Origin of the sequence: Streptomyces sp. NPDC029674 (assembly GCF_044903205.1) — a bacterium.
In the GTDB taxonomy this organism is placed as follows: domain Bacteria; phylum Actinomycetota; class Actinomycetes; order Streptomycetales; family Streptomycetaceae; genus Streptomyces.
This window is the reverse complement of the sequence record NZ_JBJDPY010000024.1, coordinates 1-55,082: the sequence shown is the minus strand read 5'-3', so window position 1 is coordinate 55,082 and position 55,082 is coordinate 1. Positions and strand designations below refer to the sequence as shown.

Here is a 55,082-nt window from a genome sequence, read left to right as displayed (position 1 = left end):
ATGCGGTCGCTCTCCAGGACCGAGCGGACGGCGTGCAGGCGCTGGACGACGGCAGCGGGCGCGGAGGACGGGCAGAGGACGATCACGTACCCGTGGTGCTCGACGAGGGTGTGCATCTCGGTGAGCGCCTGGTCGAGCGAGTACGTGCGCGGGGACTGCACGGCCGACTGGAGGACCGCGGCCGACGGGGTGTGCCGGTCGGGTGACGGCAGCACGAGATCGGGTCCGGTGACGGCTATGGCGGTCGGCAACGCGTACACCCCCGGTCCTCGTGCACTCCTGCCTCAGCACCATATCCACGTCATGGGTGCCTCAACACCCAACTTCCCACTGTTCATGAGTTAGAAGAAGTCGCTCCAGTCCTGGTCGGTGATCTGCTTGACGCACAGCACCAGGAAGAGGAGGCCCGCGACGGTCAGCATGCCGTTGCTGAGCCAGCCGTTGCGCCACTCCCTGGGCGTGCGCGAGGAGTTGAGGAGCCAGACCAGGGTGAGCGCGAGGAACGGCATGAAGGCCGCGCCCAGGACGCCGTAGATGATGATGAGGCGGAACGGCTGGCCCTGGAAGAGCAGGATCATCGGCGGGAACGTCAGCCACAGCAGGTACGCGCGGAACGGCACGGACTTCTCGTGGCTGCCGGAAGCCACCTCCTCGCCGGTCCGCGCCTGGGTCTCCGCGCCGACGCGCTGCTTGCGGTAGCGCTCCACGAAGTCCGCGAACATCAGGCTCACGCCGTGCCACACGCCGATCAGCGAGGTGAACGACGTGGCGAAGAAGCCGATCAGGAACAGCTTGGCGGTGGCGGTGCCGTACTCCTTCTCCAGGATGTCGGAGAGCTGGACCAGGCCCTTGTCGCCGCTGGCGATGGCCACGTTCGCGGAGTGCAGGAGCTCGGCGCCGACGAAGAGCATGGAGACGACGAAGATGCCGGTGGTGATGTACGCGACGCGGTTGTCGAGCCGCATCACCTTCATCCAGCCGGTGTTCGTCCAGCCCTTGGCGTTGACCCAGTAGCCGTACGCCGCGAGGGTGATGGTGCCGCCGACGCCGCCGATCAGGCCGAGCGTGTTGAGGATCGAGTCCTTCTCGTCGGGCAGTACGGGCAGCAGACCGGCGAAGGCGTCGCCCAGGTGCGGGGTGACGCGGATGGCCAGGTAGACGGTGACGACGAACATGATGCCGACGAGCACCGTCATGACCTTCTCGAAGACGGCGTACTTGTTGAACCAGACGAAGACCAGGCCGACGAGCCCGGTGAGGATCGCCCACCACTTGAGCTCCATGACGTCGGGGAACAGCGCCTGGAGCGGCAGTCCGGACGACGACATGGCGGCCGCCCCGTAGACGTACCCCCAGATCACGACGTAGACGACGAAGAACCACGTCGTCCAGCGGCCGAGGCTCGCCCAGCCGTCGAAGAGGGTGCGGCCGGTCGACAGGTGCCAGCGGCCCGCCGCCTCGGCGAGCGAGATCTTGACGACGCAGCCGAGGACGGCGGCCCACAGCAGCGTGTAGCCGAAGTTGCTGCCCGCGATGAGGGTGGCGACGAGGTCGCCCGCGCCGACGCCGGTCGCCGCGACGACGATGCCGGGGCCGATGTACTTCCAGCTCGACTTGCGCGGGCGCGGTGCCGCGTCGCCCGTGCCGGTGGCGCTGCCTGTGGTTTCAGCCATGCGATCAAGAAAGCGCATGGACGGCCGGGGCACAAGGGGTCGTCGGGCGGCTGAGCCCTCTTCGGTTTCGCGCCCGAGGCGCACGGGGGGGGGGGGGGGGGGGGGGGGGGGGGGGGGGGGGGGGGGGGGGGGGGGGGGGTTCCGCCCCGGCCCCCCCCCCCCCCCCGGGGCGGCCGCCCCCCCCCCCCCACCCCCCCTCCCCCCCCGCCCCCCCCCCCCCCCCCCCCCCCCCCCCGCACGGATTGGCCAAAGACAGCGTTGACCGGGCCATGCCACGCGCGCACGATGGGCCCGCGCGCCACGCCGCACGCCATGCGGCACGACGCACTCGCACGTCGCATTCGCACGACGCACCCGAACGTCGCATTCGCACGACGCATCGCACGTCGCACCCCGACGTAGTGCCCCGCACGTCGCACTGAACAACCCCCCCCCCACCCCTGAGGAGACTTCATGCGACTCCGCATACGCGGCAGGAGATCCGCCGCCCTCGCGGCCCTGCTAGCCCTCGCCCTCGCAGCCCCCATCACCGCCAACGCCACCTCGGGCGACGCCGGCCAGGCCCCGCGCTCCGCGGCCACCGCCGCCGACGAGGAAACACGCCAGTACGAGATCCCGCTGCGCGACGACCGCGCCGCGCGCACCGCGCTCGCCCGCACCGGCGTCGCGATCGACGAGGTCGACGCCCGCGCGGTGGTCGTCTCGGCGGACGCCGCCGAGGCCGCGAAGCTCCGCGAGGCAGGCTACGAGCTGAAGCCCCTGGCCGGGCCCCCGAAGCGGACGAACGGGGATCCGGTGGAGGCCAAGGACTTCCCGCCCGCCGACGCGAGGTACCACAACTACGCCGAGATGAACGCGGAGATCAACCAGCGCATCGCGGCCCATCCGAACCTGATGAGCAAGCGCGTCATCGGCAAGTCGTACTCGGGCCGGGACATCGTCGCCATCAAGATCAGCGACAACGTCGGCACCGACGAGGCCGAGCCCGAGGTCCTCTTCACCCACCACCAGCACGCGCGCGAGCACCTGACGGTGGAGATGGCGCTCTACCTGCTGCGCGAGCTCGGCGACGACTACGCCACCGACGCCCGGATCAAGAAGATGGTCGACGAGCGCGAGATCTGGATCGTGCCGGACCTGAACCCGGACGGCGGCGAGTACGACATCGCGACCGGCTCCTACCGCAGCTGGCGCAAGAACCGTCAGCCGAACGCCGGTTCGTCCAACGTCGGCACCGACATGAACCGCAACTGGGCCTACCGCTGGGGCTGCTGCGGCGGCTCCTCGGGCTCCACGGGCTCCGAGACGTACCGCGGCCCGAGCGCCGAGTCGGCCCCCGAGGTGAAGGTCGTCTCCAACTTCGTGCGCAGCCGCGTCGTCGGAGGCAAGCAGCAGATCAGGGCGTCCATCGACTTCCACACGTACAGCGAACTGGTGCTGTGGCCGTACGGCTACACGTACAGCGACACGGGTCCCGGCCTCACCCAGGACGACCGCGACGCGCACGCCACCGTCGGCCGCAAGATGGCCGCGAGCAACGGCTACACGCCCCAGCAGTCCAGTGACCTCTACATCACGGACGGGTCGATCAACGACTGGCTGTGGGGCAGCCAGAAGATCTTCAGCTACACCTTCGAGATGTACCCGTCGTCCGCCGGCGGCGGCGGTTTCTACCCGCCCGACGAGGTGATCGAGCGGGAGACGTCCCGCAACCGCGACGCGGTCCTGCAGCTCCTGGAGAACTCGGACTGCATGTACCGGTCGATCGGCAAGGAGCAGCAGTACTGCACGGCCTGACACTTACGGCCCACTGGAGTCCCCGGAGACTTCGGTGGGCCGGTGTCGTTGGCGGGCACCGGGGCCGCCCGGTTTTTTGCGGAGTGTGGCGCCTCCGGGCCGGCAGTAAAGGGCGCTCCTGCGTCGCGTCGGCTGCGCCGATTCCGCTCCGCTCCACCCTTGACTGCCGCCCCTGCACCGCACGCAAACTTTGACCCGGACGGCCAGGGGTGGGGCCTGCGGGGACCTCTGCTCGGGTCATCGGCTTTCGCTGCCGGGTGCGGCCCGGCCCAACGTGCCTGGACGTCACCGTCGAGGCGGCCACGGCCTCGCCGCTCGGGCCATCGGCTTTCGCTGCCGGGTGCGGACTGGCCCAACGTGGGCGGCGGCCCTCACGAACGATGCGCCGACAAAACCCAGCGCCCGCCACCCGTCCAGCCCGGCAGCCAGGCACCTACTTTGGAAAAGTAGTGAACCGGGAGGCCGCGCGCCCCCATTCACATGCAATGCGTCGCCAGGCCGAAAGGGCGAGGCCGGGAGGGAGAGGCCGGGAGGGAGAGGCCGCTGCCCGGGCACCTACTTTGGGAAAGTTGCGAATGCGTATGCCGCACGCCCCCCGAACGGCCAATACGCCCCCCAACCAGCGACCCCGCCGACCCCAACACCGCCCCTGAGCGGCTGTCTGTGACGGCGCGCGGGGCGTGGCAGGGGCGCGCGCCCATCCCATTCACAACTTTCCCAAAGCAGGTGCCCGACCGGCAGCCCCCACTGCCCGACGGCACCCCAGACCACGCCGGGCACGCCACGTTGAGCCGGTCCGCACCCGGCGGCGAGAGCCGATGACCCGAGCGGCGAAGCCGGGGCGGCGCCTCGACCGTAGCGTCGGCTCACGTTGGACCGGTCCGCACCCGGCAGCGAAAGGTGATGACCCGAGCAGAGAAGTCCGCCGCCCCACCCCTGGCCGTCCGGGTCAAAGCCAACGTGCGGTGCAGGGGCGGCAGTCAAGGGTGGAGCGAAGCGGAATCGGCGCAGCCGACGCGTAGCGCAGCGGAGCGCCCTTTACTGGCGGCCCGGAACCGCCACACTCCGCAAAAACCGGGCGGCCCCGGCAACCATCAAAGACACAGCCCCACCGAAGTCCCCGCCCCGCGCCCCTCCCTCAGCCGTGCGTCCCGTACGTCACGCCCCCTCTGTACGGCACCGTCGCCCACATCCGCGTACCGCCACCCGGTTCCCGGGCCTCACCGAAGCCCCAGTCGCCCTCGCAGGCGCGTGCCCTCGCGGAAGCGGAGAGAGAGGTACCTCCGCCGTTGCGTTGAACGTGCAGGCCGCGGCCGTCAGTTCGGCCACGGCCTGTGTCGCCGGATCCAGCAGTGCGGCCAGCCCATGTGCGGTGAGCACGGTTCGGGTGAGGGCGCGGGCAACCGTGGGGGACGTGAGGGCCGAGGGCAGGGTGAGGCTGTACGCGAGGGTGTCGGGGGTGGGGGCGGAGGCGTCGCCCCTGGCGGGGCAAGCGGTGACGGCTGGCGTCATGGTCATGGTGACTCCCGTGGAATGGGCATGGGTTGAGCACTGATCTGACTGACCTCGGCCGTCGGTGGCTCGTCTCCCTGACGCGGGCCCGCCCCTCCCAGGGAAGGAGGACGAGGGCAGCCCCGCGCGATGCACTGCCAACTGCCGTGCGTAGCTTGTACGTCGCGGAGGGAACGGCATGGCAGCGAGGACATCGCCCACGGAGCGCCAGAAGCGGTTGGGCGCCGAAGTTCGGAGGATGCGTACGTCAGCAGGCATCTCCGCCGAGTACGCGGCCGGGCTGCTCGGCGTGGACCGGGGCAAGATTTCCCACATCGAGACCGGGGTCCGCGCCATCAGCCAGGAACGGCTGCGCACGCTGGCCTGCAATTGCGAGTGCCGGGACAAGACGTACGTCGACGCACTGGCGGACATGGCCCAGCCGGGCCCACGAGGCTGGTGGGACAAGTACCGCGGATCGCTCCCTCAAGGCCTGCTGGACATCGCGGAGTTGGAGTTCCACGCCGTACGCATGCGTGCCGCATACACCGTGCACATCCCCGGCCTGCCCCAGACCTCGGACCATGCGCTGGCGCTGTTCCGTGTCGTGATCCCGGAACTTCCACCGCACGAGGTCGCCCTGCGCCTCGCTCATCGCGTGGAGCGTCAGCAGGTCCTGGAAGGGGGCAGCCCACCCGAGTTCGTAGCCCTCGTCCACGAGGCCGCTCTGCGCATGCAGTTCGGCGGCCGGGATGTGGCGCGCGCCCAACTCGAACACCTGCTGAAGAAGTCCGAGCAGGCCAACGTGACGCTCCTGGTCATCCCGTTCGAAGCCGGAGCGTTTCCCGGCGCCGGACAGACGGTGCTGTACGCCGAGGGTCCGGTGCCGCAACTGGACACCGTGCAGATCGACAGTTCCCACGGCCCCGACTTCCTGCATGCCGAGGGCCAGCTGGCGAAGCACCGGGCCCACTTGGACTGGATGGAGAACGTCGCCCTGTCACCCGAGGACTCACGCAGCTTCATCCGCACCATCGCCGGCCAACTCTGAGGAGACGTTCCGATGCCCGACATCAACTGGGAAGACCCCTTCTGCGGCGAGGGAAACTCCTGCTTCCGCATAGGCACCGACGCCACCGGCAACGCCTACATCGCCATCGCCGGCCAAGAAGACCGCTACCTCACCGACACCCGCGAAGCCCTCCGCACCCTCATCCACGACATCAAGGCGGGCAAGGCCGACCACCTCCTGTAGCGCCCGGCACGCCGAGGGCCCCCGGCAAGCGCTGCCGGGGGCCCAGAAATCGGTGAGGAAACCTCACTGGAGAACAGGAACCGCTCTCCATATCCCGGGCCGCGGCGCTCCATCAGTCCCTGTTGGCGGTGCACGAGTATGTGACGCCCCGATTCCCAACTTCACGCAGCTGCCTGGCCATTGCACTGATGACGCTACCGCCGGGTACTCGGCGCACACAATGAATAGCGGGCTTCTTTAACGAGACGTGGATGGCCGTGCCCGGAGCCGCTACACGAACAGGCTCACCAGAGCCGCCACCGCGAACCCGGCCAGGGAGAGCACCGACTCCAGTACGGTCCACGTCTTCAGCGTGTCCCGCTCGCTGATGCCGAAGTACTTCGCGACCATCCAGAAGCCGCCGTCGTTGACGTGCGAGGCGAAGATGGAGCCCGCCGAGATCGCCATGATGACCAGGGCGACGAAGGCCTGGGAGTGGTCGCCCTCGGCGAGGAGGGGGGCCACGATGCCGGCCGTGGTGACGATCGCGACCGTCGCCGAGCCCTGGGCGACGCGCAGCACGAGGGAGAGCAGGTAGGCGAGGACGATGATGGGCAGGCCCACGTCCTGGAACGTGTCCGAGAGGGCCTTGGCGACACCGCTCGCCTTCAGGACCGCGCCGAAGATCCCGCCGGCGCCGACGACGAGCAGGATGTTGCCGACCGGCTTGAGGGACGACGTCGACACCGTCTCGAGGGACTTGCGGGACCAGCCGCGCCGGATGCCCAGCAGGTAGTACGCCATCAACAGCGCGATCGTCAGGGCCACGAACGGGCTGCCGAAGAACTCGATGACCGAGCGGAAGGTCGAGGGGTCGAAGGCGATCGAGGAGAAGGTGGCGAGGAGGATCAGGAACAGGGGCGTTCCGATGATCGTGAAGACGATGCCCAGCGGCACCGGCTTCTCGCGCGGTTCCACCCCCGCCGCGCGCTGCTCGGCGACGACCGCCGCCTTCGCCTCTTCCGCGGCCTCGACCATGTCCTGCGGGACAGGAACGAAGATGCGCTTGCCGACCCACGCGGAGAACACCCACGCGGCGAGCACCGCGGGGATGCCGCAGACGATGCCCATCAGGATGACCCAGCCGAGGTCGACCTTGAGCAGACCGGCGGCGGCCACCGGGCCGGGGTGCGGGGGCAGGAACGCGTGGGTCATGGAGAGACCCGCGAGGAGGGGGAGGCAGTAGAGGAGGATCGACTTGCCGCTGCGCTTGGCGGCGGCGTAGACGATCGGCGCGAGGACGAAGATGCCGACGTCGAAGAAGACGGGGATGCCGAAGACCAGACCCGTCAGGCCCATCGCGAGCGGGGCGCGCTTCTCGCCGAAGAGACCGAGGAGGCGGGAGGCCAGCACCTCGGCGCCGCCCGAGACTTCGAGGATCGCGCCGAGCATCGTGCCGAGCCCGATGATGATCGCCACATGGCCGAGGATGCCGCCCATGCCCGACTCGATGACCGAGACGGCGTCGGACTTCTGGACGGTGCCGAAGAGTTCGGTGACGGAGAGGCCGGCCGCGAGGCCGACGGCTATGGAGACCGCGAGGAGCGCCACGAAGGGCTGCAGCCTGACCTTGATGATCAGGAAGAGCAGGAGCAGGATGCCGAGCGCGGCGACGGTGAGCAGGCCCGCCGTGCCGTCGATCAGGGCGAGGAGACCGCCGGTGTGAGGTGGCGTCTCGGCGGCGGGGGCGGCCGCGAGCACGGCGGTGTGGGACGGGGACATCGTTGACCTCGTAAGTGCATGGGGCTTTCAGGCAGGGGGGATCGCGGCACGGCGCCGCGGAAGCGGGCGCCGTGCCGTGACGACGTACGGCTTGCTGGGTGGTGATGCGCGTCAGCTCAGGACGGCGAGCGCGTCGATCTCGATGAGGAGGCCGGCCGGGAGACCGACATAGACCGTGGTGCGGGCGGAGGCGGGGGCCTTCAGGCCCTGCTCCTCGAAGTACGCGTTGTAGATCTCGTTCATCTCCGCGAAGTGGTCGACGTCCGTGAGGTAGACGCGCATCATCATCACGTCGTCCCAGGTGGCGCCGCCCTCTTCGAGGATCGCCTTGACGTTGGCGAAGGTCTGGAGGGTCTGCTCGCGCAGGGTCGGGCCCGCGGGGGTGGGGGCCTTGCCCTCCTCGGCGGGGAGGAAGCCGACCTGACCGGCGACCTGAAGGATGTTGCCCTTCTTCACGCCGTGGGAGAACTTCGCGGGCGGGGTGGTGTGGGTGGCCGGGGTGAGAGCGGTCTTCTCAGTGGTCATGACGTGCTCAGGCTTCCTTCAGGGGTGACTTGCCGGAGTACTCCCGGCTGATGGCCTCCGCGGTGCGGCGGACCAGCGGGAGCAGCGTGAGGAGTTCGTCGGCGGTGACGACGACGTTCGGCGCGGAGACCGACATGGCGGCGACGACCCGCCCGTCCGCACCGCGGATGGGGGCCCCGATGCAGTTGATGGACTCCTCGTGGCCACCGAGGTCGGTGGCCCAGCCCTGTTCGCGCACCTTGTCCAGCTCCCGCAGGAACGCGGCGGCGTTGGGTGTCGAACGGGACGTGTAGGTGGGGTAGTCGAGCTTCTCCGCGATCGCGCGGCGCTCGGCTTCCGGGAAGTCGGAGAGCAGCAGTTTCGCCACGGCGGCGACGGTGATGGCCACCGGTTTGCCGATGCGGGAGTACATCCGCACCGGGTAGCGGCTCTCGACCTTGTCGATGTAGAGGACCTCCCCGTCCTCGTGGACGGCGAGGTGGACCGTGTGGCCGCACTTCTCGTTGAGGGCGAGGAGGTGGGGGTGGGCGATCTCGCGCACGTCGAGGTTCTCGACGGCCTCCTGGGCGAGCGCGAAGAGGCGCGCGCCGAGGCGGTAGCGCTGGTCGGTCTGGCGGAAGACCAGGCCGTGCTCGTGGAGGGTGCGCAGGAGCCGGAGCGCCGTGGACTTGTGGACGCCGAGCCGGTCGGCGACCTGGCCCAGGTCGGCGGGGCCCTCGGCGAGCAGCGGCAGGATCGAGAGCGCGCGGTCGACGGTCTGGCTCATGGGGTACGTACCTCCTCGTCGGCCCCGGTTTCCTCCGGGACGTGATCCGTCCAGCCGGGGCCGAGACGAAGTGTCTCCCAGGCGGCGTCGTCCAGGGCGGCGAGGCGGTCGGCGTGTGCGCGGGCGGGGGGCGGTGCGAGGTCGCCGGGGACGGTGAGCGCGGCGGCGGCCATGAGGTGGCCGTGGCGCAGGCGGTGTGCGGCGGACAGCCCGCGCAGGGTGGCGGAGAGGAATCCTGCGGCGAAGGCGTCACCGGCTCCGACGGGTGCGACGACGTCGACGTGCAGGGCGGCCTGGAAGACGGGGTCCTCGCCGCGGCGGAAGACGGTCGCGCCGCGGCTGCCCTGCTTGACGACGAGGGTGGCGGGCTCGGGCAGGGCGGCGCGGATCGCGTCGGGGCCGCCGGTCACGCCCCAGGCCGTCGCGGCCTCGTCCTCGCCGACGAAGACGAGGTCGGCGCCGCGGGCGAGGTCGAGCAGGATCCCGGGCCCGTCCGGCGCGTCCTTCCACAGCCCCGGGCGGTGGTTGACGTCGAAGGAGAGGAGCGGGCCGCGGTCGGCGCGCGGGGCGCAGAGGTGGCGTACGAGATCCAGGCAGTCGGCGGAGAGCGCGGGCGTGATGCCCGACAGGTGCAGGATGCGGCCCGCGGTCAGGGCGTCCTCGTCGACGGAGCCCGGCGACATGGCGGAGGCGGCGGAGCCCGCACGGTAGTAGACGACTTCGTGGGCGTCGGTGTCGCGGTCGTCGGCGGTGCGGAAGTAGATGCCGGTGGGGCGGTGCGGGTCGCGGCCCACGGCGGAGGTGTCCACTCCGTAGCGGGCGATCGTCTCCACCAGGTGGTCGCCGAAGCCGTCGGCGCCGACGCGGCTGACCCAGCGGGTCGTGTGCCCGGCGGCGGCGAGCGCGCACAGGACATTCGACTCGGCGCCGCCGATCCCGCGGTCGAAGGAGGGCACGTCGGCGAGGCGGCCGGGGCGCGCGGGCAGGAAGGTGACCATGGACTCGCCGAGCGCCACGACGTCCACTGCTGCCTGTGCGGTCACGTTCTTTCAACCCCTCAGCCGGCCGCCGGATCCGTTGACCCGGCGTTGGCTCGGATGTTAGACAGCAGTAAGCGACATACGCAATGACCGTTGCAAATACTGCAACGCGCTCTTGAACGCACTCCTGGAGGAGGCGCCCATGGCCGCCGACAACGCCGTCGACACCGCCCTCGACCGTCCCACCGGTTCAGCCGCCGCCCGGCTCGCCGCACTTGCGGACGAGCGGGTCGACCACCGCTTCAAGGGGCTGCCGCCGGACGCGGAGGGCCTCACCGTCGGCGAGCTCGCGGCCCAGCGCAGGAACCTCTTCACCGGCGGCTTCACCACACCGGTCCTCGCCCTCTCCGCCGAGCGCCTCGAACACAACCTGGCCCTCATGGAGACGTACGCCGAACGCCACGGCCTCGCCTTCGCCCCGCACGGCAAGACGTCGATGGCCCCCCAGCTGTTCGCCCGCCAGCTGGAGCGGGGCGCGTGGGGCATCACGCTCGCCGTGCCCCACCAGGTGCGCGTGGCACGGGAGTTCGGCGTCTCCCGGATCTTCCTCGCCAACGAACTCGTCGACGCGGCGGCCCTGCGGTGGCTGGCGGGCGAGCTGGACTCCGACCCGTCCTTCCGCTTCATCTGTTACGTCGACTCCGTACGCGGCGTCGAGCTGATGCACGCCGCACTCGGCGAGGCGGGCGCGAGCCGTCCCGTCGACGTGGTCGTCGAACTGGCCGCGGGCGACGGGGCGCGCACGGGCGCCCGTTCCGAGGCGGAGTGCTTCGAGATCGCCAACGCCGTCGCGGCCGCCGACACGCTGCGGCTCGTGGGCGTCGCCGGGTACGAGGGCGAGGTGCCGGAGGCGTCGACCGCGAACGTCACGGCGTGGCTGCGCCGCCTCGTCGCGCTCCTTGCCGACCTCGACAAGGCGGGGCGGTTCACGGATCTGCCGGAGGTCGTGGTCAGCGCGGGCGGCAGCGCGTGGTTCGACGCGGTGGCGTCCGTCTTCGCCGAGATCCCCGCACTGTCGCTGCCCGTCCTGAAGCTGCTGCGCTCCGGTGCGTACGTCTCGCACGACGACGGCCACTACCGGCATCTCACGCCCTTCAACCGCGTCCCGGAGGAGGGTGCGCTGGAGCCCGCCTTCCGCCTCTGGGCGCAGGTGGTGTCCCGGCCCTCCTCGGAGCAGGCGTTCACCAACGCGGGGAAGCGGGACGCGGCGTACGACCTGGACCTGCCCGAGGCGCAGGTCGTCCGCCGGGGCGGCGTGGAGCGCCCCGCGACCGGGGTCACCGTCACCGGTCTCTCCGACCAGCACGGGTGGCTCCGTACCTCGCCGGAGGCGGAGCTCGCCGTGGGCGACTGGCTCGGCATGGGGTTGTCGCACCCGTGCACGGCGTTCGACAAGTGGCAGTTGATTCCGGTGGTGGAGGCGGACGGAACGGTCACGGACTACGTCCGTACGTTCTTCTGACCTGACGCCCGTGGGGGGCGGCCCTGTCCCGCCGCTCCGCGGCGGATACCTCCCACCCACCCACCCGTTCACCCCGCACCGCCCAGCAGGACCAGAAACAGGCCCGCCGCTTCGCGGCGGATGCTTCCCACCCACCCGCCCGTGCACCCCGCGACGCAGGGCGGGAGTAGGAGCCACCGTTCGCCGCCGGCGGTGGGAAAGCCCCGCCGGGGCCACCCGCACCCGACGACGAAAGCCGCACGGGTGGTGCGGGTGGGAACAGAAAAACCCGGCCGGAGGCCGGGTGCAGCACAGCGGACCCGCAGTCAAGCGAACAAGAGAGGCACCTCATGGACCTGGTGATCCGGGACGCACGCGTCATAGACGGCACCGGAGGTGCCTCCTACCGCGCCGACGTAGGCGTACACGAGGGACGGATCGCGGAGATCCGGAAAGAGGGGGAGGGCCCCCGCCCGACAGGGCGGGCCACCCTCGACGCCCAAGGCCTGGCGCTAGCCCCCGGCTTCATCGACATGCACGCCCACAGCGACCTCGCCCTCCTCAGAGACCCCGCGCACACCGCGAAGGCCGCCCAGGGCGTCACCCTGGAGGTCATCGGACAGGACGGCCTGTCCTACGCACCCGTGGACGACCGCACGCTGGCCCAGGTCCGCCAGGCCATCACCGGCTGGAACGGCGACGGCAGCGACATCGACTTCACGTGGCGCACCGTCGGCGGTTATCTCGACGCCCTCGACACCGCCCACGGCGGCCGCGGCATCGCCGTGAACGCCGCGTACCTCATCCCCCAGGGCACCGTCCGCATGTACGCGCTGGGCTGGGACGACCGCCCGGCGACCCCCGCCGAGCTGGACCGCATGAAGGAGCTCGTCGCCGAGGGGATGCGGGAAGGCGCCGTCGGCATGTCGTCCGGGCTCACCTACACCCCCGGCATGTACGCCGACGACTCCGAGCTCACCGAACTCTGCAAGGTCGTCGCCGCCCACAAGGGCTACTACTGCCCGCATCACCGCAGTTACGGCGCCGGCGCCCTCCAGGCGTACGAGGAGATGGTGAACCTCACCCGGACCGCGCACTGCCCCCTGCACCTGGCCCACGCCACCATGAACTTCGGCGTGAACAAGGGGAAGGCCCCGGATCTCCTCGCCCTCCTCGACGAGGCGCTCGCGGGCGGCGCCGACATCACCCTCGACACGTACCCGTACACCCCCGGCTGCACGACCCTCGTCGCCATGCTGCCCAGCTGGGCGAGCGAGGGCGGGCCCGACGCGATCCTCGCCCGGCTCCGGGACGACGCGACCGCCGAGAAGATCCGCCATCACATGGAGGTCATCGGCGCCGACGGATGTCACGGCGTACCCATCGAGTGGGACACGATCGAGATCTCCGGAGTGAGCGATCCGGGGCTCGCCTCCTGCGTGGGGAAGACGATCCAGCAGTCCGCCGACGCGCGCGGCGAGGCGCCCTGGATCACCGCCCGGCGCCTGCTCGTCAACGACAACCTCGGCTCGACGATCCTCCAGCACGTCGGCCACGAGGAGAACGTGCGGGCGATCATGCGTCACCGCGTGCACACGGGCGGCAGCGACGGCATCTTGCAGGGCTTCAAGCCGCACCCGCGCGCGTACGGCACGTTCCCGCAGTATCTCGGGCGGTACGCGCGGGAGTTGGGCGTCATGTCGCTCGAGGAGACCGTCGCCCACCTCACGTCGCGGCCCGCCGCCCGCCTCCGGCTCCCCGACCGGGGGGTCGTCCGCGAGGGCTACCGCGCCGACCTGGTCCTCTTCGACCCGGAGACGGTCGCGGCGGGGTCCACCTTCGAGGCCCCCCGCACGCTGCCGACGGGCATCCCGCACGTCCTGATCGACGGCCGGTTCGTGATGCGGGACGGCCGGCGCACGGACGTCCTCGCGGGACGCGCCGTACGCCGGACGCCCTGACGGATCAGGCAGGCCGATCAGGCGGGCCGATCAGGCAGAGGGATCAGGCGGGCCGGGGCAGCTTGCAGCCCTTGCGGTTCAGGTCGATCTCGCTGCCCTTGCCGACGCACGGCACGATCCCGTACGTCTGCTGGGCGTAGTTGATGCCCTTGCGCACGGTCACGTTGCCCTTGCGGTCGATCTCACAGGGGTTGTTGAGGGTGCAGCGCTCGCCGTCCTCGTTGCCCGTGTTGTTGACCGCGGTGACCTTGCCGGTCTTGTGGTCGATCACCGGCGAGCCGGACGTGCCGCCGATGGTCTGGCAGGCGGGGGTGTAGCGGACGGAGTCCTTCCAGGTCCACTCGCCCTCCTTCATGCGGTGGACGAACCCGTCGATGTTGCAGCTGTAGGTCTTCTTCCAGTAACCGGAAACGACGGTGATGGCCCGACCCTTCACCGGGTGGTCGTCCTCCAGCTCCAGCGCCTTGATGCCGTACTTCTTCGTGATGTCGCGGTAGCTGGCGGTGAGCCGGTAGAGCGTGATGTCGGTGTCCGTCATCGTCGCGTAGGAGACCTTGGACGCCTTGAGCGTCGCGACGTCGTTCGCCTTCGCGTCGAGCAGTTTGAAGGTGCGGGTGGACGGCTGGTCGACGATGACCTCACCGGCCGCGGGGAAACCGGTCTCCAGGCAGTGGCCGTTGGTGAGGACGAGTGCCGGGTCGCCCGGCTTGGACTTGGGCGTGCGGACGACCGAGCCGGAACAGTTGCTGAGCGCCACCGTCCCCGCGAAGTCGACCGCCTTGGCCTTGGTCGTGGCCTGCGGCTGCCGGGCCGGCCAGTCACTGCCCCCGGCGCTCCCCGCGAACGCGGGTATCGCGCTCGCCCCGGTCAGCGCCAGCGCGATCAGTCCGCCCGCGACCACGTTGCTCTTCTTGCCCATCTGTGGAGCCCCCCTCGTGACGTACGACTGTCGTGCGCCTGTCGTGTGATTGTCAGACGGCATTCTTGGGGTCCCTGTGCAGCCGGACAAGGGGTGGAACTCTTCCATTTCACCCACGTGGTGTGATGCGGACAGAGTGGGCACCCGGACCCGAACCGACGGTCAGCGTGCGGGACTTGGCGTTCCAAGGAGCCCAATTCCCGTTGTCGTTGGACCAGTACGCGAACCCCGCCCCCATGTCGTCGGCCATCCGCTGCGCCTTCTCGACGTACGCCATGGCCCCCGGCAGCCCCACGTCGAGCCCGAACTCGCCGATGACCACGGGCACCTCGATGCCGTCCTGGTAGAGCCGGGCGAGCGGCCCCGACTCGAACGCGGGGCCCTGCACGCTGCCGCCCCAGGGCTCGTTCATCAGGTCGTACCCGATGACCGTGTCGTCGTCGGCGAAGCGCCGGGCCACCTCCCGCAGGGCACCGACGTAATGCTTGCGCAGATCACGCCCGCCGCCTTCGACCGTCCCCCAGAAACGGTCGAAGGCGCGGACGGTCCCGGGCTCGGCGTAGCCGAGTTCCCAGGGGTCAGTGGGGGCGGACGCAAGACCGTCCATTTCCGTGGCCCACGCGGGGGCGCCGTTGCCGCCGACGCGCGGGCCGTACAGGTCCTGGTGCATGTCGAGCAGGACGTCCTTCTCCGCGATCCACGGCATGCCGTCCGCCGCCTGCTTGGCGCTGTTCGCCGTGGACAGACCGCGCAGGACCAGTGCGCGCCCCTGCCGGTCGGTGATCCACCGGTGGCCGGTGGCGGTGTCGGCGCGCCCCACCCCCCGCGCCCTGCGGGCCGACGGCGGCCAACGGCGCGGCGGCGACGGCGAGCACGACCGCGCCCACCGACCAAGTGCGCCACGCCGCAACGGACTTCATGGCCGGGATGGTAGATCGCGCGACCCCCGCCGCAACAGACCTGAGCATTGTTCACTTTCTTCGGCCGGACCCCTGTCCGTGGTGGCCGGCGTCTGCCTGCTGCTGGTCCTGGCGCACGGCAGCGCCACCCTGCTGACCGCTTTCACGGCGCGGGCGGGCCTTTCGGCCGTACCGAGCGCGCTCGGCGTGCCCTTCGCGCTGCCGGGGCTGCGGACGACACCGCTGGGCGCGACGGACTGGGCCCGGCAGCTCTGCGAGAACTTCGCCGCGCTGCTCCTGGTCGCGGTGGCCGCCGCGCGCATGCGCCGCCACCTGCGCGTACGTCCCGGCGGGGGCCGGGGCGGTCGGCTGCTCGCGGGCTGGACGGCGCTGATCGCGGGCTGGACGGCGCTGATCGCGGGCGCGGCGGCGGCGGGCGCGTGGCGGGGTCCGGTCGCGGCCCGCATGGTGGAGGCGGGCGCCCTGGGCTGGCTGCCGGGCGCGGCGGCGCTCACGGCGCGACGCCCGCCGCACGCCGCACGCCGCGCCACTGTGATCCGGTCGGTCAGACGATGGTCGTGGGCCAGGCCGTCTCGACGGGCTCGGGGGCGGCCGGGGCGGGAGCGGGGCGGCAGGTGAAGCCGAGGCCCGTCAGGGCCCTGGTGACCTCGGCCGCCGAGAAGTCGCGGCGGTCCTGCCGGGTGATCACTTCCCCCACCTGCTTGACGGGGTAGTGCCGGCGGCCGACGATCACGGACTCGCCGGTGACGGGTTCGGGCTTGACGCCCTTCATGGCCGCCTCCACCTCACTTTTGAAGAGGTCGAACGGGAAGCGGGCGATGACGCAGCGCATGGTGCCTCACAGAGGGAGAGGGCCGGGAAGTGAGTCGAACGGGGCTCCGGGCCGGCGCGGGCCGGCCCGGTCCGGGTTCAGGCGGCGGAGTCGGTCCGCGTGCGGGCGGCGTAGGCGCGGCGCGCGCGGCCGTCGCGGGGGCGGCGGCCGCGGGACGAGGAGCCGCCGCGCTCGGCGGCCGCCTTCGGCGGCGCCGGGATGGTCACCGGGGTGCCCGAGGGGGCCTGGGCGCCGGTGATGCGCGCCAACTCGGGCTCTCCGGAGGCCACTTGCGAGGTGTGCGGCCGGATGCCGGCGGCGGCCATCAGCCGGTTCATGTCGCGGCGCTGCGCCGAGGTGACCAGGGTGACGACGCTGCCCGAGCCGCCGGCCCTGGCGGTGCGGCCGCCGCGGTGCAGGTAGTCCTTGTGGTCGGCGGGCGGGTCCACGTTGACGACGAGGTCGAGGTCGTCGACGTGGATGCCGCGCGCCGCGACGTTCGTGGCGACGAGCGCGGTGACCTGGCCGGACTTGAACTGGGCCAGGGTGCGGGTGCGCTGGGGCTGGGACTTGCCGCCGTGCAGGGCCGCCGCGCGCACGCCGCTGTTCAGCAGGTGCGTGGTGAGCCGGTCGACCGCGTGCTTGGTGTCCAGGAAGAGGATCACCCGGCCGTCGCGGGCGGCGATCTCCGTGGTGGTGGCGTACTTGTCGGCGCCGTGGACGTGCAGCACGTGGTGTTCCATCGTGGTGACCGCGCCCGCGGAGGGGTCGACCGAGTGGACGACGGGGTCGCTGAGGTAGCGGCGGACCAGGAGGTCGACGTTGCGGTCCAGGGTGGCGGAGAACAGCATCCGCTGCCCGTCGGGCCGCACCTGGTCGAGGAGCTCGGTGACCTGGGGCAGGAAGCCCATGTCGGCCATCTGGTCGGCCTCGTCGAGCACGGTGATGGCCACCTGGTCCAGGTGGCAGTCGCGCCGCTCGATGAGGTCCTTGAGCCGGCCGGGCGTCGCGACGACGACCTCGGCCCCGGCGCGCAGCGCACCGGCCTGCCGTCCGATCGACATGCCGCCGACCACGGTGGCGAGCCGCAGCTTCACCGCCCTGGCGTACGGGGTGAGGGCGTCCGTCACCTGCTGGGCGAGCTCGCGGGTGGGGACGAGGATCAGGGCGAGCGGGCGGCGCGGTTCGGCGCGCTGTCCCGCCGTACGGGTGAGGACCGCGAGGCCGAAGGCGAGGGTCTTGCCCGATCCGGTGCGGCCGCGGCCCAGGACGTCCCGGCCCGCGAGGGAGTTCGGCAGCGTGGCCGCCTGGATCGGGAAGGGGGTGGTGACGCCGAGCCCGGTGAGGGTCTTCAGCACACCGTCCGGCAGACCGAGCGCGGCGAAGTCCTCGACGGGGGGCAGCGCCGGGGTGACGGTGACCGGCAGCGCGAACTCCCCCTGGAGCGCGGCGGGGCGGCGGCCCCGCCCCTTGGGGCGACTGTCCGGGCGTCGGCTGTTTGTGCGACTTGAGCGGTTCATGGAGAACCTTCCTCGATGCGGCGCGTATCGAGGAATTCTCGCGAGGCACCGACCGGTGCCGAGAATCGCTGGAACGGCCGGGGTAAATGAAAAACAATCCCGACCGCCGGTGAAAATTTATTCCCGGTTCGGCCGGAGAAAAGCGTCGCACTCTCCGGCGGGATCCACCGGGGTGCCGACCACTTCAAACCTCAAACCATCAATCTTTCGGGGATGCCGACTCGGCATGAACTCCCCGGAAACGCAACGAGCCGGGGCCCGCACCCAAGGTGCGGGCCCCAGCTACGAAGTGCGCGTCAGCGTCAGGCGGGAACGATGTTCTCGGCCTGCGGGCCCTTCTGGCCCTGCGTGACGTCGAAGTTCACCTTCTGGCCCTCCTGCAGCTCGCGGAAGCCCTGGGTGGCGATGTTCGAGTAGTGCGCGAAGACGTCAGCGCCGCCGCCGTCCTGCTCGATGAAGCCGAAGCCCTTTTCCGCGTTGAACCACTTCACGGTGCCAGTAGCCATGTCATATCTCCTTCGGGGCATTGCCCAGGAGCCCACACTGTGCGGACTCCGCGTCGCCGCGATGATTACCCCGTCCGGAATGACCGGCAATACAAAGTGCCCCAACCGGCGTCATAAAGCCGACGGAGCACTTGGAGTCTCTGGAAACCACAACTGCAACTGATAACGACAGTAGCACGGCATGGAGCCCGGCGCAGGGTTTTCCATATCGCTCGCCGGTCGGCTTATAAACCCTCATCGCGCATCACGCGAAATTCTGCATTTGCCGTCACAGATATATGGCAGCGCGAGGCACAGCCTCAGGAGGCCGGCGCCCCCTCGGACCCGGCGGGACGGCGCAGCTGCTCGTTGATCCGCAGCGCGTCCTCCAGCTGGTCCTCGAGGATGACGATGCGGCAGGCCGCCTCGATCGGCGTGCCCTGGTCGACGAGCTCACGGGCGCGCGCCGCGACGCGGAGCTGGTAGCGGGAGTAGCGGCGGTGGCCGCCCTCGGACCGCAGCGGCGTGATCAGGCGGGCCTCGCCGACCGCCCGGAGGAAGCCCGGCGTGGCGCCGATCATCTCGGCGGCCCGGCCCATCGTGTAGGCGGGGTAGTCGTCGTCGTCGAACCGGTCGTTGCCGTGCGAGGGGTTCTCTGGGGGCATTTGCACCTCTTCTGGAACGCGTCGAGGGGCCTGGCGCCGTACGGCACCAGGCCCCGAGGGGTTTTCACGCCATCTGCCGGCCGTGTGTGCCGACCAACTCGTCATGTCTTCCTCTGGCTATGCCAGGAACTCTAACAACGGTAGTTCCGCATGTCTATCGCAGCCGCGATAGATTTCCGGAATCAGCGGGAGCGGGCTCCGGCGCCCGCTCGCCGCTCGGCATCGGTAGGCTGACCAGTCATGTCGAAGCCTGACGAGCTGCTCGTTGACATCGCCACCCTGGTGGAGTCCGAGCACAGCAATCAGATGTCCCTCACCGTGGTCGTCGCCGGTGCCGTCATCACCGGACGGCTGGCCCCCGAAGCCCTGTGGCGGCGCCGTGTCGCCGAAGTCCTGAAGGACTCCGACCGGCTGGCGCCCTTCGCCTCCGCGTTCGTGGCCCCGGAAGCGGAATCCGGCCCGCCGCGGGATGCCGAGCCGCCCACCCATCTGCACTTCCATCTGGCCCGGATCCTGCAGGGCAGCCTGGGCCTGCCCGAGACCGGCGGGATGTACCGCATCGCCCTCCGTGACGTGAGCGCCTGGACCGTCGGAGACCTCAGCTACTCCGACAGCTGACCCGCCTGCCACCCGAGAAGCCCGGGGAGGCCGCGGCGGCCCCCGGGAAGCCCCGGCTCAGTGATCCCACATCCAGGGACCTGAGTCGGGGCTTGTCAATTTTTCTCCTCCGGGCTATATAGAAAACCGTAGGGCATCGCACCCAGCACCTGAGGAGAGGAGTGACCCGTGATGCTCATGCGTACCGACCCGTTCCGCGAGTTCGACCGCCTCGCCCAGCAGGTCTTCAGCAGCGCCCGGCCGGCCGGGATGCAGATGGACGCCTACCGCGAGGGCGACGAGTTCGTGGTCCACTTCGACCTGCCGGGCGTCGACCCCGAGTCGATCGACCTGGACGTCGAACGCCACGTCCTGAACGTACGGGCCGAGCGCCGCTCCCCCGCCCCCGAGGGCGTGGAGATGATCGCGGCCGAGCGGGCCACCGGCAGTTACTCGCGCCAGCTGTTCCTCGGCGACACCCTGGACACGGAGCGGATCGACGCCTCGTACGAGGCCGGCGTCCTGACGCTGCGCATCCCGGTGGCCGAGCGGGCCAAGCCGCGGAAGATCCACATCAGCGGCGGCGGCGACCGCAAGCAGATCGACAGCTGAGCCGACCGACGAAACAGACCGACGAAACAGATCGACGGAACAGACCGACGAAACGGAGGAGAAGGGCACGATGAGGTGGAGCGAACTCATCGAGACGGTGAAGGAATCCGGCCAGTACGCGAGCGCCGCGGAGGCGGAGCGCGTGACGCGCGTCGTGCTGGCCGCCCTCGGCGGCCACGTCATCGGGGACGAACGCGTCGACCTGGCGCGGCAGTTGCCCCCGGAGGCGGCGCAGGTGGTCGCCGAGCAGATTCCCGCCATGCGGCCGCTCACGGCCGCGGAGTTCGTCGAGAGTGTGGCGCTGCGCCTGGAGGGTGCCACGCCGGCCACCGCCCGATGGGACGTCAGCTCCGTCCTCACCGCCCTGGCGCGGGCGGTCGACACGGACCTCGTCGACCGCCTGCTGTGCCTGCTGCCGTCCGGCTACGCCCTGCTGTTCGGCAGGGCCGAGCTGGCACCGGCCGCGTGAGCCGTGTGAGCGTCTGACGCGCGGGTGCCGTCCGGACTCCCGGGAGAACCGGGCTTCCGGACGGCACCCGCGGCCGTGCGGTGCGGTCGCAGCTACTTCAGCTGTAGCCGCTTCAGCGCGATTGGGGCTACTTCATCCGGGCCGGCTTGGGGAGTTCGCAGCCCGGCCGGCTCAGGTCTATCTTGTTGCCCGCGCCGACGCAGGGCACGATCCAGTAGGTCTGCTGCGCGTAGTTGATGCCTTCGCGGACGGTGACCTTGCCGTTCTCGTCGACCTCGCACGGGTTGTTGTCCGTGCACCTGCCGCCGCTCTCGTTGCCGGTGTTGTTGACGGCGACGACCTTGCCGGTCGCGTCGTCGATCACCGGGGAGCCCGAGGTGCCGCCGATCGTCTGGCAGGCGGGGGTGTAGCGGACCGAGTCCTTCCAGGTCCAGCTCCCCTCCTTGAGGCGGTAGGCGAAGCCGTCGATGTTGCACTTGTACAGCTTCTTCCAGTAGCCGGACGCGACGGTGATCGCCCGGCCCTGCTCCGGCCGCTTCGAGTTCAGCTCCAGCGCCTTGATGCCGTACCGGCTCTCGATGGCGCTGTAGGTGCTGGTGAGCTGGTAGAGCGACATGTCCGTGTCGGTCATCGTGCCGTACGCGATCTTGCTGGCCCGGACGGTCCCGGCGTTGCCGCCGGAGGCGTTGAGCAGGGTGAAGCTGCGGGTCGACGCCTTGTTGACGATGACCTGGCCGGGCGCGGGGAAGCCGCCCTCCAGGCAGTGGCCGTTCGACAGGACGAGCGCGGGGTCGCCGGGCTTCGAGTCGGGCACGCGCACGACGGAGCCGGAACAGTTGCTGAGCGCCACCGTTCCCGCGAAGTTGACGGCCTTGGCCCGGGGCTCGGCGGGCCGTTCGTCGCTGGCGGCCGTCGCGGGTGCCGCCGTCGCTCCGATGAGCAGAGCGGCGAAGCACACGCCGACGAGAGGCTTCTTCATGTGGGGGGTCCCCTCCGATGACTGAGTGACCGAAGTTCCCTTCGGTTTGTCATGCGCATTGTTGGGGCCCCCGGCCCGTGAGGACAAGACCACAAACGGACACAACCCACCGCTGACAGAACACTCCCCCGGTGCCCCCGCACGCCCCTCTTGTGTCGGAAAACACGAAGCGGCCCGTCCGGCCCGGCCGTAAGCTCGCGGACATGCAGGTCATCCAGTCGACGAAGCTCTCCAACGTCTGTTACGAGATCCGGGGCCCGGTCCTCGAGGAGGCGATGCGGCTGGAGGCGGCCGGGCACCGCATCCTCAAGCTGAACACCGGCAACCCCGCGGCCTTCGGCTTCGAGTGCCCGCCGGAGATCCTGGAGGACATCCTCCGCAACGTCGGCGACGCGCACGGCTACGGCGACGCGAAGGGCCTGCTCGCCGCCCGCCGCGCGGTCGTCATGCACAACCAGACCCTGGGCATAGAGACCGACGTCGAGCACGTCTTCATCGGCAACGGCGTCTCCGAGCTCATCGTGATGGCCATGCAGGGCCTCCTCGACGACGGCGACGAGGTCCTCGTACCGGCGCCCGACTACCCTCTGTGGACCGCGGCCGTCTCGCTCTCCGGCGGCACCGCCGTGCACTACCGCTGCGACGAGCAGTCGGAGTGGATGCCGGACCTCGTCGACATCGAGCGCAAGATCACCGACCGCACCAAGGCGCTCGTGATCATCAACCCGAACAACCCGACCGGCGCCGTCTACGACGAGGCGATGCTCCGCGGCCTCACCGACATCGCCCGCCGCCACAACCTCCTGGTCTGCTCGGACGAGATCTACGACAAGATCCTCTACGACGGCGCGACGCACACGCCGACCGCCGCCATCGCCCCGGACCTGCTCACCCTCACCTTCAACGGCATGTCGAAGGCGTACCGCGTGGCGGGCTACCGCGTCGGCTGGATGGCGATCTCGGGCCCGAAGGCGCACGCGTCCTCGTACATCGAGGGCCTGACGATCCTCGCCAACATGCGCCTCTGCGCGAACATGCCCGGTCAGCACGGCGTCGTCGCGGCGCTCAGCGGACGGCAGACGATCAACGATCTCGTCCTGCCGGGCGGCCGGCTCCTGGAGCAGCGCGACACCGCGTACGACCTGCTGACGCAGATCCCCGGCGTGAGCTGCGTGAAGCCGAAGGGGTCGCTCTATCTCTTCCCGCGGCTCGACCCGAAGGTCTTCAAGATCAAGGACGACCGGCAGATGGTGCTCGACCTGCTGCGCGCCGAGAAGATCATGGTCGTGCACGGTACGGGCTTCAACTGGCCCGAGCCCGATCACTTCCGCGTCGTGACGCTGCCGACGGCGAAGGACCTCGCGGAGGCGGTCACCCGGATCGGCACGTTCCTGGACGGCTACAGCCAGCCCTGACCCGACGCCGGCCGCCCGGCATTGGGACCGACTCAACTTTAGACAGGATCTAAGCTAGGATGGCTTTCAAGCAACCGTCTGGAGGCCGTTCCATGTATGAGCCGATCCGCACCAAGTCGGTCCACTCGATGGCCGACGACGCGGGCTACCCCCACCGCTCCCGCGAGGAGGAGCTGGACATCCAGCTCGCCGGGCACCTCGCGGCGCTGCTCGCCGTCACCGACGAGCTGCGCGCGCTCACCCCGTCCGCCGAACTGGACGACGCCGCCGAGCAGCTGGCGTACCAGGTGGCGCGCCTGCGCGGCGGCGTACACCCGCCCCGTTCCGCTGTCGCCGCGGCAATACACGAACCCCACCTGTCCGCCCTGCACCAGCGTGCCCACGCCCTCGCGGGCCGTGCCCTGGTCGTGGCGGCCTCCCGCGCCGACACCGCGGCCGCGATCCTGGCCGCCGGGCGCATGGACGCCCACGCGGACGCCTCGCGCCTGGTCGGCGCCCCCTGATCGGCCCCGGTCCGCGGCCGGGAAGGCCACGGACCGGGTGCCACCCACTCTGACGCCGTCGGCGCCGGCTCGGCTTCGGCTCGGCGTCAGCCGAGACGCTTCACCAGCGCGCGGTACTCGTCCCACAGCTCCTTGGGCGTGTGGTCGCCGAAGGTGTTGAGGTGCTCGGGGACCAGGGAGGCCTCCTCGCGCCAGACCTCCTTGTCGACCGTGAGCAGGAACTCCAGGTCGTCCTTGGCCAGGTCGAGGCCTTCGGTGTCCAGCGAGTCGACCGTCGGCAGGATGCCGATGGGGGTCTCGACGCCCTCGGCCTTCCCGTCGAGGCGCTCCACGATCCACTTCAGGACGCGGGAGTTCTCACCGAAGCCGGGCCACACGAACTTGCCGTCGGCGTTCTTCCGGAACCAGTTGACGTAGTAGATCTTCGGCAGCTTGGACTGGTCCGGCTTGTCCGCGCCGACCTTCACCCAGTGCGCCATGTAGTCGCCCATGTTGTAGCCGCAGAACGGCAGCATGGCGAACGGGTCGCGGCGCAGCTCGCCGACCTTGCCCTCGGCGGCGGCGGTCTTCTCGCTCGCCACGTTCGCGCCGAGGAAGACGCCGTGGTTCCAGTCGAAGGACTCGGTGACCAGCGGGACGGCCGAGGCGCGGCGGCCGCCGAAGAGGATCGCCGAGATCGGCACGCCCTTGGGGTCCTCCCACTCGGGCGCGATGATCGGGCACTGCGAGGCGGGCGTGGTGAAGCGGGCGTTCGGGTGGGCCGCGGGGACGCCTGACTCCGGGGTCCAGTCGTTGCCCTTCCAGTCGGTGAGGTGGGCGGGAGTCTCCTCCGTCATGCCCTCCCACCAGACGTCGCCGTCGTCGGTGAGCGCGACGTTCGTGAAGACCGAGTTGCCCCAGAGCGTCTTCATGGCGTTGGCGTTGGTGTGCTCGCCGGTGCCGGGCGCGACGCCGAAGAAGCCGGCCTCGGGGTTGATCGCGTAGAGGCGGCCGTCCTCACCGAACCGCATCCAGGCGATGTCGTCGCCGATGGTCTCGACGGTCCAGCCGGAGATCGTGGGCTCCAGCATGGCGAGGTTCGTCTTGCCACAGGCGGACGGGAAGGCCGCGGCCACGTACTTCGACTCGCCCTGCGGCGGGGTGAGCTTCAGGATGAGCATGTGCTCGGCGAGCCAGCCCTCGTCGCGGGCCATGACGGAGGCGATGCGCAGGGCGTAGCACTTCTTGCCGAGCAGGGCGTTGCCGCCGTAGCCCGAGCCGTAGGACCAGATCTCGCGGTCCTCGGGGAAGTGCGAGATGTACTTCGTGGTGTTGCAGGGCCACGGCACGTCGGCCTCGCCCTCCTGGAGCGGGGCGCCGAGCGTGTGGACGGCCTTGACGAAGAAGCCGTCCTCGCCGAGCTCGTCCAGGACGTGCTGGCCCATCCGGGTCATGGTGCGCATGGAGACGGCGACGTACGCCGAGTCGGTGATCTCGACGCCGATGGCGGAGAGCGGGGAGCCGACCGGGCCCATGCAGAAGGGCACGACGTACATGGTGCGGCCGCGCATAGAGCCGCGGAAGACGCCGCCCTGCTCGTCCTTGCCGCGGAAGATCTCCCGCATCTCGGCGGGGGCCTTCCAGTGGTTGGTCGGGCCCGCGTCCTCTTCCTTCTCGGAGCAGATGAAGGTGCGGTCCTCGACGCGCGCGACGTCGGTCGGGTCGGAGGCCGCGTAGTACGAGTTCGGGCGCTTGATCGGGTCAAGCTTCTTGAACGTGCCCTTGGCGACGAGCTCCTCGCACAGGCGCTCGTACTCGGCCTCGGATCCGTCGCACCAGACGACGCGGTCGGGCTGCGTCAGTTCGGCGATCTCGTTGACCCAGGAGACGAGCTCCCGGTGGTTGGTCGGGGCAGCGCCCTGGGGTGCTGCCTGCAGGGGAGCCGCGATGTCGCGCGCCACGATTGCTCCTAATCGAGGGGTTTTTGGGATGTATGCCCCGTGGGGGCTGCGACCCGGACGCTTCACGTGTACTTACTTTGGCGCTCATCCGGTGCCGACCGCACTCATTTGATCATCCGACGCGTACGCGCATCTGTCCAGAGGGCTTCACACTTGAGCGGCGTGAGCATCGCCACTTGTACGGGTACGGGTGCGGGGGTACTGATCCGTCCCCTTCTGGCGCGGACCTGTCCCCTTCTGGCGTGGATCCGACTGCTTGATTTCCGACTTACGGACCCGTCGGTACGATGCGGCACATGACCGCTCACGTCCCCGAAGCGATCCCGCAGCACGCGGACACCCCCTCGCTCGTCCCGTCTCCGGACTCCATGCCGCTCCCGGTGAAGCCGAAGATGCGCGGCTGGCTGCACGCCGGCATGTTCCCCGCGGTGGTCGTGGCGGGCCTGGTGCTCACCGCGCTCGCGGACTCGCCCCGCGGCCGGCTGGCCTGCGGGATCTTCGCCCTGACCGCCTGCCTGCTGTTCGGTGTGAGTGCGCTGTACCACCGGGGCAACTGGAGCCCCAGAGCCGACGGCATCCTGCGCAGGCTCGACCACTCCAACATCTTCCTGATCATCGCGGGCACCTACACCCCGCTGACGCTGCTGCTGCTCCCCGACGCGAAGGGGCAGTGGCTGATGTGGGGCATCTGGGGGGCGGCCGTCGCCGGCATCGCCTTCCGCGTCTTCTGGGTCGGCGCCCCGCGCTGGCTCTACACGCCCTGCTACATCGCGATGGGCTGGGCCGCCGTCTTCTTCCTGCCTGACTTCATGCGTACGGGCGGCATCGCGGTGCTCGTCCTGGTCATCGTCGGCGGAGTGCTCTACAGCGTGGGCGGCGTGATCTACGGCATCAAGCGCCCGAACCCGTCCCCCCGCTTCTTCGGCTTCCACGAGGTCTTCCACTCGCTGACGCTGGCCGCCTTCGCCGTGCACTATGTGGGCATCTCACTGGTGGCGTACCAGCACGGCTGAGCCTCACCCCTCCACTCCAGTGGCCGCGACTTCCGAGTCGCGGCCACTTTTTCGTACCCGGACGGACCCCGCCGCCCCCGACTCAATGTTGACAGTACCCATCTTTTGAGAGCTACTCTCATTTCATGGTGACTGTCACAGATCCGCCTGCCGCCGCCCGGCAGGACCCCCGACGCTGGTGGGCCCTCGCCGCCCTGGTCGCGAGCATGCTCGTGCTCGGCTTCGACATGACGATCCTCAACGTCGCACTCCCGACGATGGCCGAGGAGCTCGGCGCGAGCACCGGTGAACAGCAGTGGATGGCTGACGCCTACGTGGTCGTCTTCGCCGCGCTGATGCTTCCGGCCGGACTCCTCGGCGACCGGTTCGGGCGCCGCCGGATGCTGATGACAGGGCTCGGGATCTTCCTGGCCGGCTCGCTGATCGGCACGCTCGTCGACGACGTCGCCCTCGTCGTCGTGGCCCGTGCCGTCATGGGCATGGGCGCCGCCCTCGTCATGCCCCTCGCCATGGCCGTGCTGCCCGCACTCTTCGGACCCGGCGAGCGGACCAAGGCCGTCGGCATCGTCTCGGCCGCCTCCGCGCTCGGCGCCCCGCTCGGACCGATCGTCGGCGGCTGGCTGCTCGACCACTTCTGGTGGGGCTCGATCTTCCTGATCAACGTCCCCATGGTCGCGATCGGCCTCGCCGCCTGCCTGTTCCTGCTCCCGGAGACCCGCGATCCCGCCGCCTCGAAGGTCGACACCGTCTCCACGGCCCTGACCGCCGCCGGTCTCGGCGCGCTCATCTACGGCATCATCGAGGCGCCGGGGCGCGGCTGGGGCGACCCGCTGGTCCTCTCGGTGCTGACCGGTGGCGTCCTCCTCATCGCCGCCCTCGTGCTGCGCGAGCGCCGGATGACGCGGCCCATGCTCGACATGTCGCTGCTGCGCGACCGAGGCTTCTTCCTGAACACGATGGCGGCGACGCTGGTGATGTTCGTGCTGTCGGGCCTGATGTTCGTGCTGCCGCAGTACCTCCAGGCTGTCCTCGGCAACGACGCGTTCGGCACCGGCATACGGATGCTGCCGATGATGGGCGGTCTCCTCGTCGCCGCGAAGGCCGCGGAACCGGTCGTGCGGCGGTTCGGGCCGCGTGCGGTGATCAGCGGCGGGCTCGTCGTCCTCGCCTTCGCCGCGATCCTCGGCAGCCGCACGGAGGCCGACAGCGGCTACGGCTTCACCGCGCTGTGGCTCTCGATCGCCGGTCTCGGCTTCGGCCTCGCGATCGTGCCGTCCATGGACTCGGCGCTCGGCGCGCTGCCCGTGGAGCGCGCGGGCTCCGGCTCGGGGCTGCTCATGACCGTACGACAGGTGGGCGGCGCCCTCGGGATCGCGCTGCTCGGCTCACTGCTCGCCGGGGCGTACGCGGGCCGGCTCGACACCGGGGGCCTGCCCGGGCCCGCGGCCGACACCGCCGGTGACTCGGTGGTCGCCGCGCACGGGATCGCGGAACGGCTCGGCACACCGGGGCTCGTGGAGTCGGCGAACTCCGCGTACGTGCACGGCATGGACCTCGTCCTGCTGGTCAGCGGAGTCGCCGCGCTGGTGACGGCGCTGTTCGTCGCCGCGCTCCTGCCCACGGCACGGACCGATGCCCGACAATGAGGTCATGACGGCCGCACGTATCTCCGCCCCCGAAGGCGCCCCCGAAAGCGCCCCCCGGCTGGGCCTCCGGGAGCGCAAGAAGCTCAAGACCCGCCTCGCGATCCGTGAGGCGACGTACCGGCTGATCCGGGAGCAGGGGTACGAGGCGACGACGGTCGAGCAGATCGCGGAGGCGGCGGAGGTCTCGCCCTCCACCGTCTTCCGCTACTTCCCGACCAAGGAGGACATCGTCCTCACCGACGAGTTCGACCCCGTCCTGGAGCGGGAGTTGCGGCAGCGCCCCGCCGACGAGCCGATCGTGGAGTCGCTGCGGCACGTGCTGCGGGGGGCCGTCCGCCTCAATTACGCGGAGGAGCCCGAGGTGTCACGGCTGCGGACGAAGCTGATGACCGAGGTGCCCGCCGTGCGCTCCCGGATGCTGGAGAGCATGTCGGTCACCGGCGGCATCCTGTGCCGCGTCATCGCGGAGCGCACCGGCCGTGACCCCGGCGACCTGGAGGTGCGGACCTTCTCCATGGGGCTGATCGGCGCGCTCACCGAGACCGCGGCGTACTGGGCGGAGCACGACCATGAGGACGACCTGGGCGCGCTCGTGGACCGGACCCTCGACATGCTGGCGCACGGGTTCTCGGGAGCGGAAAATTCCGGGTGACGCCCGGTCCGGCGTGCCATCCTGACGGGATGAACGGTCCGGAGATCCTCATCGACTTCGCCCCCGAGCTGGGCATCTTCGTCCCGCAGGGGCGACGGGGCGGGCCCACCGCGGCCGTCACGGACGGGGTGTCCACGCTCGGGCACGTCGTCGAGTCGCTCGGCGTCCCGCTGACGGAGGTCGGCGCGCTCGTGGTGGACGGCCGTGCGGTCGACGCGGGCCACGTTCCCGCCGCGGGCGAGACGGTCACCGTGCGCGCGGTGACGCGCCCCCAGCCGGTGCCGGGCGCGCCGCTCCGTTTCCTCCTCGACGTCCACCTCGGCACGCTCGCCCGCCGCTTGCGGCTGCTCGGCGTCGACGCGGCGTACGAGAGCACGGACATCGGCGACCCGGCTCTCGCGGCCCGCTCGGCCGCCGAGCGGCGCGTCCTGCTGAGCCGCGACCGGGGGCTGCTGCGGCGCCGCGAACTGTGGGCCGGCGCGTACGTCTACAGCGACCGCCCCGACGACCAACTCCGCGACGTCCTCGGCCGCTTCGCCCCCGACCTGCGCCCCTGGACCCGCTGCAGCGCCTGCAACGGCACCCTCCGCTCCGCCACGAAGGAAGAGGTGGCGGACCTCCTGGAGGGCGGCACCCGCGGCACGTACGACGTCTTCGCCCAGTGCGAGACGTGCGACCGCGTGTTCTGGCGGGGCGCCCACCACGACCGCCTGGAGGCGATCGTGGAGCGCGCGCTGGCGGAGTTCGGCACACCGGAACACCGGTCCGCGGCCCGTACAGCCTAAGAGAGCAACCCCGCCAGTTCCGCCGGGTCCGTCGTCGGTGCGGTGCAGACGAAGCCGCGGCAGACGTACGCCGTCGGGCGGCCGTCGACCAGGGGGCGGTCGGCGAGCAGGGGGAGTTCCGTGCTGCCTTCCGGGCCCGCGGCCACCACCGCGCCCGGCGCGGTGCCGAGCAGCGCCGTGCGGTGCAGGTCGCCGAGGACGTCGCCCACGACGGCCACCTCGCGGGGACCGTCCAGCGCCGCCTCCGCGACCGCGAGGCCGTGGCCGATGAAGCGGGGCACGCGGGGGCCGAGCGCCTTGACGATGCCCAGTGCCCGTTCCGCGGCGGTGCGGTGCGGCTCGGCGCCGGTGTGGGCCGCGTAGGAGAGGAGCGCGCCCGCGGCGGCCGTCCACCCGGAGGGGGCCGCGTTGTCCGTGGGGTCCTGCGGGCGCCGGATGAGCCGCTCCGCGTCGGCCGCCGTGTCGTACAGCGCGCCGCTCTCCGCGTCCACGAACTGCGCGAGGACGTGGTCGAGGAGGAACCCGGCGAACTCCAGCCAGACGCCCTCCCCGGTGACCCCGGCCAGCGCGAGGAAGCCCTCGGCGACGTCCGCGTAGTCCTCCAGGACGCCCGCGTTGGCGCCCACCTGGCCGTCCTTGGAGGTGCGGGCGATCCGTGCGCGCGGGTCCATGTGGAGCCGTACGAGAAGGTCGCCCGCGCCGACGGCCGCCGCGATCAGGTCCGGCCGGTCGAAGTACGCGCCGACCTCCGCGAGCGCGGCGATCGCGAGGCCGTTCCAGGCGGCGACGACCTTGTCGTCCCGGCCGGGCGCGGGCCGCTCGGCGCGCGCCGCCAGGAGCCGCTCCCGGATGGAGGCGAGACGGGCGGCGTCCGCCACCGGGCCATCCTGCAAGGGGAGTTGGAGTACCGACGCGCCCTTCTCGAACGTGCCCTCCTCCGTCACCCCGAAGCAGCCCATCGCCAGCTCCGCGTCGGCCTCCCCCAGGACCTCCCGCAGCTGGGCCGGCGTCCACACGTAGTACGCGCCCTCGACATGCGCGCCCGTCACCGGGTCCTCGCTGTCCGCGTCGAGCGCGGAGGCGAAACCGCCCTCGTTCGTACGGAGTTCGCGGACCATGAAGTCCGCGGTCTCCAGGGCGACCCGGCGGGCGAGGTCGGAGCCGGTGGCCCGCCACAGGTGGGCGTAGGCGCGGCACAGCAGCGCGTTGTCGTACAGCATCTTCTCGAAGTGCGGCACGACCCACTCGCGGTCGACGGAGTAGCGCGCGAAGCCGCCGCCGAGCTGGTCGTAGATGCCGCCGCGCGCCATCCGCTCGCACGTGTCGGCGGCCATCTGGAGCGCGCCCTCGGCGCCCGTGCGGCCGTAGTGCCGCAGCAGGAACTCGACCGCCATGGACGGCGGGAACTTCGGCGCGCCGCCGAAGCCGCCGTGCGTCGCGTCGTAGTCCCGGGTCAGGCCGAGCAGCGCCTGCGCGAGCTCGTCCTCGCCGGGCTTCTCGCCCGAGCCGTGGGTGAGCTGCCGCTCCCCGAGGTCCCGCACGATCTTCCCCGCGACCTCGGCGACCTCGCCGCGCCGGTCCGTCCACGCCCGGTGGACGCCGTTGAGGACCTGCGGGAACGACGGCATGCCGTGCCGCGGCTCCGGCGGGAAGTACGTGCCGAAGTAGAAGGGCTCGGCGTCGGCGGTGAGGAAGACGGTCATGGGCCAGCCGCCCTGGCCCGTCGCGGCCTGCACGGCCTCCATGTAGACGGCGTCGACGTCGGGCCGCTCCTCGCGGTCGACCTTGATGTTCACGAACTTCTCGTTCATCAGCGCGGCCGTCGCCCCGTCCTCGAAGGACTCGTGCGCCATGACGTGGCACCAGTGGCAACTGCTGTAACCCACACTGAGCAGCACCGGCACACCGCGCTCACGCGCCTCCTCGAAGGCCTCGGCCGACCAGGGCCACCAGTCGACGGGGTTGTCGGCGTGCTGAAGGAGGTAGGGGGACGTCTCATGGGCCAGTCGGTTCGGCATGCCCCCCATCCTCGCGCACACCGGGCCCCGATCGGCGGACGCCCTGTCGCCCGCGCCCCGTACGCAGGACACTTGTGACCGCAGGCAACTGTTGCTTTCGGAGGGGGAACCCATATGCGGGACAGCCATCGGGCCGAGGCCGAGCGGCTGTTGGCACGGGCCGTGGAGGAGGAGGTCCGGCGGTCGGGCGGGCGCGTCGACGGGAGCGTGCTGCTCTCGCGGGCCCGCGGCGCGCTGGACGCCATGGCGCAGACGGCCGCCGAGGAGTACGCGGCGTACTCCGGCGCGCTCGACGAGGCGGAGGCCGGCCGGCTCACCTTCGGGCAGCGGTACGCGAAGGAGGGCGCGGGAACGCCCCTGCTGGTGGCGGTGGTTGCGGCGCTCGCGGCCGGGGTGTCCGACCTGTCGTTCGGTACGAGCGTCGGCACGGCGCTCGGCACCGGCGCGGTCGTCGCGGTGGCGGGGGCGGCGGCGACGGTCCTGAAGGTGACGGCGTCGCACGTCCCGGCGGCCAGCCGCCGCGCGGGCGAGCTCAGCAGGCCGGGCGGCCCCGAACAGCTGCGGCTGCAGTGGCTGACGGCGCTCGAGGTGCGCGGCATCCGGCCCTTCCTCGACCAGCAGCGGGTCCTCGCCGCCTCGACCGGCACGCACACGGCGAAGAAGGCCGCGCCGCAGCTGCGCGGCACGGACAAGAGCGCGGCGGCGCGGCGGCGCAGCGTGCTGCAGCAGTCCTTCTCCCAACTCCCCGAGACGGCCGCGCCGTTCGTGGGGCGGCGGGCCGAGCTGGGGCGGATCGCGCAGTGGGTGCACGCGGCGCGCGCCAGCACGGACACCCGGCCCACGGTCGTCATGCTGCACGGCGTGCCGGGCTCGGGGCGGACCTCGCTGGCGGTGCGGGCGGCGCACGACCTGCGGGACCAGTTCCGCGGCGCGTGCGTGGTGGACCTGCGCGGCGACACCCCGCAGGAGTCCCCGATGTCCACGCGCGACGCCCTGCTGCATCTGCTGAACCGACTGGGCGCCCCGCGCGAGCAGCTGCTCTTCCGCGAGCGCTCGTCGCAGGAGCAGCAGCTCAAGCGGCTCAGCGAGCTCTACCACCAGTATCTGACGGGTGTCGCGGTGACCATCGTGCTCGACGACGCCAGCGACGCCGAGCAGGTCCGCACGCTGGTCCCGGAGCGCTCGGACAGCCTCGTCCTGGTCACCACCCGTGAACCGCTGGAGCTGCCCGCGGACCTGCCCGCCTGGGTGCACCGGCTGCCGGTCGAAGCGCTGGACGAGGCGGGCGCCGAGGAGCTGCTCCGCGAGTCCGCGGAGGATCTTTCCGGGCCCTACGACGCCGAATCGGCGGACGCGGTGCGGGAGTTGTGCGGCGGGCTGCCGCTGGCGCTGCGGGCCGCGGGCTCCTCGCTCGGGCCGCGTACGCCGCGTCAGCTGGCCGCGGACCTGTCGGCGTACGGTCCCGTCGACAAGGTGGGTCCGGTCGAGCGCGTCCTGTGGCTGCGCTACTCCGACCAGCCCGAAGCGGCCCGGCGGCTGCTGCGCCGGCTCGCGCTCGCCGGGCGCGCCTCGCTGGGCACGGCCGCCGCGGTGGCGCTGCTCGGCACGGACGAGCAGGAGGCGGCCCGGCAGCTGACCGCGCTGTCCCGCGCGGGCCTGCTCGACCGCCCCCGCGCCCGCAGCGGCCCCGAGGGGGGCGCCGCGGCCCCGGCCGGCCGCTACCGTCTGCACGACCTCGTGCGCTCCTTCGCCCTGGCCCGCCTCCTCGACGAGGAGGAGCCCGCCGAGCGCACCGCCGCGCAGGAACGCCTGATCGCCAGTTACGGAGAGCTGGCCGACACGGTGATCAGGCTGGTCGACGGCAAGACGTCCACGCGCGCCGACCAGTTCGGCCAGCACGGTTTCGCGTCCCTCGACGCGGCGCTGCGCTGGCTCGACGACGAGTCGACGTTCATCACGGCGGCCCTGCGGCACGCGGAGGGCGTCGACCAGCGGGCCGTGCTCAACCTGCTCGGCGCCCTCTGCGACTACTGCCTGCTGCGCGGCGACCTCTACCGCCTGGGGGAGATCAACGAACTCACCCAGGCCATCGACCAGGGCCTGCTCGGCCGCAGCGTCCAGTGGCGCACCGGCATCGCGGCCCGCCAGCTCGGCGAGCTCGACCAGTCGCGCACGACGCTGAACTCCGTCGTGGACCGCTACTTCGAGGCCCACCAGGACGCGGCCGCCGCCCGCGCCCTCGGCTCCCTCGGCATCACCCTGCACCACCAGGGCAACCTGACGGAGGCCGCGGCCCGGCTGACCGAGGCGCTCGACCTCCAGACCGCCGACGAGCTGGCGGGCGACCGCGCCTGGACGCTGCACGCGCTGGCCGCCGTCGAGCGGGACCGCGCCCACCTCGCGCACGCCCTCGGCATGCTGGAGACGGCGCTCGTCCTGCACCGCGGCAGCGGCTCGGTGCACGGCGAGGCCTGGACGCACTTCCAGCTCGGCCAGCTCTGCCTGCGCATGGGTGACGTACCGCGCGCGGAGGACGAGCTGCGGACCGCCCTCGACCTGTACGGCCGCACCCGCGACTCGCGCGGCGAGGCCTGGGCCCTGACACAGCTGGCGCGGGCCCGTCTGGTCGACGGCGACCCGTCCCCCGCGGTCGACGGGCTGCGCCACGCGGTGTCCCGGCACCGCGACAACGACGACGCGCGCGGCGAGGCCTGGTCGCTGTACTACCTCGGCCAGGCCCTGGAGGAGACCGGCAGCCTGGACCAGGCGGTGCGGGAGCTTGAGCGGGCCCGCACGATGTTCTCCCGGATGCGCGACGTGTACGGCCTGGCGTGCGCCCGGCACCACTCCGCGCGCGTGACCCGCGACCAGCGGGCCGCCCAGACGGGTTCCCTGCGGAACTCCGGCTTCGCCCGGCAGCTCCTGGTGGACGCCCGCGCCGACTTCCAGCGCATCGGCGTCGCGCACGGCGAGGCCTGGACGTGTCTGGAGCTGGTGGTCGTCGACGCGGGCAACAACCGCAGCCAGCAGGCGCTCGCCCTGTGCGACGAGGCCATCGAGCTCTTCGCCTCCTACGGCGACCGGCGCGGCGGCGACTGGGCCCGCTTCCTGCGCTGCACCCTGCTGCCGTACGCCTCGCCGGGCGGCTGGGAGATCGGCACGGCGGTCGCCCAGGAGGAGCTCAGCCAACTGGACCGTGCCACGCACCCGACCCGGGACGGCAAGCTCGCCGAGTACGTCCAGGCGTACGGCCTGCTCCTGGAGCGGGGCGCCGACCTCGAGACGGGCTGGCAGGCGTGGCGGCTCGGCATGGTGCCTAGCCGGCATGCGCGGGAGGTGATGGGGGTGGACGTGCCCCAACCCAATTGAGCCCGGAATAACCCGAAAGAGGGCATTATTCCTACTGTCGGCCTACGACAGCTGTCGCCGTGGACCGGCCGGGGTGACGCTCGCATGGACCGCTTCTCCTTCTACGAAGAGGTATTCATGCGTACACGCAGCATCCTCACCACGGCCGCCTTCGCCCTCGTCACCGTGGTCGGCGGCGCCGGCGCGGCCGTCGCCGACCCCGACCCGGTCAACGCCGAGGTGTCCAACAACCCCGGCATCATCAGCGGCAACGCGCTGCAGGTCCCGCTCGACCTGGGCCTCAACGTCTGCGGGGACACGATCAACGTCCTCGGAGCGCTCAACCCGGCCTCCAACAACGAGTGCAAGGTCGACTGACGGTCGAACGCACGACAGAAAGAAGGAAGGCCCCGCTGGTGCGGGGCCTTCCGTCGTTCCTACTGCTTGTTCCGCTGTCGCCTACCGGCGCTGTGCCGGGTACCGGCCCGCCCTGAGGGCGGCGAGCGTGAACGCCACGACCAGCAGGGAGGCCAGCGCCGCGACCACCGCCGACAGGGCCGGAAGAGGCGCGGTCACCCCGTCGGGCCGCAGCACGTAGGCGAGCGTCGTGGAGTCGACCCGGTCGTCCACGAGGTGGCCGAGGGCCAGCCCGCCCGCCACCAGCGTGCTCACCACGGCCACGACCGGAGACCGGCTCAGGCACAGCGCCACGCCGGCCGCGGCGCACACGGCGCAGACCGCGATCGCGGCGGGCAGACCGAAGGCCGGCGCGTCCGACCAGTGCAGCGGGAGGTGGGCGGCCGCACAGAGCAGCAGAAGCACGCCCGCCACGCGGCGCAGCCACACGAGGCGTGTGCCGTCCCGCACGGCTTCCGGGGCCGCGTCGGCGGCCCGGTCGGGCGAGGTCCGGGCGGCCGCACCGGCCGGCTTGGGCGCGGCGACCGGGGTCCCGGTCTCGGCGGCGAGGGCCTCGGCTGCCGCGTCGGCCTCCGCGTCGGCGGCCCGGTGCTTCTTCAGGCTGCCGATGAGCTCCATCAGTTCCGTGACCGACCTCGTCGTGCCGGCGGCGTGCACCACCTCGTCGCCGCTGCGCGGATCGTGCGGGGGCCGGGACAGCAGGTGGACGAGGCGGCTCACCTCCGGAATGGGCCGCTTCGCGGCGGCGTGCCGGATGGCCTGGTCCATGTGCTCGGCGGGGTGCTCGGGCGGGCCGAGCAGCTCCACCAGGCGGGTGACGTCATCGACGGACCGGGCCACGGCGGCCAGCCGGAGCACAGAGGCGGCCGTCGGCATGCCGGAGGGCGACTGCTCCAGGAGGGTGACGAGGTCGACGACGTCGTCGAGCGGCCTGGACACCACGGCGACTCGTATGAGCTCGGACACCGCGCCTTCGTCGTCGTCCGGCACCACCTGCACCGGGTGCTCGTCCTCGACGTCGTACACGGTCCCTTCGGGGGAAGGGGAAGGGGAAGCGGCGTCGGTGCCGAGCTCGATCTCACGGCCGACCGACGGGTCGGCGGTCGGGACCGGCGGGACGGAAGGGGCGGCCGGCGGGCCCGGTGGGGCGGCCGGCGGCGCCGACGGGTCGGCCGTCAGCTCTGCTGACGGGTCTGCCGTCTGCGGCCAGGGGGCGGGCTGGTCACGCGGTGGGGCGCCGAGCTGCGCGGTGCCCCAGTGAACCGACGTCGAGACCAGAGGTTCGGCGGTACCGGAAGAATCCCCAGCGGCAGAGAATGACTCAGCGGCCATCTTCTCTTCTCCATTTCAGCGGGACGTCCTCGCCCCGCGCGAGAGCGTGTATCCCGTTCTATGCACGCTCCACCCGCCCCGCCACTGGAGAACCGGCGAGGGGGTGTGGCCGCGAGTGCCCGCTGAAGATGTGCGAAGGCCGCCGGAGACCTCTACTTGCCGCTGCCGGACGCCGCCTACTTGCCGCTGCCGGACTCCGGCTTCGAGGAGGCCGTGTCGTCGCCCGCGGCCGCGCCGACCGGCTCCTTCTCCGACGGCTCCTTGAAGTCGACCTTCCGCATGTGCTTGTTCATCGACTTCATCAGGCCCCAGACGGCGAGGGCCATCACCGCGAAGACGATGAAGCCCAGGACGCCCGGAGTCACCTTGTCGTCGTCGACCTCCTTGGCAAGAGGGACGAGATGCGTCATTGCCAGATGTGCGTTCACGCTAGGCATTGTCGCGGATGCCCGCAAAGAGGTCGTCCTCGGGGAGGGAAGTATCGACGAGCGACTTCGCGAGCTCGTACTCCTCCGTGGGCCAGACCTCCTTCTGGATCTCCATCGGCACCCGGAACCATCCGCCGTCGGGGTCGATCTGCGTGGCGTGCGCGATCAGGGCCCGGTCACGGACCTCGAAGAAGTCGGCGCACGGAACGTGCGTGGTCAGCGTCCGCTCGACCCGCTCGAACTCGTCCCAGCGCTTCAGCCAGTCCCCGTACGGCGACTCCAGGCCGCGGTCGAGCATCGCCTGGTGCAGCGCCTCGGTGCGCGGGCGGTTGAAGCCCTGGTTGTAGTAGAGCTTCTGCGGCTGGAAGACCGGGCCGTACTCGCTCTCCGGGTACTTCTCCGGGTCCGCCGCACCGTCGAAGGCCACCATCGTGATCTTGTGGGTCATGATGTGGTCGGGGTGCGGATAGCCGCCGTTCTCGTCGTACGTCGTGATGACCTGCGGACGGAAGGCGCGGATCTGGCGCACCAGCTCGCCGGCGGCCTTGTCGAGGTCCTCCAGGGCGAAACAGCCCTCGGGCAGCGGCGGCAGCGGGTCGCCCTCGGGCAGCCCCGAGTCGACGAAGCCGAGCCACTCCTGCTTGACGCCGAGGATCTCGCGCGCCTCGTCCATCTCCTTCTTGCGTACCTCGTGGATGTTCTCCTGGATGTACGCGTCACCCTGGAGCTTCGGGTTGAGGATGTCGCCGCGCTCCCCGCCCGTGCAGGTCACGACGAGCACGTCCACCCCCTCGGACACGTACTTGGCCATGGTGGCCGCGCCCTTGCTCGACTCGTCGTCGGGGTGGGCGTGAACGGCCATCAGTCGCAGCTGCTCAGTCAAGACTCGATCCTCAGGTTCTGGGCGCCCTCAGTCATCCGGCGCGTTGAAACAGGTGCCGCCCCGCAGGGGTGTCGGTGAGGGGCGGCGGTCGGGTGGCGGGCGGGGGGCTTCTATAGTGACGGAACCGGGGGGCGGAAAATTCCGGCATCCCCTGTTCCTGGAGGACGATCATGGCGGCGGTGGGCTCGAAGCTCCCCGAGGGACCTTCCGAGGGCTCCTCCACGGGTCTCCCCGAGGGCCGGTACGGCCGCTCCCGCACGGCCGACGAGGCCGCCGACCGCAAGCTGAGGATCGTCGGCGCGGTGCTCGGCGCGGTCCTGCTCGGTGTCGTCGGCTGGTTCGGCTACGACTACATCAACGGTACGAAGCTCAGCGCCGAGGTCATCAAGTTCGACGTCGTCTCGGACCGCACCGTCGAGGCTCACCTGGAAGTCCGCAAGGACACCGACGCCCGGGGCTACTGCACCCTGCGCTCGCAGGCGGAGTCCGGCGAAGAGGTGGGCCGCAAGGACTTCCGGTTCGACCGGCGCACGGACCGTATCGACCGGGTCGTCACCCTGCGTACGACAAGCAGGGCCACCAGCGTCGAGCTGCTGGGCTGCCACTCCGACTGACGTCGCCCGACATTCCCGCGTTTACCGCGCTCACCTGCGTTGACGCAAAGCTGATGGCTTATGTCCTCCCCCTTGGGCGCCTGAATTGTTAGGCTCGTGGTTTCGCCCACCCGAGAAGGAACATCCTTCTGGGTAGGGCGATGCTTTGTATTCCCAGTACCTACGAGGAGCACCTGTGACCCAGACCAGCGAGAACGTCACCTGGCTGACCCAGGAGGCGTACAACCAGCTCAAGGCCGAGCTGGCGTACCTGTCTGGTCCTGCGCGCACCGAGATCGCGGCCAAGATCGCCGCGGCGCGCGAGGAGGGCGACCTGCGGGAGAACGGCGGGTACCACGCGGCCAAGGAGGAGCAGGGCAAGCAGGAGCTCCGCGTCCGCCAGCTCACCCAGCTCCTGGAGACCGCGCGGGTCGGCGAGGCGCCGGCCGACGACGGTGTCGTGGAGCCCGGCATGGTCGTCACCATCGCCTTCGACGGCGACGAGGACGACACCCTGACCTTCCTGCTCGCCTCCCGTGAGTACGCGAGCGGCGACATCGAGACGTACTCGCCGCAGTCCCCGCTGGGCACCGGCGTGAACGGCAAGAAGATCGGCGAGGACGCGCAGTACGAGCTGCCGAACGGCAAGTTCGCCTCCGTGAAGATCCTCGCGGCCAAGCCGTACGCGGCCTAGCGCTCTCTCCGAGCTCCGGTCACGACCGAGCCCCCGGCACCCTGAACCAAGGTGCCGGGGGCTCGGTCATGTGCGCTCAGGCCGTCGCCGAGCGGTACTTGCGGACCGACAGGGTGCGGAAGATCAGGATGATCAGGACCGAGTAGATCACCGAGGCCCAGACCGGGTGCTGCATGGGCCAGGCGTCGGACGGGGAGACCCCCGGATTGCCGAAGAGCTCGCGGCAGGCCTGGACGGTCGCGCTGAACGGGTTCCAGTCGGCGACGTGCCGCAGCCAGGGCGTCATCTTGCTGGAGTCCACGAACGCGTTCGAGATGAACGTGACCGGGAAGAGCCAGATCAGGCCACCCGAGGTGGCCGCCTCCGGGGTGCGGACCGAGAGGCCGATGAGCGCGCCGACCCAGGTGAACGCGTACCCGAGCAGGAGCAGCAGGCCGAAGGCGCCGAGGGCCTTCCCGATGCCCTCGTGGATGCGCCAGCCGACGAGGAGCGCCACGATCGCGAGGACCAGGAGGGTCAGCGCGGTCTGCACGAGGTCGGCGATGGTGCGTCCGGTGAGGACCGCGCCGCGCGCCATGGGCAGGGACCGGAAGCGGTCGATGAGGCCCTTGTGCATGTCGTCGGCGATGCCGGCGCCCGCGCCCGCGGTGGCGAAGGTGACGGTCTGCGCGAAGATGCCGGCCATCAGGAAGTTGCGGTAGTCCGCCGGATCGGTGCTGTTGCCGATCATCATGGAGCCGCCGAACACGTAGCTGAACAGCACCACGAACATGATCGGCTGGATCAGGCCGAAGATGACCATCTCCGGGATGCGCGACATCCGGATGAGGTTGCGCTTGGCGACGACCAGGGAGTCCCTGACGGACTGGCCGAGGCCGCCGGCGGGCCGGGGGGCCGCCGTGCGCACGGTGTCGGTGACGGTGTTCACTTGCCGGTCTCCTTTCCGTTGCCCTCGTCGGCCAGCTCGGCCACATGCCCCGTGAGGGAGATGAAGACGTCGTCGAGGGTCGGGCGGCGCAGGCCGATGTCATCTATCTCGATGCCGCGGGTGTCCAGCTCGCGGATGACCTCGGCGAGCAGCTTGGCGCCGCCCGCGACGGGGACGGTCAGCTTGCGGGTGTGCTCGGCGACGGCGACCTCGCCCTTGCCGAAGCCGTGCAGCACCTCGGTGGCGGTGGCGATGTGGTCGCGGTCGTGCACCACGACCTCGACGCGCTCGCCGCCCGTCCTGGCCTTGAGCTGGTCGGAGGTGCCGCGGGCGATGACGCGGCCGTGGTCGACGACGCAGATGTCGTGCGCCAGGTGGTCGGCCTCTTCGAGGTACTGGGTGGTCAGGAGCAGTGTCGTGCCGCCCGCGACGAGCTCCTGGATGACCTCCCACAGCTGCTGGCGGTTGCGCGGGTCCAGGCCGGTGGTCGGCTCGTCCATGAACATCACGGGCGGCGAGACGACGAGTGCGGCGGCGAGGTCGAGCCGGCGGCGCATGCCTCCCGAGTACGTCTTGGAGGGGCGGTCGGCGGCCTCGGCGAGGTTGAACCGGTCGAGCAGTTCGCCCGCCCTGGCCTTCGCCTCCTTGGCCCTCATCTGGTAGAGCTGGCCGACCATCTGGAGGTTCTCACGGCCCGTCAGATACTCGTCGACAGCGGCGAATTGACCGGAGAGACCGATCGAGCGCCGCACTTCGTTGGGGTGCTTGAGGACGTCGATGCCCGCGACGACCGCCTTGCCGCTGTCCGGTGTGAGCAGGGTCGTCAGACAGCGGACCGCCGTGGTCTTGCCCGCGCCGTTCGGCCCCAGGAGGCCGAGCACGGTGCCTTCAGGGACATCCAGATCGACCCCGTCCAGAGCCCGTACGTCACCGAAGGTCTTCACCAGACCTTCGGCGTAGATGGCGCCTGGCATGTGATTCCCCCTGGTGTGGGTGACTTCCAGTTACTTTCTACGGAAAGCTTAGGTTTGCCGGACTTCGCACGCCCGGCGGAAGTGACGCGGAGCACACCCTAACGCGATACATCGCGTCGGCTCACCTCATTTTCCAAAGAACCGATGACCGTGTAACCGGCCGCCCGCAGGGCCGTGCCCACCTCGGTGCAGTGCTCGGGGCCCTTCGTCTCCAGGTGCAGCTCGACCTCCGCCTCGGTGAGCCCGAGCCGCGGGTCGGTGCGCACGTGACTGATGTCGAGGACGTTGGCGTCCACCTCCGACAGCACCCCGAGGAGCGTGGCGAGCGCGCCGGGGCGGTCCGTCAGGCGCAGCCGCAGCGAGAGGTAGCGGCCCGCCGCCGCCATGCCCTGGCGCAGGATGCGCTGCATCAGGAGCGGGTCCACGTTGCCGCCCGACAGCAGGGCCACCACCGGCCCCTCGAACGCCTTCGGGTCGCTCAGGAGGGCCGCGACCGGGCTGGCACCGGCCGGCTCGACGACCATCTTGGCCCGCTCCAGGCAGAGCAGCAGGGCGCTGGAGAGCTCGTCCTCGGAGACCGTGACGACCTCGTCGACCAGCTCCTCGACCAGCTGGAACGGTACGTCGCCGGGGCGGCCGACCTTGATGCCGTCCGCCATCGTCGTGGGGTTGCCGATCGACACCGGGTGCCCGGCGGCCAGCGAGGGCGGATAGGCGGCGGAACCCGCCGCCTGCACGCCGACCACCTTCACGTCCGGGCGCAGCGCCTTGACCGCGACCGCGATGCCCGCGGCGAGACCGCCGCCCCCGACGCCCACGACGAGGGTGCGCACCTCAGGGCACTGCTCCAGGATCTCCAGGCCGACCGTGCCCTGCCCGGCGATGATGTCCGGGTGGTCGAAGGGGTGGATGAAGACGGCGCCCGTCTCGCGCGCGTACTCCTGCGCGGCGGCCAGCGTCTCGTCGACCACCTGACCGTGCAGCCGCACCTCCGCCCCGTACTCCCGCGTCGCCGCGACCTTGGGCAGCGGCGCACCGGCCGGCATGAAGACCGTGGAGCGCACGCCGAGGAGCGAGGAGGCCAGCGCCACGCCCTGCGCGTGGTTGCCCGCGCTGGCGGCGACGACACCGGCGGCACGCTCCTCGGGGAGCAGGCCCGCGATCCGCACGTACGCGCCGCGCAGCTTGAAGGACCCGGTCCGCTGGAGGTTCTCGCACTTGAGGTGCACCGGCGCCCCGACCAGCCCGGACAGGTGTCTGCTGCCCTCCATCGCCGTCATGCGGGCCACTCCGGAGAGCATCTTCTGCGCGCCGCGCACGTCGTCGAGGGTCACCGTCGGCAAGGAGTGGGGCGTGCGGTAGCTCATGGCGGCAAGTCTTGCAGCCGGGGCTCGATTCCTCCTGGGACGACCAAGGGACGAGACCGTTCTGAGCGTGGGTTTGTGCAGCGCAGGTACGGTACGCGCCGCGGCCGCGTACCCTGTCCCCCAACCCACTGCCCTCGCATGAAGTGAGCCCCCGGCCATGCCCACAACTCCGGACATGACGACCGCCAGCGATCCCGCCCTCCTGGACAGCCTCCAGCACCAGGTGGCGGTCTTCGCCCGCCGTGCGGAGCAGACGCGCCTCGGCGGCGTAGGACAGGTCCGCAACTCCATGGACCGCGCCGCGTATCTGCTGCTCAACCGGCTCGACAAGGAAGGCCCGATGGGCGTCAAGGCGCTCGCGGCGAGCATGGGCATCGACTCGTCGACGGTCACCCGGCAGGTCGCCCCGCTGGTCGACACCGGGCTCGTCAAGCGCACCTCGCACCCCGAGGACGGCCGCGCCGTGGTGCTGCAGCTCTCGCCGCGCGGTCAGGCCCGGCTCGACGAGGTGCGCTCCTCGCGGCGCGAGCTGATGGCCGAGCTGACGCAGGACTGGGACCCGGCGGAGCGCGAGAGCTTCTGCGCGCTCCTCACACGCTTCAACTCCGCCCTCTCGGCCCGCCAGACGTCACAGCCGGCACCCGGAGGAGAGGTTCCGGCCACTCCGGAGTCTTGACCCCGGCCCCGCGTCTGGCCTCATATGAGACCGGAGGCCCCGTGCTCGTGGCCTCCGGCCGGGAGGCGCGGTGCGAGAGCGGCAGGCGTTGCGGAACGCCCGCCGTGCCCGGGAGTTCGAGGCGTTCGTCGCGGGCGCGGCAGGGCGGCTGCTGCATGCCGCGACGCTGCTCACCGCCGAGCCCCCCGACGACAACCCACGCGCGCGTGCCCTGCTGACCGCCGCCCTCGCGCACACGTACGCGTCGTGGGACCGGCTGCGCGGCGAGGACCCGTACGACCGCACCCGCCAGCAGGTCGCCCTGCGCTTCGCCCGCGCCGCCTGGCGCCGCCACCGCGGCCACGGCGGGGTGCTGGCCCGGCTCAGCCCCCAGGAGCGGCTGATTCTCGTCCTGCGGATGTACGAGGGCGTCGCCGAGGAACAGACGGCGGCGCTTCTGGGGCTGCCCGCCGACCGGGTCGCGTCGATCTGCGCCCGCGCGACGGCGACGGTCCTGCGTCCGCCGCGCGGTCCCGCGCCGGCCGGGGCGCCCGTCGGGGCGGTGCCCTCATGAGCGAGCGCAAGGAGGAGGCGGTCCGGCGCCTCCTGGAGGGCGCGGCGCCCGCTGTGCCGCCCGAACTCCACGACGACGCGGTACGGCGGGGCGGCCGGGCCCTGCGGCGCCGCAGGGCGGCACGGCGGCTGTTCTGGACGCTGCTGTTCGCCGCCGCGCTGGCGTTCGTCGTGTGGGCGTCGCTCGCCCGGCCGTGGGTGGAGCCGCCGTCGGACACGACTCCACCCCTGACACGCTGGGGCTGACCCCTAGCCGAGCGCCTGCTGGAGGTCGGCGACGAGGTCGTCCGCCGACTCGATGCCCACCGAGAGGCGCACCAGGTCCGCCGGGACCTCCAGGGCCGAGCCCGCCACCGAGGCGTGCGTCATACGGCCCGGGTGCTCGATCAGCGACTCGACGCCGCCCAGCGACTCGCCCAGGGTGAACAGTTTCGCGCGGTTGCAGACCTCGACGGCCGCCTCTTCGCCGCCCTCCACCCGGAACGACACCATCCCGCCGAAGGACCGCATCTGCTTGGCGGCGATCTCGTGACCGGGGTGCTCCGGAAGGCCCGGGTACAGAACGCTGCTCACGCGCGCGTGCCGGGTCAGCATCTCGGTGACCTTGGTGGCGTTCTCGCTGTGCCGGTCCATGCGCACCGCGAGGGTCTTGATGCCGCGCAGCACCAGCCAGGCGTCGAAGGGGCCCGCGACGGCACCCATCGCGTTCTGGTGGTACGCCAGCTCCTCGCCGAGCGCCGCGTCGCTGACGACGAGCGCACCGCCGACGACGTCCGAGTGGCCGCCCATGTACTTCGTCATGGAGTGCACGACGACGTCCGCGCCGAGCGCCAGCGGCTGCTGGAGGTAGGGGCTCGCGAAGGTGTTGTCGACGACGAGGCGCACGCCGGCCTCGCGGGCGATCTGCGCGACCGCGGCGATGTCGGTGATGCCGAGCAGCGGGTTGGAGGGGGTCTCCACCCAGATGGCCTTCGTACGGTCGGTCAGCGCGGCGCGCACGGCCTCCGGGTCGGAGGTGTCGGCCACCGACCACTCCACGCCCCACCGCGAGACGACCTTGGCGAAGAGCCGGAAGGTGCCGCCGTACGCGTCGTTGGGGATGACGACGTGGTCACCGGGGCTGAGCAGCGTACGGAGGAGGCAGTCCTCGGCCGCCAGACCGGACGCGAAGGCGAGTCCGCGGCTGCCGCCCTCCAGCGCGGCGAGGTTCTCTTCCAGGGCAGTCCTCGTGGGGTTGGCGCTGCGGCTGTACTCATAGCCGCCGCGCAGGCCCCCGACGCCGTCCTGCTTGTAGGTCGAGACCTGGTAGATGGGCGGGACGACGGCGCCGGTGAGGGGGTCGGCGGTGTTGCCCGCGTGGATGGCCACGGTCTCGAAGCTCTGCGTGCTGTGCGAGTCACTCATGCGGCCTGAGCGTAGTGCGCGCGGGGGCCCTTCTGCCGGGTCGGTCCGGGTACGTCCCGGCAGGTTGGCCAATTGTCCGACCCGTCTGGTTCGCTTGTGTCATGGAGATTCTCTGGTTCCTGTTCGCGGTGATCATGATCGGTGCGGTCCTGGGGCCCGTACTGCTGCGCAGGCGCGGCGGAATCCGGCAGGTGGCACCCGGCTCGCCGGACGCCGCGGACCCGGCGGACTACGGCTTCCTGCGCCAGGAGGAGCTGGACATCCGCATGCCCGGACCGGACGCCGATCTCCTGGAAGTGCTCGACCTCGTGCAGCGCACGCAGGAGTGGAAGGCCGCCTCGCAGCTCCTCGCCGGCACGGAGACGCACGGTGAGCGGCGCTGGCAGCGCGTGCAGGCCTTCGCGGGCGCGGCCTCGCTGGAGCTGCAGCGGCGGCCGGGCGGCGTCAGCGACAGCCCGGGCGGGCAGTGGCTGCGGGTGTGGCGGGCCGAGGCGCCCAAGGACGCGGGCGGTGCCGCGGTGCACGCGGAGTTCCTCGTCCAGCAGGCGTGGCGCACGGCGGTGCAGGGGACGGACGAGTTCCGGATCATCCTGGAGGAGGCCAAGGAGGCGTGCGCGCAGGCGGCGCTGCTCGCCCCCGGGGACCCCGTTCCGTACATCATCGAGCTCTCCATCGCGCGCGGACTCGCGTACCCCCGCGAGGAGTTCGAGCAGCTGTGGCTGAAGATCCTGGACCGCGCGCCCGCGCACATGGGCGCGCACCTCGCGGCGCTGCACTACTGGTGCGAGAAGTGGCACGGCTCCCGCGACCTCGCCTACAGCTTCGCGGAGGCGGCGGCCGCCCGCGCGCCCCGCGGCTCCCTGCTCGCCGCGCTCCCGCTCTTCGCGGTCTACGAGCACCTGCCCGAGGTCAACCTCGTCCGCGGGTTCTACGAGAGCGAGGTCGTCACCAAGGCCGTCGAGGGCGCGATGTTCGCGGTGCACTCCGCGCGCGCGGACGACCCGATGCTGGCGCACGTCCGCCACCTCCTGGTGTTCTTCCTCGTCCACTGCGAGCGGTGGGGCGAGGCCATGAACCAGCTGGTGCACGTGGACGGCCACGTCGGCGCCCTCCCCTGGACGCTGACCGAGGACCCGGCCGGGGGCTACGCGGTGTACCGCGCGCTGGCCGTCGCGGGCTACGAGGCGAACGGCGGCAGCCCGGCGACGCTGCCGCACTGAGGGCAGCGGAATGCCCGGTCCCCTCCACACGTTCACCCCGTAGACCCCTGTCACCCACGAGGAGACCCGCATGATCTTCGGACGCACGCCCGAGCTCCCCACCGCCGAGCAGGCCCTCAAGGGCCGGGCCACCCCGGAATTCGAGGTCCCCTCCCGCCACACGGTGCTCGGCAACCCGCTGCTCGGCCCCTACCCCGACGGCCTGGAGACCGCGGACTTCGCGCTCGGCTGCTTCTGGGGCGCGGAGCGCAAGTTCTGGCAGACCGAGGGCGTCTGGACGACGTACGTCGGCTACCAGGGCGGCTACACGGAGAACCCCTCCTACGAAGAGGTGTGCTCCGGCCTGACCGGCCACACGGAGGCGGTCCGCGTCGTCTTCGACCCCGCCAAGGTCTCGTACGCCACGCTTCTGAAGCTGTTCTGGGAGTCCCACAACCCCACGCAGGGCTTCCGCCAGGGCAACGACGTCGGCACGCAGTACCGCTCCGCGATCTACACGCACTCCCCCGCGCAGGAGGAGGCGGCGACCGCGTCCCTGGAGGCGTACCAGCAGGTCCTCACGGCCGCCGGCTACGGCACGATCACGACGACGGTCCTCCCGGCCGACCCCCGCCCGTTCTGGCCCGCCGAGCCGTACCACCAGCAGTACCTGGACAAGAACCCCGACGGCTACTGCGGCATCGGCGGCACGGGCGCGGTCCTCGACGCACCGTCGGAGACGAACTGGGGCCGGGCCTGCCCGACGGGCATCGCCCCGGCACCGAGCAGCCAGAGCTGACCGGCTCCCCGAGCCCTCACCGGGACCACCCCGCGCGGACGGTCTCGTACCGCATGCGCAAGACGGCATGGGGCATCGCCGTGGACCTCACGGCGGAGGCCTCCGTGACAGCGGTCCCGCCCGCACACGCGGAGCGTGTCGGTGCGCACGTGTGGCTGGACGTCTCCCCCGTCCTCACCCGCCCGCGGTTCCCGGAAACAGACTCCCAGCCGGAGGGCTCTGCCCGCAGCGAATCTGCCGCCAGCCGAGATTTCTGACAGCCGCGCCCCCGGCGGTCAACAGTGAAGTCAGGGCGCGGCCTCGGGGCCGCGCGGACTTCTGGGAGGCGTGATGTCTGTACGGGACAGTGGCTGGGACTCGGCGCGGCCGCGGGGTGAGGACGGGGACACCGCTCCGTCGCGGTTCGACGACCATCTCGCCGCGCAGCTGCTCAACCAGCGGATCGTGTTCCTCGGAACGCAGGTCGACGAGGTGTCCGCCAACCGCGTGTGCGCGCAGATGCTGTTGCTGTCGGCGGAGGATCCGAAGACCGATATCTCCCTCTACATCAACAGTCCGGGTGGGTCCGTGACCGCCGGGCTCGCCATCTACGACACCATGCGGCTCATCCCGAACGACGTGGCCACGCTCGCCATGGGATTCGCCGCCAGCATGGGCCAGTTCCTGCTCAGCGTCGGCACCGCGGGGAAGCGGTTCGCGCTGCCCAACGCGCGGATCATGATGCACCAGCCGTCGGCCGGCATCGGCGGCACGACCGCCGACATCGCCATCCAGGCGGAGAACCTGGAGTTCACGAAGCGGACCATCGAGCGGCTCACCGCCGAGCACACCGGGCAGAGCGAGGAGACGATCTCGCGGGACGGCGACCGGGACCGGTGGTTCACGGCCGGGCAGGCCAAGGAGTACGGGATGGTCGACCACGTGGTCGAGTCGCTGGAGGACGTGCGGCCCGCGGGGTCGAAGCGGCGTATCGGGCTCGGGATCTGAGGAGGGGGAGCAAGAAATGAGTCAGTACACCATTCCCACTGTCGTCGAGCGCACTCCGCAGGGCGGCGAGCGGGCGTACGACGTCTACAGCCGGCTGCTGTCGGAACGGATCATCTTTCTCGGGACGGAGATCGACGACGGGGTCGCCAATGTCGTCATCGCGCAGCTGCTCCATCTGGAGTCCAGCGCGCCGGAGCGCGAGGTCGCCGTCTACATCAACTCGCCCGGGGGGTCTTTTACTTCGCTCATGGCCATTTACGACACCATGAGCTTCATCTCCGCGCCGATCTCGACGTTCTGCGTCGGCCAGGCCGCGTCGACGGCCGCCGTGCTCCTCGCCGGCGGCGACCCGGGGCGGCGGTTCGTGCTGGACCACGCGCGCGTGCTGCTCGGGCAGCCCGCGAGCCGCGGCCGGCAGGGGACGGTGTCCGACCTCGCCCTGGAGGCGAAGGAGATGCTCCGGATCCGCTCGCAGGTGGAAGAGGTGCTGGCGCACCACACGCACCACGACGTGAGCACGCTGCGCGCCGACATGGACCGCGACAAGGTCTTCACCGCGCAGGAGGCGGTCGCGTACGGGCTCGCCGATCAGGTGCTGAGCAGGAGGACCCTGCCCGCCGCCGCCTGAGCGACGGCGGACAGGGCCGGCAGTGTCAGGCTGCCAGGCGCACTTCGCCCTGGGACGACGCCCTGGCCGGCCTCGCGCGGGGAAGGCCGGCCAGCCGCGTCTGGGCCAGGGACAGCACGTCGGACAGGCCGAGACCGAGCGCGTGGGCGGCGGCCGCGAGGACCTCGGACGAGGCCTCCTTGCGGCCGCGCTCCAGCTCGGAGAGGTACGGCATGGAGATCCGGGCGGCGTCCGCGACGTCCTTGAGCGTGCGCTCCTGCGCGAGACGCTCGCGGCGCAGGACGTCGCCGACGACGTCCCGCCAGAGGGGCTCCTTGGCTTCCCTCTTCCCCTTGCCCTGAGGGGAGTTCGGCGCCGCCTCGATCGGGCGCAGGTGGATGACGCGGGCTTCGTTCGCCTTCTGGCGCTCTTGGCTGCTCACTTCCTCAGCCTAGGAGCGATACGGTCGCGGGCGCAGCGTGCGGGGTTCCGCCGCCCGCGAAATCACGTGGTCCCGGAGTTCCTCGCCGAGCCGGATCCCACCGACGACGCGTCCCGCCCCCAGCTGGCGAGCAGCCGCAGCCCCTGCGCCGACGCCGAGTCCGGCTCCGCGTGGTACATCAGGAGCGACTGGTCGCAGTCGTCCGGCAGTCGCAGCGTCTCGAACGAGAGCGTCAGGTCACCCACCAGCGGATGGCGCAGGCGCTTGACGCCGTGGCCCTTCTCGCGGACGTCGTGCGTGGCCCACAGGCTCCTGAACTCCTCGCTCTTCACGGAGAGTTCGCCGACGAGGGAGGACAGCTCCGGGTCGTTCGGGTAGCAGCCCGCGTCCATGCGGAGGTAGCTGACGATGTCCGACGCCTTCTTGTCCCAGTCCACGAAGAGGTCGCGGGAGCGGGGGTCGAGGAAGCAGATGCGCGCCCAGTTCCGCTCGGCCGGCGGGAGCTCGCCCCAGTCGCCGAAGAGCGCCGCGGCGAGCGCGTTCCAGCCGAGGATGTCGGTGCGGCGGCCGACCACGTACGCGGGCACGGTCACGATGGTGTCGAGGAGCTGCTGCAGCGCGGGCCGCATGTGCTGCTGGCGCGCCGCCCGCTTCTTCTTCAGGGCCTTCGGCTTCGCGAGGCGCGTCAGGTGGGCGTGCTCGGCGTCGGTCAGCCGCAGGGCGCGCGCGATGGCGTCGAGGACCTCGGCGGAGACGTTGCGGCCGTTGCCCTGTTCGAGCCGGGTGTAGTAGGCGACGGAGACCCCGGCGAGCTGCGCGAGCTCCTCACGGCGCAGGCCGGGCACCCTGCGGTGCCGGCCGAAGTTCGGCAGGCCGACGTCCTCGGGCTGCAGCCGGGCCCTGCGGGTGCGCAGGAACTCGCTCAGCTCGGCCCTGCTGTCGAGCGGCCGGGTCTCGGGGATCTCGTCCATATGTCCAGTATCCCGGGTCGTACGTCCCTGAGCCTGACCCCGCCAGTGGTAGGCACAGTGGTCGTAGGAAGAACGGGTGTCTGGGTGACGTCGCAGGTCAGTGGCAGCCTCGAGGACATGACTGAGCAGATCACCACCGTTTCCGCCTACGCCGCTCCCGCCCCCGAGGCGCCCCTGGAGCGGACCACCGTGCCGCGCCGCGCCGTCGGCGAGACCGACGTCCTGATCGACATCAAGTACGCCGGGATCTGCCACTCGGACATCCACCAGGCCCGGGACGGCTGGGGCGAGGGCATCTACCCGATGGTGCCCGGCCACGAGATCGCCGGTGTCGTCACCGAGGTCGGCCCCGGTGTCACCAAGTTCTCCGTGGGTGACCGCGTCGGCGTCGGCTGCATGGTCGACTCCTGCCGCGAGTGCGAGAACTGCAAGGCGGGCCTGGAGCAGTACTGCGTGCAGGGCAACGTCCCGACGTACAACGGGATCGGCAAGGACGGCGAGCCGACCTACGGCGGTTACTCCACGCACATCGTCGTGGACGAGGCGTTCACCGTACGCATCCCCGACGGGATCTCCCTCGACGTGGCCGCGCCGCTGCTCTGCGCCGGCATCACCACGTACTCCCCGCTGCACCGCTGGCAGGCGGGCCCCGGCAAGAAGATCGCCGTCGTCGGCCTGGGCGGTCTCGGCCACATGGCCGTCAAGATCGCGCACGCCATGGGCGCCGAGGTGACCGTCCTCTCGCAGAGCCTGCGCAAGAAGGACGACGGCCTGAAGCTGGGCGCCGACCACTACTACGCGACCAGCGACGACGCCACCTTCGAGCAGCTCGCGGGCACCTTCGACATGATCCTCTCGACGGTCTCCGCGCCGCTGCCGCTGGACAAGTACCTGGGCCTGCTGCGCTCGGAGGGCGCCTTCGTGAACGTCGGCGCCCCGGAGGAGCCGGTCTCCCTCAACCTGTTCTCGGTGATCGGCGGCGGCAAGACCCTCGCGGGCTCCATGATCGGCGGCATCCAGGAGACGCAGGAGATGCTGGACTTCTGCGCGGCGCACGGGCTCGGCTCCGAGATCGAGCTGATCCGCGCCGACCAGATCAACGAGGCGTACGAGCGGGTCCTCGCCAGCGACGTCCGCTACCGCTTCGTGATCGACACGGCGACGATCTGACATGCGTGTGGCCTGAACTCGTCTCGGGCACGGGGCCTAGTCCGCATGGCGCAGCGGACCGGGCCCCGTGACCGATGCCGACGCCGTGCGCCCGCTCCTAACGTGGTCCGTGTCACCGCCGCACAGCGGGACGCCCGGACCAACGAGGAGGTCGCACGATGTCGATCGAGCTGAACCACACCATCGTCGTAGCCGAGGACAAGAAGGCGTCCGCCCAGTTCCTCGCGGACATCCTGGGTCTGGAGGTGGGCCCCCAGTACGGCCCCTTCCTCCCGGTGGAGATCCCCAACGGCGTGACCCTCGACTTCTACGAGGGCGACGGCGGCCCCTTCGTGCCGCAGCACTACGCCTTCCTGGTCTCCGACGACGAGTTCGACAACATCTTCGGACGCATCAAGGACCGCGGCCTCACCTACTGGGCCGACCCGTACCACCAGCATGTCAACGAGATCAACACGAACGACGGCGGCCGCGGCGTCTACTGGGAGGACCCGAACGGCCACAACCTGGAGATCATCACCAAGCCCTACGGCAGCGGTTCCTGAGCCACGGCGTCCGGGCCCGGGACAAGCCGGAAGCGCTCCAGGACGAGGGGCGTCGTGTCGTCCACGGTGAAGCCCGGGTCGCCGAGCGCGTCCCGCATCCCGGCGCTGTGCCAGAACTCCTCGTGCGCCGACCGCCATTGGGCGACGGTCGTGTACCCCTCGCCCTCGTCCACGGCGTGGGCCAGGTCCACGTCGCCGAGCGGCACGACGCGGACGCCGGTGGTCTCGATGACGGCGACGGGCCGGCCGTCGGAGTCGACGACGGCCGCGCGCTGCCCGACGACGGGCATCGGGGCGCCGTCCCGTTCGTAGTCGATGAGCAGCCCTGTCGTCGACGTCTTGGACCCGTCGAGGACGGCCGCCACGAGCTGGTCGCGGAGAGGGCCGGGAAAGGCGAACTCGGCCCTGGGCAGCGGCTCCTGGGTGCTGCCGGTACCGTCGCCGGGCTCCGCGGTCTCCGTCATGGGGTCACCCTAGACCGGCCGGGTCGGCGGTGGCGCCCCAGTCCCACAGCGCCTGCAGCACCGGACCCAACTCGCGGCCGCGTGGGGTGAGTTCGTACGTGACCGTGGTGGGCCAGCCGGGGGTGCGGGTCCGGCGGAGGGCTCCCGCCGTGACGAGTTGGGCGAGGCGGTCCGTCAGGACCTTGTCGGAGAGGCCCGGGAGCGCGGCGGCCAGTTCGCCGTACGTGCAGAGGTCGCGGCGCAGCAGCTCGCGGACGACGAGCGTCGTCCAGCGGCCGCGCAGGGCGGTGAGGGTGACCTCCACGGGGCAGTCGGGGTCCGGGGCGGTGGTCTCGGCCAGGGCGTCGTCGGGCAGGCCGGGGCGCGCGGCGCTTACCGTTCGGTGAGTCACGAGGGGGCCTCCTACGGTGCAGCCATGACTCCCAGGACGATATCCACCCGGCCCGGCCTGCCCACGCGTGCCGAAGACGTGCCCGCCGTCTTCGCCGCGCGGTTCAACAGCGGCGACGCGGAGGCCGTGCGCGAGATGTACGAGGACCGGGCCGTCTTCGTGCCCGAGTCGGGCGTCGCCGTGCACGGCGCTGCGGAGATCTCCGCCGCGAACGCGCCCTTCCTCGCCCTCGGCCTGCCGATCTCCGTGCGGCCCCGGCACGTGCACGTCTCGGGGGACGTCGCGCTGCTCGTCGTCGACTGGGAGATCGGGGGCGGGGCGGTCCGCTCGACCGCCACGGACGTGGCACGACGCGGCGCCGACGGGTTCTGGCGATACGTGATCGACAGTCCCTTCGGCGCCGCGCCGTCAGAGGCGGGGGCCTGAGCCCGCCACCCTAGGGGCCTACCAGGCGTCTACTTGCCGTAGTACGCGTTGTAGATCGACAGCGTCGACTTGTTGCCCTTCTTGTCCGCGATCTTGGCGTGGAACGAGATTCCCTTGTCCTTCGCCGGGTTCTTCACGTGGATCTTGCCGTTGGTGACCTTGACCTTCTCCCAGGTCTGCCCGTAGTCGTACGAGACGTACGTGGTGAGCGACTTGAGGTTGGCGCCGGCCGCCGCACCCAGGACCTTGACCGGAATGTACTGCTTCTTGCCGGCCTCCGCCCTGCTGCTCAGGTCGACCACCGGGCTGAACCGCGCCGTGGAGACGGGGAGCTTCGCGCTCTCCACCTTCTTGGAGCGGAACGTGAAGCTCGCGTCGATGCGCGTGGAGGCCGCGGCCACCTTGACGCTGCGCTTCACCGACGTCGACAGCTTGTACTCGGCGTCGGCCGACGGAACCTTGAACGACTTCTCGCCGGTCAGCGGGTCGTCGTGCTCGCCGATCTGCGTGCCGTTGCGGGACAGGGTCGTCTTCACCGAGGTGTAGAGCGAGGACCCGACGTGGGTCTTGCCGTCGGCGAAGAGCGGGAGGTAGCCCGTGATCTCGTTGCCGTTCCGGAGGACTCCGTAGTCACCGCCGATGCGCGGACCGAAGACGGCCGTGTTGAAGACCTTCTCGTAGCTCTGGCCCGCCTTGAAGGTCTGCGGGGCGCCCAGGCTGTAGGCGGCCTCGACCGTCGGCCAGCCCTCCGGGGAGTTCGGGCCGTTCTGCTCGAACTCCAGGCTCCACTTCACCTTGTCACCGGTGGACACGTACAGCGTCCGGTTGGTGCGCAGCTTCGTGGGGACGGAGACGGACCAGTTGCCGCTGGTGTCGGGCAGCTCGCCGGCCGCGCGCAGCGAACCCGTCTTGCCGCTCGTGGAGGAGCCGAGCCCGGCCTTGACCGTGGCCAGCTCGCTCGCCTTGTAGTGCTTGGTGTAACCGGTGGCGAGCTGCTTCACGGCGCCGCCGGCGGTGGTGTTGTACTCGGTGTTGTCGCCCTTGGTCCAGACGGCCGCCCACTGCTGGCTGAGCTTGACGCCGGTCGGCGCGGCGCCGACGGGGGCGGTCCGGAAGTTCTTGTACTCGTCAAGGAGCCAGCCGTAGCTGCTGGAGAGGTCCGGCGTCTCGACCGTGTAGTCGGGCGCGGCCAGCACACCCTTGGCGTCGGTCGCGGGCACGGTGACGTCGACCGGCTTGGCGGTCCGCGCGTCGACCGTCACCGTGGTGTTCTTGGTGATGTCGAGCTTCGGCTGGGCGAGCCAGTCGATGCCCTTGGAGAGGTCCTCCAGGTCGACCGCGACGTTCGAGTCGAGGATGTAGCTGCCCTTGGGCACCCGCACCTTGACGGTCCCGGACGGGTCGTACGGCATCAGGTCCGTGCCCTCGGCCTTGCCGATGATGCCCTGGAGCGAGTCGGAGTAGTGCTTCGTCGGCTGTCCGTCACGCCCGATGTGCTTCAGCGTGAGGTCGTACGACTCCACCTCACGGTCGACCGCAGCGGCGGTGCGGACGGACTGGCCGCCGCCCTTGGCCTCGATGTACGCGGAGTAGGCGCCGTCGACCGTGCCGCCCAGCTTGGTGTCGGCGGTCATGTCGACGGAGGCGGTGCCGCCCGCGGGGACGGTGACCTTCTTGGCGCCGAGGGTGAAGAACCCGGCCGGGGCCGGACGGCCCTTGGGGTCGGTGGCCGTCACCGTGAGGTCCAGGGTGACGTCGTCCTTGCCGAGGTTCTTGTACGTCACCTTCTTGGTGACCGGCTTGTCGTCGGTGTGCGGCCACTGCTG

At 71.0% G+C, this 55,082-nt stretch carries 53 protein-coding genes and 3 pseudogenes (1 of these 56 running past the window's edge); 29 read left to right on the top strand and 27 right to left on the bottom strand.

Features of this window, described 5'->3' with window-relative positions; genetic code table 11:
- Positions 1-260 carry the beginning of a hypothetical protein gene (locus ACI2L3_RS36250; protein WP_404756691.1) on the bottom strand. 652 nt of this gene lie to the left of the window's left edge, so 260 of the gene's 912 nt are visible here — the first part of the coding sequence; its start codon is at positions 258-260; its stop codon lies beyond the left edge, outside the window.
- Between the two features lie 81 nt (positions 261-341).
- Positions 342-1,673: an Nramp family divalent metal transporter gene (locus ACI2L3_RS36245; protein ID WP_404756690.1), complete on the bottom strand. Its 1,332-nt coding sequence runs from the start codon at positions 1,671-1,673 to the stop codon at positions 342-344.
- A gap of 453 nt (positions 1,674-2,126) precedes the next feature.
- Here ACI2L3_RS36245 and ACI2L3_RS36240 point away from each other — a divergent pair, with 453 nt between their 5' ends.
- From ACI2L3_RS36240 to ACI2L3_RS36230, 3 genes are all read left to right on the top strand, one after another.
- Positions 2,127-3,470, top strand: a complete 1,344-nt coding sequence (locus ACI2L3_RS36240) for a M14 family metallopeptidase (protein WP_404756689.1) — start codon at positions 2,127-2,129, stop codon at positions 3,468-3,470.
- A 1,690-nt stretch (positions 3,471-5,160) separates the two neighbouring features.
- Positions 5,161-6,012, top strand: coding sequence for a helix-turn-helix domain-containing protein (locus ACI2L3_RS36235; RefSeq protein ID WP_404756688.1), 852 nt, complete (start codon positions 5,161-5,163; stop codon positions 6,010-6,012).
- Between the two features lie 12 nt (positions 6,013-6,024).
- Positions 6,025-6,216: a hypothetical protein gene (locus ACI2L3_RS36230; protein ID WP_404756687.1), complete on the top strand. Its 192-nt coding sequence runs from the start codon at positions 6,025-6,027 to the stop codon at positions 6,214-6,216.
- A gap of 270 nt (positions 6,217-6,486) precedes the next feature.
- Here ACI2L3_RS36230 and ACI2L3_RS36225 read toward each other — a convergent pair whose 3' ends face one another.
- The 4 genes from ACI2L3_RS36225 to ACI2L3_RS36210 form a co-directional block, all read right to left on the bottom strand.
- Positions 6,487-7,977, bottom strand: coding sequence for a GntP family permease (locus ACI2L3_RS36225; RefSeq protein WP_404756686.1), 1,491 nt, complete (start codon positions 7,975-7,977; stop codon positions 6,487-6,489).
- Between the two features lie 111 nt (positions 7,978-8,088).
- Complete coding sequence (locus ACI2L3_RS36220) at positions 8,089-8,502, bottom strand: RidA family protein (protein WP_404756685.1); 414 nt, start codon at positions 8,500-8,502, stop codon at positions 8,089-8,091.
- A 7-nt stretch (positions 8,503-8,509) separates the two neighbouring features.
- On the bottom strand, positions 8,510-9,268 hold the full coding sequence (locus ACI2L3_RS36215; protein ID WP_404756684.1) for an IclR family transcriptional regulator: 759 nt from the start codon (positions 9,266-9,268) through the stop codon (positions 8,510-8,512).
- The gene (locus ACI2L3_RS36210) at positions 9,265-10,311 is read right to left on the bottom strand and encodes a sugar kinase (protein WP_404756683.1); all 1,047 of its coding nucleotides are present in this window, start codon (positions 10,309-10,311) and stop codon (positions 9,265-9,267) included. Before ACI2L3_RS36210 ends, ACI2L3_RS36215 begins: the two co-directional genes overlap by 4 nt.
- Before the next feature lie 139 nt (positions 10,312-10,450).
- On the opposite strand from ACI2L3_RS36210, the gene ACI2L3_RS36205 reads away from it, so the two are divergent.
- Together ACI2L3_RS36205 and ACI2L3_RS36200 are read left to right on the top strand one after the other, a co-directional pair.
- Entirely contained in the window at positions 10,451-11,770 is a 1,320-nt protein-coding gene (locus ACI2L3_RS36205) for an amino acid deaminase (protein WP_404756682.1), read from the top strand.
- 317 nt (positions 11,771-12,087) lie between these two features.
- A pseudogene (locus ACI2L3_RS36200) lies at positions 12,088-13,710 on the top strand (amidohydrolase family protein); the annotation flags it as partial.
- A gap of 43 nt (positions 13,711-13,753) precedes the next feature.
- On the opposite strand, the gene ACI2L3_RS36195 reads toward ACI2L3_RS36200, so the two are convergent.
- Together ACI2L3_RS36195 and ACI2L3_RS36190 are read right to left on the bottom strand one after the other, a co-directional pair.
- Positions 13,754-14,629 (bottom strand): trypsin-like serine peptidase, encoded by an 876-nt coding sequence (locus tag ACI2L3_RS36195; protein ID WP_404756681.1) that lies wholly within the window; start codon positions 14,627-14,629, stop codon positions 13,754-13,756.
- 109 nt (positions 14,630-14,738) lie between these two features.
- Positions 14,739-15,449 carry a hypothetical protein gene (locus ACI2L3_RS36190; RefSeq protein WP_404756680.1) on the bottom strand — a complete coding sequence of 237 codons (711 nt, stop codon included), beginning with the start codon at positions 15,447-15,449 and terminating at the stop codon, positions 14,739-14,741.
- 178 nt (positions 15,450-15,627) lie between these two features.
- Here ACI2L3_RS36190 and ACI2L3_RS36185 point away from each other — a divergent pair, with 178 nt between their 5' ends.
- Positions 15,628-16,167 carry a hypothetical protein gene (locus ACI2L3_RS36185; protein ID WP_404756679.1) on the top strand — a complete coding sequence of 180 codons (540 nt, stop codon included), beginning with the start codon at positions 15,628-15,630 and terminating at the stop codon, positions 16,165-16,167.
- Here ACI2L3_RS36185 and ACI2L3_RS36180 read toward each other — a convergent pair.
- From ACI2L3_RS36180 to ACI2L3_RS36165, 4 genes are all read right to left on the bottom strand, one after another.
- Positions 16,094-16,381 (bottom strand): SCO5918 family protein, encoded by a 288-nt coding sequence (locus ACI2L3_RS36180; protein ID WP_404756678.1) that lies wholly within the window; start codon positions 16,379-16,381, stop codon positions 16,094-16,096. The two genes, ACI2L3_RS36185 and ACI2L3_RS36180, sit on opposite strands and share 74 nt — an antisense overlap.
- 77 nt (positions 16,382-16,458) lie before the next feature.
- Positions 16,459-17,880, bottom strand: coding sequence for a DEAD/DEAH box helicase (locus ACI2L3_RS36175; protein WP_404756677.1), 1,422 nt, complete (start codon positions 17,878-17,880; stop codon positions 16,459-16,461).
- A 302-nt stretch (positions 17,881-18,182) separates the two neighbouring features.
- Entirely contained in the window at positions 18,183-18,386 is a 204-nt protein-coding gene (locus ACI2L3_RS36170) for a cold-shock protein (RefSeq protein ID WP_046930152.1), read from the bottom strand.
- A gap of 299 nt (positions 18,387-18,685) precedes the next feature.
- Positions 18,686-19,030 carry a MerR family transcriptional regulator gene (locus ACI2L3_RS36165; protein ID WP_404756676.1) on the bottom strand — a complete coding sequence of 115 codons (345 nt, stop codon included), beginning with the start codon at positions 19,028-19,030 and terminating at the stop codon, positions 18,686-18,688.
- Between the two features lie 240 nt (positions 19,031-19,270).
- On the opposite strand from ACI2L3_RS36165, the gene ACI2L3_RS36160 reads away from it, so the two are divergent.
- From ACI2L3_RS36160 to ACI2L3_RS36150, 3 genes are all read left to right on the top strand, one after another.
- Positions 19,271-19,648 carry a hypothetical protein gene (locus ACI2L3_RS36160; RefSeq protein WP_404756675.1) on the top strand — a complete coding sequence of 126 codons (378 nt, stop codon included), beginning with the start codon at positions 19,271-19,273 and terminating at the stop codon, positions 19,646-19,648.
- A gap of 171 nt (positions 19,649-19,819) precedes the next feature.
- Complete coding sequence (locus ACI2L3_RS36155) at positions 19,820-20,239, top strand: Hsp20/alpha crystallin family protein (protein WP_404756722.1); 420 nt, start codon at positions 19,820-19,822, stop codon at positions 20,237-20,239.
- A 70-nt stretch (positions 20,240-20,309) separates the two neighbouring features.
- Positions 20,310-20,708 (top strand): DUF2267 domain-containing protein, encoded by a 399-nt coding sequence (locus ACI2L3_RS36150; protein ID WP_404756674.1) that lies wholly within the window; start codon positions 20,310-20,312, stop codon positions 20,706-20,708.
- 127 nt (positions 20,709-20,835) lie between these two features.
- Here the strand turns inward: ACI2L3_RS36150 and ACI2L3_RS36145 are convergent, their stop codons facing one another.
- Positions 20,836-21,687, bottom strand: a complete 852-nt coding sequence (locus ACI2L3_RS36145) for a serine protease (RefSeq protein ID WP_404756673.1) — start codon at positions 21,685-21,687, stop codon at positions 20,836-20,838.
- Between the two features lie 203 nt (positions 21,688-21,890).
- Here ACI2L3_RS36145 and ACI2L3_RS36140 point away from each other — a divergent pair, with 203 nt between their 5' ends.
- Positions 21,891-23,102, top strand: a complete 1,212-nt coding sequence (locus ACI2L3_RS36140; protein ID WP_404756672.1) for a pyridoxal phosphate-dependent aminotransferase — start codon at positions 21,891-21,893, stop codon at positions 23,100-23,102.
- A 92-nt stretch (positions 23,103-23,194) separates the two neighbouring features.
- Positions 23,195-23,605, top strand: a complete 411-nt coding sequence (locus ACI2L3_RS36135; RefSeq protein WP_404756671.1) for a hypothetical protein — start codon at positions 23,195-23,197, stop codon at positions 23,603-23,605.
- Between the two features lie 86 nt (positions 23,606-23,691).
- Here ACI2L3_RS36135 and ACI2L3_RS36130 read toward each other — a convergent pair whose 3' ends face one another.
- The gene (locus ACI2L3_RS36130; protein WP_404756670.1) at positions 23,692-25,545 is read right to left on the bottom strand and encodes a phosphoenolpyruvate carboxykinase (GTP); all 1,854 of its coding nucleotides are present in this window, start codon (positions 25,543-25,545) and stop codon (positions 23,692-23,694) included.
- A 296-nt stretch (positions 25,546-25,841) separates the two neighbouring features.
- Here ACI2L3_RS36130 and ACI2L3_RS36125 point away from each other — a divergent pair, with 296 nt between their 5' ends.
- The 4 genes from ACI2L3_RS36125 to ACI2L3_RS36110 all read left to right on the top strand — a co-directional run bounded on the left by ACI2L3_RS36125 (position 25,842) and on the right by ACI2L3_RS36110 (position 29,641).
- Positions 25,842-26,558 (top strand): hemolysin III family protein, encoded by a 717-nt coding sequence (locus ACI2L3_RS36125; protein WP_404756669.1) that lies wholly within the window; start codon positions 25,842-25,844, stop codon positions 26,556-26,558.
- Between the two features lie 125 nt (positions 26,559-26,683).
- Positions 26,684-28,204 (top strand): MFS transporter, encoded by a 1,521-nt coding sequence (locus tag ACI2L3_RS36120; protein ID WP_404756668.1) that lies wholly within the window; start codon positions 26,684-26,686, stop codon positions 28,202-28,204.
- A gap of 4 nt (positions 28,205-28,208) precedes the next feature.
- Positions 28,209-28,856: a TetR/AcrR family transcriptional regulator gene (locus ACI2L3_RS36115; RefSeq protein WP_404756667.1), complete on the top strand. Its 648-nt coding sequence runs from the start codon at positions 28,209-28,211 to the stop codon at positions 28,854-28,856.
- A gap of 29 nt (positions 28,857-28,885) precedes the next feature.
- Entirely contained in the window at positions 28,886-29,641 is a 756-nt protein-coding gene (locus ACI2L3_RS36110; RefSeq protein WP_404756666.1) for a Mut7-C RNAse domain-containing protein, read from the top strand.
- Here the strand turns inward: ACI2L3_RS36110 and ACI2L3_RS36105 are convergent.
- Entirely contained in the window at positions 29,638-31,659 is a 2,022-nt protein-coding gene (locus ACI2L3_RS36105) for a thioredoxin domain-containing protein (protein ID WP_404756665.1), read from the bottom strand. The genes ACI2L3_RS36110 and ACI2L3_RS36105 overlap by 4 nt on opposite strands.
- 114 nt (positions 31,660-31,773) lie before the next feature.
- Here ACI2L3_RS36105 and ACI2L3_RS36100 point away from each other — a divergent pair, with 114 nt between their 5' ends.
- Both ACI2L3_RS36100 and ACI2L3_RS36095 read left to right on the top strand, forming a co-directional pair.
- The gene (locus ACI2L3_RS36100) at positions 31,774-35,028 is read left to right on the top strand and encodes a tetratricopeptide repeat protein (protein ID WP_404756664.1); all 3,255 of its coding nucleotides are present in this window, start codon (positions 31,774-31,776) and stop codon (positions 35,026-35,028) included.
- A 117-nt stretch (positions 35,029-35,145) separates the two neighbouring features.
- Complete coding sequence (locus tag ACI2L3_RS36095; protein ID WP_404756663.1) at positions 35,146-35,385, top strand: chaplin; 240 nt, start codon at positions 35,146-35,148, stop codon at positions 35,383-35,385.
- An 81-nt stretch (positions 35,386-35,466) separates the two neighbouring features.
- Here ACI2L3_RS36095 and ACI2L3_RS36090 read toward each other — a convergent pair whose 3' ends face one another.
- The 3 genes from ACI2L3_RS36090 to mca all read right to left on the bottom strand — a co-directional run bounded on the left by ACI2L3_RS36090 (position 35,467) and on the right by mca (position 38,067).
- The gene (locus tag ACI2L3_RS36090; RefSeq protein ID WP_404756662.1) at positions 35,467-36,756 is read right to left on the bottom strand and encodes a hypothetical protein; all 1,290 of its coding nucleotides are present in this window, start codon (positions 36,754-36,756) and stop codon (positions 35,467-35,469) included.
- 176 nt (positions 36,757-36,932) lie between these two features.
- A complete protein-coding gene (locus tag ACI2L3_RS36085; protein ID WP_404756721.1) occupies positions 36,933-37,166 on the bottom strand; it encodes a hypothetical protein in 234 nt (77 codons plus the stop codon).
- A 19-nt stretch (positions 37,167-37,185) separates the two neighbouring features.
- On the bottom strand, positions 37,186-38,067 hold the full coding sequence (mca, locus tag ACI2L3_RS36080) for a mycothiol conjugate amidase Mca (protein ID WP_404756661.1): 882 nt from the start codon (positions 38,065-38,067) through the stop codon (positions 37,186-37,188).
- 170 nt (positions 38,068-38,237) lie between these two features.
- Here mca and ACI2L3_RS36075 point away from each other — a divergent pair, with 170 nt between their 5' ends.
- Both ACI2L3_RS36075 and greA read left to right on the top strand, forming a co-directional pair.
- The gene (locus tag ACI2L3_RS36075) at positions 38,238-38,681 is read left to right on the top strand and encodes a DUF4307 domain-containing protein (protein WP_404756660.1); all 444 of its coding nucleotides are present in this window, start codon (positions 38,238-38,240) and stop codon (positions 38,679-38,681) included.
- A gap of 175 nt (positions 38,682-38,856) precedes the next feature.
- Positions 38,857-39,354, top strand: a complete 498-nt coding sequence (gene greA / locus ACI2L3_RS36070) for a transcription elongation factor GreA (protein ID WP_404756659.1) — start codon at positions 38,857-38,859, stop codon at positions 39,352-39,354.
- A gap of 76 nt (positions 39,355-39,430) precedes the next feature.
- Here the strand turns inward: greA and ACI2L3_RS36065 are convergent, their stop codons facing one another.
- From ACI2L3_RS36065 to ilvA, 3 genes are all read right to left on the bottom strand, one after another.
- Positions 39,431-40,282 (bottom strand): ABC transporter permease, encoded by an 852-nt coding sequence (locus tag ACI2L3_RS36065; RefSeq protein ID WP_404756658.1) that lies wholly within the window; start codon positions 40,280-40,282, stop codon positions 39,431-39,433.
- Positions 40,279-41,256 carry an ATP-binding cassette domain-containing protein gene (locus ACI2L3_RS36060; protein WP_404756657.1) on the bottom strand — a complete coding sequence of 326 codons (978 nt, stop codon included), beginning with the start codon at positions 41,254-41,256 and terminating at the stop codon, positions 40,279-40,281. Before ACI2L3_RS36060 ends, ACI2L3_RS36065 begins: the two co-directional genes overlap by 4 nt.
- 98 nt (positions 41,257-41,354) lie before the next feature.
- Entirely contained in the window at positions 41,355-42,623 is a 1,269-nt protein-coding gene (gene ilvA, locus ACI2L3_RS36055) for a threonine ammonia-lyase (protein WP_404756656.1), read from the bottom strand.
- Positions 42,624-42,780: 157 nt separating this feature from the next.
- On the opposite strand from ilvA, the gene ACI2L3_RS36050 reads away from it, so the two are divergent.
- The 3 genes from ACI2L3_RS36050 to ACI2L3_RS36040 all read left to right on the top strand — a co-directional run bounded on the left by ACI2L3_RS36050 (position 42,781) and on the right by ACI2L3_RS36040 (position 44,097).
- A complete protein-coding gene (locus ACI2L3_RS36050) occupies positions 42,781-43,299 on the top strand; it encodes a MarR family winged helix-turn-helix transcriptional regulator (RefSeq protein WP_404756655.1) in 519 nt (172 codons plus the stop codon).
- A 70-nt stretch (positions 43,300-43,369) separates the two neighbouring features.
- Complete coding sequence (locus tag ACI2L3_RS36045; protein WP_404756654.1) at positions 43,370-43,852, top strand: sigma factor-like helix-turn-helix DNA-binding protein; 483 nt, start codon at positions 43,370-43,372, stop codon at positions 43,850-43,852.
- On the top strand, positions 43,849-44,097 hold the full coding sequence (locus tag ACI2L3_RS36040; RefSeq protein ID WP_404756653.1) for a hypothetical protein: 249 nt from the start codon (positions 43,849-43,851) through the stop codon (positions 44,095-44,097). Before ACI2L3_RS36045 ends, ACI2L3_RS36040 begins: the two co-directional genes overlap by 4 nt.
- 3 nt (positions 44,098-44,100) lie before the next feature.
- Here ACI2L3_RS36040 and ACI2L3_RS36035 read toward each other — a convergent pair whose 3' ends face one another.
- On the bottom strand, positions 44,101-45,255 hold the full coding sequence (locus ACI2L3_RS36035) for a cystathionine gamma-synthase (protein WP_404756652.1): 1,155 nt from the start codon (positions 45,253-45,255) through the stop codon (positions 44,101-44,103).
- Between the two features lie 101 nt (positions 45,256-45,356).
- On the opposite strand from ACI2L3_RS36035, the gene ACI2L3_RS36030 reads away from it, so the two are divergent.
- The 4 genes and pseudogenes from ACI2L3_RS36030 to ACI2L3_RS36015 all read left to right on the top strand — a co-directional run.
- Entirely contained in the window at positions 45,357-46,475 is a 1,119-nt protein-coding gene (locus ACI2L3_RS36030; protein WP_404756651.1) for a hypothetical protein, read from the top strand.
- A 70-nt stretch (positions 46,476-46,545) separates the two neighbouring features.
- Positions 46,546-47,253 (top strand): peptide-methionine (S)-S-oxide reductase MsrA, encoded by a 708-nt coding sequence (gene msrA, locus ACI2L3_RS36025; RefSeq protein ID WP_404756650.1) that lies wholly within the window; start codon positions 46,546-46,548, stop codon positions 47,251-47,253.
- Between the two features lie 330 nt (positions 47,254-47,583).
- On the top strand, positions 47,584-48,240 hold the full coding sequence (locus ACI2L3_RS36020; RefSeq protein ID WP_404756649.1) for a ClpP family protease: 657 nt from the start codon (positions 47,584-47,586) through the stop codon (positions 48,238-48,240).
- 13 nt (positions 48,241-48,253) lie between these two features.
- A pseudogene (locus ACI2L3_RS36015) lies at positions 48,254-48,868 on the top strand (ClpP family protease); the annotation flags it as partial.
- A 25-nt stretch (positions 48,869-48,893) separates the two neighbouring features.
- On the opposite strand, the gene ACI2L3_RS36010 reads toward ACI2L3_RS36015, so the two are convergent.
- Both ACI2L3_RS36010 and ACI2L3_RS36005 read right to left on the bottom strand, forming a co-directional pair.
- On the bottom strand, positions 48,894-49,289 hold the full coding sequence (locus ACI2L3_RS36010) for a helix-turn-helix domain-containing protein (RefSeq protein ID WP_404756648.1): 396 nt from the start codon (positions 49,287-49,289) through the stop codon (positions 48,894-48,896).
- Between the two features lie 62 nt (positions 49,290-49,351).
- The gene (locus tag ACI2L3_RS36005; protein ID WP_404756647.1) at positions 49,352-50,260 is read right to left on the bottom strand and encodes a helix-turn-helix domain-containing protein; all 909 of its coding nucleotides are present in this window, start codon (positions 50,258-50,260) and stop codon (positions 49,352-49,354) included.
- Positions 50,261-50,377: 117 nt separating this feature from the next.
- Here ACI2L3_RS36005 and ACI2L3_RS36000 point away from each other — a divergent pair, with 117 nt between their 5' ends.
- Complete coding sequence (locus ACI2L3_RS36000) at positions 50,378-51,430, top strand: NAD(P)-dependent alcohol dehydrogenase (RefSeq protein ID WP_404756646.1); 1,053 nt, start codon at positions 50,378-50,380, stop codon at positions 51,428-51,430.
- A gap of 158 nt (positions 51,431-51,588) precedes the next feature.
- Complete coding sequence (locus tag ACI2L3_RS35995) at positions 51,589-51,975, top strand: VOC family protein (RefSeq protein WP_404756645.1); 387 nt, start codon at positions 51,589-51,591, stop codon at positions 51,973-51,975.
- Here the strand turns inward: ACI2L3_RS35995 and ACI2L3_RS35990 are convergent.
- The gene (locus ACI2L3_RS35990; protein ID WP_404756644.1) at positions 51,957-52,439 is read right to left on the bottom strand and encodes an ASCH domain-containing protein; all 483 of its coding nucleotides are present in this window, start codon (positions 52,437-52,439) and stop codon (positions 51,957-51,959) included. The two genes, ACI2L3_RS35995 and ACI2L3_RS35990, sit on opposite strands and share 19 nt — an antisense overlap.
- Before the next feature lie 4 nt (positions 52,440-52,443).
- Positions 52,444-52,830, bottom strand: coding sequence for a winged helix-turn-helix transcriptional regulator (locus ACI2L3_RS35985; RefSeq protein WP_404756643.1), 387 nt, complete (start codon positions 52,828-52,830; stop codon positions 52,444-52,446).
- Between the two features lie 24 nt (positions 52,831-52,854).
- On the opposite strand from ACI2L3_RS35985, the gene ACI2L3_RS35980 reads away from it, so the two are divergent.
- The gene (locus tag ACI2L3_RS35980; protein ID WP_404756642.1) at positions 52,855-53,256 is read left to right on the top strand and encodes a YybH family protein; all 402 of its coding nucleotides are present in this window, start codon (positions 52,855-52,857) and stop codon (positions 53,254-53,256) included.
- 29 nt (positions 53,257-53,285) lie between these two features.
- Here ACI2L3_RS35980 and ACI2L3_RS35975 read toward each other — a convergent pair.
- Positions 53,286-55,082: pseudogene (locus ACI2L3_RS35975) on the bottom strand (peptidase S8); the annotation flags it as partial.

Bases quoted from the DNA above. Each gene is read 5' to 3' on its own strand.
- ACI2L3_RS36205 (WP_404756682.1), top strand. From the start codon at position 10,451: ATGGCCGCCGACAACGCCGTCGACACCGCCCTCGACCGTCCCACCGGT.
- ACI2L3_RS36165 (WP_404756676.1), bottom strand. From the start codon at position 19,030: ATGCCCCCAGAGAACCCCTCGCACGGCAACGACCGGTTCGACGACGAC.
- ACI2L3_RS36090 (WP_404756662.1), bottom strand. From the start codon at position 36,756: ATGGCCGCTGAGTCATTCTCTGCCGCTGGGGATTCTTCCGGTACCGCC.
- ACI2L3_RS36245 (WP_404756690.1), bottom strand. From the start codon at position 1,673: ATGGCTGAAACCACAGGCAGCGCCACCGGCACGGGCGACGCGGCACCG.
- ACI2L3_RS36240 (WP_404756689.1), top strand. From the start codon at position 2,127: ATGCGACTCCGCATACGCGGCAGGAGATCCGCCGCCCTCGCGGCCCTG.
- ACI2L3_RS36040 (WP_404756653.1), top strand. From the start codon at position 43,849: ATGAGCGAGCGCAAGGAGGAGGCGGTCCGGCGCCTCCTGGAGGGCGCG.
- ACI2L3_RS36105 (WP_404756665.1), bottom strand. From the start codon at position 31,659: ATGCCGAACCGACTGGCCCATGAGACGTCCCCCTACCTCCTTCAGCAC.
- ACI2L3_RS36115 (WP_404756667.1), top strand. From the start codon at position 28,209: ATGACGGCCGCACGTATCTCCGCCCCCGAAGGCGCCCCCGAAAGCGCC.
- ACI2L3_RS36060 (WP_404756657.1), bottom strand. From the start codon at position 41,256: ATGCCAGGCGCCATCTACGCCGAAGGTCTGGTGAAGACCTTCGGTGAC.
- ACI2L3_RS35980 (WP_404756642.1), top strand. From the start codon at position 52,855: ATGACTCCCAGGACGATATCCACCCGGCCCGGCCTGCCCACGCGTGCC.
- ACI2L3_RS36175 (WP_404756677.1), bottom strand. From the start codon at position 17,880: ATGAACCGCTCAAGTCGCACAAACAGCCGACGCCCGGACAGTCGCCCC.
- ACI2L3_RS36150 (WP_404756674.1), top strand. From the start codon at position 20,310: ATGAGGTGGAGCGAACTCATCGAGACGGTGAAGGAATCCGGCCAGTAC.
- ACI2L3_RS36235 (WP_404756688.1), top strand. From the start codon at position 5,161: ATGGCAGCGAGGACATCGCCCACGGAGCGCCAGAAGCGGTTGGGCGCC.
- ACI2L3_RS36020 (WP_404756649.1), top strand. From the start codon at position 47,584: ATGTCTGTACGGGACAGTGGCTGGGACTCGGCGCGGCCGCGGGGTGAG.
- ACI2L3_RS36140 (WP_404756672.1), top strand. From the start codon at position 21,891: ATGCAGGTCATCCAGTCGACGAAGCTCTCCAACGTCTGTTACGAGATC.
- ACI2L3_RS35995 (WP_404756645.1), top strand. From the start codon at position 51,589: ATGTCGATCGAGCTGAACCACACCATCGTCGTAGCCGAGGACAAGAAG.
- ACI2L3_RS36110 (WP_404756666.1), top strand. From the start codon at position 28,886: ATGAACGGTCCGGAGATCCTCATCGACTTCGCCCCCGAGCTGGGCATC.
- ACI2L3_RS36160 (WP_404756675.1), top strand. From the start codon at position 19,271: ATGTCGAAGCCTGACGAGCTGCTCGTTGACATCGCCACCCTGGTGGAG.
- ACI2L3_RS36100 (WP_404756664.1), top strand. From the start codon at position 31,774: ATGCGGGACAGCCATCGGGCCGAGGCCGAGCGGCTGTTGGCACGGGCC.
- ACI2L3_RS36195 (WP_404756681.1), bottom strand. From the start codon at position 14,629: ATGGGCAAGAAGAGCAACGTGGTCGCGGGCGGACTGATCGCGCTGGCG.
- ACI2L3_RS36035 (WP_404756652.1), bottom strand. From the start codon at position 45,255: ATGAGTGACTCGCACAGCACGCAGAGCTTCGAGACCGTGGCCATCCAC.
- ACI2L3_RS36050 (WP_404756655.1), top strand. From the start codon at position 42,781: ATGCCCACAACTCCGGACATGACGACCGCCAGCGATCCCGCCCTCCTG.
- ACI2L3_RS36180 (WP_404756678.1), bottom strand. From the start codon at position 16,381: ATGCGCTGCGTCATCGCCCGCTTCCCGTTCGACCTCTTCAAAAGTGAG.
- ACI2L3_RS36075 (WP_404756660.1), top strand. From the start codon at position 38,238: ATGGCGGCGGTGGGCTCGAAGCTCCCCGAGGGACCTTCCGAGGGCTCC.
- ACI2L3_RS36215 (WP_404756684.1), bottom strand. From the start codon at position 9,268: ATGAGCCAGACCGTCGACCGCGCGCTCTCGATCCTGCCGCTGCTCGCC.
- ACI2L3_RS36120 (WP_404756668.1), top strand. From the start codon at position 26,684: ATGGTGACTGTCACAGATCCGCCTGCCGCCGCCCGGCAGGACCCCCGA.
- ACI2L3_RS36125 (WP_404756669.1), top strand. From the start codon at position 25,842: ATGACCGCTCACGTCCCCGAAGCGATCCCGCAGCACGCGGACACCCCC.
- ACI2L3_RS36230 (WP_404756687.1), top strand. From the start codon at position 6,025: ATGCCCGACATCAACTGGGAAGACCCCTTCTGCGGCGAGGGAAACTCC.
- ACI2L3_RS36085 (WP_404756721.1), bottom strand. From the start codon at position 37,166: ATGACGCATCTCGTCCCTCTTGCCAAGGAGGTCGACGACGACAAGGTG.
- ACI2L3_RS36135 (WP_404756671.1), top strand. From the start codon at position 23,195: ATGTATGAGCCGATCCGCACCAAGTCGGTCCACTCGATGGCCGACGAC.
- ACI2L3_RS36095 (WP_404756663.1), top strand. From the start codon at position 35,146: ATGCGTACACGCAGCATCCTCACCACGGCCGCCTTCGCCCTCGTCACC.
- ACI2L3_RS36145 (WP_404756673.1), bottom strand. From the start codon at position 21,687: ATGAAGAAGCCTCTCGTCGGCGTGTGCTTCGCCGCTCTGCTCATCGGA.
- ACI2L3_RS36220 (WP_404756685.1), bottom strand. From the start codon at position 8,502: ATGACCACTGAGAAGACCGCTCTCACCCCGGCCACCCACACCACCCCG.
- msrA (WP_404756650.1), top strand. From the start codon at position 46,546: ATGATCTTCGGACGCACGCCCGAGCTCCCCACCGCCGAGCAGGCCCTC.
- ACI2L3_RS35990 (WP_404756644.1), bottom strand. From the start codon at position 52,439: ATGACGGAGACCGCGGAGCCCGGCGACGGTACCGGCAGCACCCAGGAG.
- ACI2L3_RS36155 (WP_404756722.1), top strand. From the start codon at position 19,820: ATGCTCATGCGTACCGACCCGTTCCGCGAGTTCGACCGCCTCGCCCAG.
- ilvA (WP_404756656.1), bottom strand. From the start codon at position 42,623: ATGAGCTACCGCACGCCCCACTCCTTGCCGACGGTGACCCTCGACGAC.
- ACI2L3_RS36170 (WP_046930152.1), bottom strand. From the start codon at position 18,386: ATGGCTACTGGCACCGTGAAGTGGTTCAACGCGGAAAAGGGCTTCGGC.
- ACI2L3_RS36000 (WP_404756646.1), top strand. From the start codon at position 50,378: ATGACTGAGCAGATCACCACCGTTTCCGCCTACGCCGCTCCCGCCCCC.
- ACI2L3_RS36005 (WP_404756647.1), bottom strand. From the start codon at position 50,260: ATGGACGAGATCCCCGAGACCCGGCCGCTCGACAGCAGGGCCGAGCTG.
- ACI2L3_RS36225 (WP_404756686.1), bottom strand. From the start codon at position 7,977: ATGTCCCCGTCCCACACCGCCGTGCTCGCGGCCGCCCCCGCCGCCGAG.
- ACI2L3_RS36030 (WP_404756651.1), top strand. From the start codon at position 45,357: ATGGAGATTCTCTGGTTCCTGTTCGCGGTGATCATGATCGGTGCGGTC.